Annotated in this window: 49 protein-coding genes, 2 tRNA genes and 1 other RNA gene (1 of these 52 running past the window's edge); 38 read left to right on the top strand and 14 right to left on the bottom strand. The window is 50.3% G+C overall.

Translation table 11 applies throughout. The features are described 5' to 3' along the window. The 9 genes from BUB59_RS12020 to BUB59_RS11980 form a co-directional block, all read left to right on the top strand. Positions 1–962, top strand: the 3' portion of a protein-coding gene (locus tag BUB59_RS12020) for an AMP-dependent synthetase/ligase (RefSeq protein ID WP_073230270.1). It extends 811 nt beyond the left edge of the window; only the last 962 of its 1,773 coding nucleotides appear in the window; its start codon lies off the left edge, out of view; the stop codon is at positions 960–962. A gap of 42 nt (positions 963–1,004) precedes the next feature. Continuing rightward, positions 1,005–2,762, top strand: a complete 1,758-nt coding sequence (gene dnaX, locus BUB59_RS12015) for a DNA polymerase III subunit gamma/tau (RefSeq protein ID WP_073230269.1) — start codon at positions 1,005–1,007, stop codon at positions 2,760–2,762. Between the two features lie 38 nt (positions 2,763–2,800). Then, positions 2,801–3,109 carry a YbaB/EbfC family nucleoid-associated protein gene (locus BUB59_RS12010; RefSeq protein WP_073230268.1) on the top strand — a complete coding sequence of 103 codons (309 nt, stop codon included), beginning with the start codon at positions 2,801–2,803 and terminating at the stop codon, positions 3,107–3,109. Between the two features lie 189 nt (positions 3,110–3,298). Further along, positions 3,299–4,729: a TolC family protein gene (locus BUB59_RS12005; protein ID WP_073230267.1), complete on the top strand. Its 1,431-nt coding sequence runs from the start codon at positions 3,299–3,301 to the stop codon at positions 4,727–4,729. A gap of 16 nt (positions 4,730–4,745) precedes the next feature. Next, positions 4,746–5,795 (top strand): efflux RND transporter periplasmic adaptor subunit, encoded by a 1,050-nt coding sequence (locus tag BUB59_RS12000; RefSeq protein WP_073230266.1) that lies wholly within the window; start codon positions 4,746–4,748, stop codon positions 5,793–5,795. Between the two features lie 18 nt (positions 5,796–5,813). Beyond that, entirely contained in the window at positions 5,814–8,969 is a 3,156-nt protein-coding gene (locus BUB59_RS11995; protein ID WP_073230265.1) for an efflux RND transporter permease subunit, read from the top strand. A gap of 219 nt (positions 8,970–9,188) precedes the next feature. Continuing rightward, positions 9,189–10,427 carry a GspE/PulE family protein gene (locus BUB59_RS11990; RefSeq protein ID WP_073230263.1) on the top strand — a complete coding sequence of 413 codons (1,239 nt, stop codon included), beginning with the start codon at positions 9,189–9,191 and terminating at the stop codon, positions 10,425–10,427. A gap of 56 nt (positions 10,428–10,483) precedes the next feature. Continuing rightward, positions 10,484–11,482, top strand: a complete 999-nt coding sequence (locus BUB59_RS11985) for an MlaD family protein (RefSeq protein WP_073230261.1) — start codon at positions 10,484–10,486, stop codon at positions 11,480–11,482. Positions 11,483–11,524: 42 nt separating this feature from the next. Then, positions 11,525–13,561 (top strand): ATP-dependent DNA helicase RecG, encoded by a 2,037-nt coding sequence (locus BUB59_RS11980; protein ID WP_234980043.1) that lies wholly within the window; start codon positions 11,525–11,527, stop codon positions 13,559–13,561. A 31-nt stretch (positions 13,562–13,592) separates the two neighbouring features. Here the strand turns inward: BUB59_RS11980 and BUB59_RS11975 are convergent, their stop codons facing one another. Continuing rightward, positions 13,593–13,898 (bottom strand): hypothetical protein, encoded by a 306-nt coding sequence (locus tag BUB59_RS11975; protein ID WP_073230259.1) that lies wholly within the window; start codon positions 13,896–13,898, stop codon positions 13,593–13,595. Between the two features lie 161 nt (positions 13,899–14,059). Between BUB59_RS11975 and BUB59_RS11970 the strand changes: the two genes are divergently transcribed. Continuing rightward, positions 14,060–15,484 (top strand): hypothetical protein, encoded by a 1,425-nt coding sequence (locus BUB59_RS11970; protein WP_073230257.1) that lies wholly within the window; start codon positions 14,060–14,062, stop codon positions 15,482–15,484. A 64-nt stretch (positions 15,485–15,548) separates the two neighbouring features. On the opposite strand, the gene rnpB is transcribed toward BUB59_RS11970, so the two are convergent. Further along, positions 15,549–15,921: RNase P RNA component class A (gene rnpB / locus BUB59_RS11965), an RNA gene on the bottom strand. 82 nt (positions 15,922–16,003) lie between these two features. On the opposite strand from rnpB, the gene BUB59_RS11960 reads away from it, so the two are divergent. Then, a complete protein-coding gene (locus tag BUB59_RS11960; RefSeq protein WP_073230255.1) occupies positions 16,004–17,758 on the top strand; it encodes a BamA/TamA family outer membrane protein in 1,755 nt (584 codons plus the stop codon). A 23-nt stretch (positions 17,759–17,781) separates the two neighbouring features. Here BUB59_RS11960 and BUB59_RS11955 read toward each other — a convergent pair whose 3' ends face one another. Beyond that, positions 17,782–19,065, bottom strand: coding sequence for a hypothetical protein (locus BUB59_RS11955; RefSeq protein ID WP_143160372.1), 1,284 nt, complete (start codon positions 19,063–19,065; stop codon positions 17,782–17,784). A 171-nt stretch (positions 19,066–19,236) separates the two neighbouring features. Between BUB59_RS11955 and BUB59_RS11950 the strand changes: the two genes are divergently transcribed. The 13 genes from BUB59_RS11950 (at position 19,237) to BUB59_RS11890 (ending at position 28,469) form a co-directional block, all read left to right on the top strand. Continuing rightward, the gene (locus tag BUB59_RS11950; RefSeq protein ID WP_234980042.1) at positions 19,237–19,794 is read left to right on the top strand and encodes a TlpA family protein disulfide reductase; all 558 of its coding nucleotides are present in this window, start codon (positions 19,237–19,239) and stop codon (positions 19,792–19,794) included. A gap of 18 nt (positions 19,795–19,812) precedes the next feature. Beyond that, complete coding sequence (locus BUB59_RS11945) at positions 19,813–20,010, top strand: hypothetical protein (RefSeq protein ID WP_073230251.1); 198 nt, start codon at positions 19,813–19,815, stop codon at positions 20,008–20,010. Between the two features lie 61 nt (positions 20,011–20,071). After that, positions 20,072–20,145, top strand: a tRNA-Arg gene (locus BUB59_RS11940). Positions 20,146–20,398: 253 nt separating this feature from the next. Next, the gene (gene metF / locus BUB59_RS11935) at positions 20,399–21,289 is read left to right on the top strand and encodes a methylenetetrahydrofolate reductase [NAD(P)H] (RefSeq protein ID WP_073230249.1); all 891 of its coding nucleotides are present in this window, start codon (positions 20,399–20,401) and stop codon (positions 21,287–21,289) included. A gap of 116 nt (positions 21,290–21,405) precedes the next feature. Then, the gene (locus BUB59_RS11930; RefSeq protein ID WP_073230247.1) at positions 21,406–21,930 is read left to right on the top strand and encodes a hypothetical protein; all 525 of its coding nucleotides are present in this window, start codon (positions 21,406–21,408) and stop codon (positions 21,928–21,930) included. A 163-nt stretch (positions 21,931–22,093) separates the two neighbouring features. Then, a complete protein-coding gene (gene serC, locus BUB59_RS11925) occupies positions 22,094–23,212 on the top strand; it encodes a 3-phosphoserine/phosphohydroxythreonine transaminase (RefSeq protein WP_073230246.1) in 1,119 nt (372 codons plus the stop codon). Between the two features lie 148 nt (positions 23,213–23,360). Continuing rightward, positions 23,361–24,167 (top strand): hypothetical protein, encoded by an 807-nt coding sequence (locus tag BUB59_RS11920; protein ID WP_073230245.1) that lies wholly within the window; start codon positions 23,361–23,363, stop codon positions 24,165–24,167. Between the two features lie 18 nt (positions 24,168–24,185). Further along, complete coding sequence (gene asd, locus BUB59_RS11915) at positions 24,186–25,037, top strand: archaetidylserine decarboxylase (RefSeq protein WP_073230244.1); 852 nt, start codon at positions 24,186–24,188, stop codon at positions 25,035–25,037. Positions 25,038–25,068: 31 nt separating this feature from the next. Next, positions 25,069–25,902, top strand: a complete 834-nt coding sequence (locus BUB59_RS11910; protein WP_073230243.1) for a hypothetical protein — start codon at positions 25,069–25,071, stop codon at positions 25,900–25,902. Positions 25,903–25,939: 37 nt separating this feature from the next. Next, positions 25,940–26,761 (top strand): hypothetical protein, encoded by an 822-nt coding sequence (locus BUB59_RS11905; protein ID WP_073230242.1) that lies wholly within the window; start codon positions 25,940–25,942, stop codon positions 26,759–26,761. Between the two features lie 13 nt (positions 26,762–26,774). Next, the gene (locus BUB59_RS11900) at positions 26,775–27,107 is read left to right on the top strand and encodes a GerW family sporulation protein (RefSeq protein ID WP_073230241.1); all 333 of its coding nucleotides are present in this window, start codon (positions 26,775–26,777) and stop codon (positions 27,105–27,107) included. 65 nt (positions 27,108–27,172) lie between these two features. Continuing rightward, complete coding sequence (gene dtd / locus BUB59_RS11895) at positions 27,173–27,607, top strand: D-aminoacyl-tRNA deacylase (RefSeq protein WP_073230240.1); 435 nt, start codon at positions 27,173–27,175, stop codon at positions 27,605–27,607. Between the two features lies 1 nt (position 27,608). Next, on the top strand, positions 27,609–28,469 hold the full coding sequence (locus BUB59_RS11890) for a hypothetical protein (RefSeq protein ID WP_073230239.1): 861 nt from the start codon (positions 27,609–27,611) through the stop codon (positions 28,467–28,469). 52 nt (positions 28,470–28,521) lie between these two features. Here BUB59_RS11890 and BUB59_RS11885 read toward each other — a convergent pair whose 3' ends face one another. Further along, positions 28,522–29,211 (bottom strand): OmpA family protein, encoded by a 690-nt coding sequence (locus BUB59_RS11885; protein WP_073230238.1) that lies wholly within the window; start codon positions 29,209–29,211, stop codon positions 28,522–28,524. Positions 29,212–29,338: 127 nt separating this feature from the next. Here BUB59_RS11885 and BUB59_RS11880 point away from each other — a divergent pair, with 127 nt between their 5' ends. The 3 genes from BUB59_RS11880 (at position 29,339) to groL (ending at position 32,671) form a co-directional block, all read left to right on the top strand. Further along, entirely contained in the window at positions 29,339–30,373 is a 1,035-nt protein-coding gene (locus BUB59_RS11880; RefSeq protein WP_073230237.1) for a hypothetical protein, read from the top strand. A gap of 328 nt (positions 30,374–30,701) precedes the next feature. Next, the gene (groES, locus tag BUB59_RS11875; protein WP_073230236.1) at positions 30,702–30,983 is read left to right on the top strand and encodes a co-chaperone GroES; all 282 of its coding nucleotides are present in this window, start codon (positions 30,702–30,704) and stop codon (positions 30,981–30,983) included. A gap of 56 nt (positions 30,984–31,039) precedes the next feature. Then, on the top strand, positions 31,040–32,671 hold the full coding sequence (groL, locus tag BUB59_RS11870; protein WP_073230235.1) for a chaperonin GroEL: 1,632 nt from the start codon (positions 31,040–31,042) through the stop codon (positions 32,669–32,671). A gap of 249 nt (positions 32,672–32,920) precedes the next feature. Here the strand turns inward: groL and BUB59_RS11865 are convergent, their stop codons facing one another. Next, a complete protein-coding gene (locus BUB59_RS11865; RefSeq protein WP_083540313.1) occupies positions 32,921–35,221 on the bottom strand; it encodes a penicillin-binding protein 1A in 2,301 nt (766 codons plus the stop codon). Between the two features lie 194 nt (positions 35,222–35,415). On the opposite strand from BUB59_RS11865, the gene BUB59_RS11860 reads away from it, so the two are divergent. The 9 genes from BUB59_RS11860 (at position 35,416) to BUB59_RS11820 (ending at position 42,553) form a co-directional block, all read left to right on the top strand. Next, positions 35,416–35,489 (top strand) — tRNA-Arg (locus BUB59_RS11860). Between the two features lie 296 nt (positions 35,490–35,785). Further along, positions 35,786–36,061, top strand: a complete 276-nt coding sequence (locus BUB59_RS15835; protein WP_083540311.1) for a helix-turn-helix domain-containing protein — start codon at positions 35,786–35,788, stop codon at positions 36,059–36,061. 34 nt (positions 36,062–36,095) lie between these two features. Then, positions 36,096–37,217, top strand: coding sequence for a dual-specificity RNA methyltransferase RlmN (rlmN, locus tag BUB59_RS11850; protein ID WP_073230234.1), 1,122 nt, complete (start codon positions 36,096–36,098; stop codon positions 37,215–37,217). Positions 37,218–37,291: 74 nt separating this feature from the next. Then, positions 37,292–37,912, top strand: coding sequence for a methyltransferase (locus BUB59_RS11845; RefSeq protein ID WP_073230232.1), 621 nt, complete (start codon positions 37,292–37,294; stop codon positions 37,910–37,912). Between the two features lie 298 nt (positions 37,913–38,210). Further along, positions 38,211–38,708, top strand: coding sequence for a YchJ family protein (locus BUB59_RS11840; RefSeq protein ID WP_073230229.1), 498 nt, complete (start codon positions 38,211–38,213; stop codon positions 38,706–38,708). A 41-nt stretch (positions 38,709–38,749) separates the two neighbouring features. Continuing rightward, positions 38,750–39,724, top strand: coding sequence for an N-acetyl-gamma-glutamyl-phosphate reductase (gene argC, locus BUB59_RS11835; RefSeq protein WP_073230227.1), 975 nt, complete (start codon positions 38,750–38,752; stop codon positions 39,722–39,724). Positions 39,725–39,753: 29 nt separating this feature from the next. After that, the gene (gene obgE / locus BUB59_RS11830; protein WP_083540310.1) at positions 39,754–40,881 is read left to right on the top strand and encodes a GTPase ObgE; all 1,128 of its coding nucleotides are present in this window, start codon (positions 39,754–39,756) and stop codon (positions 40,879–40,881) included. A gap of 38 nt (positions 40,882–40,919) precedes the next feature. Next, positions 40,920–41,390: an SsrA-binding protein SmpB gene (smpB, locus tag BUB59_RS11825; protein ID WP_073230225.1), complete on the top strand. Its 471-nt coding sequence runs from the start codon at positions 40,920–40,922 to the stop codon at positions 41,388–41,390. Further along, a complete protein-coding gene (locus BUB59_RS11820; protein ID WP_234980041.1) occupies positions 41,390–42,553 on the top strand; it encodes an N-acetylmuramoyl-L-alanine amidase in 1,164 nt (387 codons plus the stop codon). The genes smpB and BUB59_RS11820 overlap by 1 nt, the downstream gene beginning before the upstream one ends. Before the next feature lie 13 nt (positions 42,554–42,566). Here BUB59_RS11820 and BUB59_RS11815 read toward each other — a convergent pair whose 3' ends face one another. The 4 genes from BUB59_RS11815 to BUB59_RS11800 all read right to left on the bottom strand — a co-directional run bounded on the left by BUB59_RS11815 (position 42,567) and on the right by BUB59_RS11800 (position 46,806). Then, the gene (locus BUB59_RS11815) at positions 42,567–43,340 is read right to left on the bottom strand and encodes a hypothetical protein (protein ID WP_073230223.1); all 774 of its coding nucleotides are present in this window, start codon (positions 43,338–43,340) and stop codon (positions 42,567–42,569) included. A gap of 251 nt (positions 43,341–43,591) precedes the next feature. Then, positions 43,592–44,335 (bottom strand): YebC/PmpR family DNA-binding transcriptional regulator, encoded by a 744-nt coding sequence (locus tag BUB59_RS11810; protein ID WP_073230221.1) that lies wholly within the window; start codon positions 44,333–44,335, stop codon positions 43,592–43,594. Between the two features lie 70 nt (positions 44,336–44,405). Continuing rightward, complete coding sequence (locus tag BUB59_RS11805) at positions 44,406–45,146, bottom strand: hypothetical protein (protein ID WP_073230219.1); 741 nt, start codon at positions 45,144–45,146, stop codon at positions 44,406–44,408. A 46-nt stretch (positions 45,147–45,192) separates the two neighbouring features. Then, on the bottom strand, positions 45,193–46,806 hold the full coding sequence (locus tag BUB59_RS11800; RefSeq protein ID WP_073230217.1) for a phosphohexomutase domain-containing protein: 1,614 nt from the start codon (positions 46,804–46,806) through the stop codon (positions 45,193–45,195). A gap of 224 nt (positions 46,807–47,030) precedes the next feature. Here BUB59_RS11800 and dapA point away from each other — a divergent pair, with 224 nt between their 5' ends. Both dapA and BUB59_RS11790 read left to right on the top strand, forming a co-directional pair. Continuing rightward, positions 47,031–47,987, top strand: a complete 957-nt coding sequence (gene dapA / locus BUB59_RS11795; protein WP_073230215.1) for a 4-hydroxy-tetrahydrodipicolinate synthase — start codon at positions 47,031–47,033, stop codon at positions 47,985–47,987. Positions 47,988–48,001: 14 nt separating this feature from the next. Beyond that, a complete protein-coding gene (locus BUB59_RS11790) occupies positions 48,002–48,745 on the top strand; it encodes a hypothetical protein (protein WP_073230213.1) in 744 nt (247 codons plus the stop codon). A 103-nt stretch (positions 48,746–48,848) separates the two neighbouring features. On the opposite strand, the gene BUB59_RS11785 is transcribed toward BUB59_RS11790, so the two are convergent. From BUB59_RS11785 to BUB59_RS11765, 5 genes are all read right to left on the bottom strand, one after another. Continuing rightward, on the bottom strand, positions 48,849–50,504 hold the full coding sequence (locus tag BUB59_RS11785) for an FISUMP domain-containing protein (RefSeq protein WP_073230211.1): 1,656 nt from the start codon (positions 50,502–50,504) through the stop codon (positions 48,849–48,851). Positions 50,505–50,696: 192 nt separating this feature from the next. Continuing rightward, positions 50,697–52,181, bottom strand: a complete 1,485-nt coding sequence (locus BUB59_RS11780) for a DUF1846 domain-containing protein (RefSeq protein ID WP_073230209.1) — start codon at positions 52,179–52,181, stop codon at positions 50,697–50,699. A 161-nt stretch (positions 52,182–52,342) separates the two neighbouring features. Next, on the bottom strand, positions 52,343–53,935 hold the full coding sequence (locus BUB59_RS11775) for an EAL domain-containing protein (RefSeq protein WP_073230207.1): 1,593 nt from the start codon (positions 53,933–53,935) through the stop codon (positions 52,343–52,345). A gap of 363 nt (positions 53,936–54,298) precedes the next feature. Then, positions 54,299–55,783 (bottom strand): ketol-acid reductoisomerase, encoded by a 1,485-nt coding sequence (ilvC, locus tag BUB59_RS11770; RefSeq protein WP_073230205.1) that lies wholly within the window; start codon positions 55,781–55,783, stop codon positions 54,299–54,301. A 27-nt stretch (positions 55,784–55,810) separates the two neighbouring features. After that, positions 55,811–57,586 (bottom strand): ATP-binding protein, encoded by a 1,776-nt coding sequence (locus BUB59_RS11765; RefSeq protein WP_143160371.1) that lies wholly within the window; start codon positions 57,584–57,586, stop codon positions 55,811–55,813. Between the last annotated feature and the right edge of the window lie 85 nt (positions 57,587–57,671).

Below are 57,671 nucleotides of genomic sequence, written 5' to 3'. Positions count from 1 at the left end.
TGACAGTGGTACCCCGCATTCTGGAACGCGTGTACGAAAGTATGACCGCCGCAGGAGCAAGCTACAGCGGGTTCAAGCGGTTCATCGTCAATCAAGCCATCCGTCTAGCAAAAAACGCCGACCCCGATAAAAAGCCCGGCTTAAAGAAGAAACTTTTCGACAAGCTTGTATACAGCAAGATGAGAGACGCCATCGGCGGAAGACTTCGCATTATCGTTTCCGGCGGCGGCGCCCTGAACAAGTCTATCTGCAAGTTCCTGTTAAACGTGGGAATCACCATCTGCGAAGGATACGGCCTTACAGAATGCGCCCCCGTAGTCAGCGCCAACAAGTCCAATTGGGTAAAACCCGGCAGCGTGGGCATTCCCCTACCCTTCCTGGATGTTAAAATCGGAGAGAACAGCGAAGTTCTGGTCAAAGGCGACAGCGTCTTCAGCGGATACCACAACAGGCCCGACCTCAACAAGGAAATATTCACCGAGGACGGTTTCTTCCACACAGGAGACCAGGGTTCCATCGACTCCAACGGATTCCTCTACCTGACGGGGCGAATCAAGGAACTTCTGAAGACCAGCACCGGCAAGTACGTCAGCCCCGCCCCCATCGAATTGGAACTGAGCAGGCATCCCGTGATCGAACAGGCCCTAGTCATCGCCAACGACCGCAAGTTCGCCTCCGCCCTCATTTTCCTCAATCCCGTCAACTGCAAGCGACTGCTGAACGAACATTCCGCCGACTTCGACATGGAGAAAGCAACCGAATCCGTCCGACTCCAGACCGCCATATCGCGCCAGATCAACCGCATCAACAAGAAGCTGAACCACTGGGAACAGATCCGCAAGTGGACCCTCCTCACGGACGAACTGACCGTAGAATCCGGTTTGCTCACCCCAACCCTGAAAATCCGTCGAAAGGCAACGGAAGAGAAGTACGCCCTCCAGATTGAGGACATGTACAAGTAGTCTGCCCCTCATTTATTTTTCTTTTTTGCTATACTTGAGGTCATGGCATACGTAGCAATGGCCCGAAAGTGGCGTCCTCAGTCTTTCTCCGACATGGTCGGACAGGAACACATCGCAAAAACCCTCCAGAATGCAATTGAAGGAGGCCGTCTCCACCACGCATTCCTCTTCACGGGAACCCGCGGCGTGGGTAAGACTACCAGTGCCCGTATCCTTGCAAGAACCCTGAACTGTACCGGCGGCGACCCGCTGCATCCCTGTGGCGAATGCGAAAGCTGCAAGAGCATCCTTTCCGGAAGCTCCATGGACGTTTTCGAAATAGACGCAGCCTCCAATACTGGCGTGGACAACATCCGCGAAGTGATCGAAAAGGTTCAGTACCCTCCCGTTCTTGGCAAGTACAAGATTTTCATCATCGACGAAGTCCACATGCTCTCTACCGCAGCCTTCAACGCATTGCTGAAGACTCTGGAAGAACCCCCTGAACATGTAATCTTCATCTTTGCTACTACCGAAGTCAACAAGGTGCTCCCCACCATCCTTAGCCGCGTGCAGAGGTTTGACTTCAAGCGTCTGTCCGTAGAACAGGTCCGCAGCCGCCTTCGCTACATTTGCGAACAGGAAGGCATCAACGCCACCGACGAAACCCTGGATATCTTCGCCGAAAAGGCAGACGGTTCCATGCGCGACGGCCTTACCTTCTTCGACCAGGCTTACGCATTTACCGGCAACAACATGGATCCGGATTCCGTACGCAACGTATTGGGAATTCCTCCTGTTGAACTGTTCTTTACCCTGATCAACGCCATCGAAAGCCACGATTTGAAGTCCTGCTTCAAGATGGTGGACGAAGCCTGCAAGCGCGGCATTGAATTCATGCCCCTGCTGGATGGTTTCGGCAAGTTCCTGCGCAATCTGCTTTATACCCGTCTGGAAGCGTTCACCCCGGATGCTTTGAACCTGACGGACGAACTCTACACCAAGTACAAGAGTGCAACCCCCAGCCTGAAGAACGGCGACATCCTGCGAATTTCCAAGATGCTCACGGACCTGCAGGGTTCCTTGCGCTACAGCACCAACCCTAGACTTCTGGTAGAAACCACTTTCGCCCGAATGGCCTGGCTGGATCATCTGGCTGACCTTCGTAGAGCTTTGGCGGCCATCAACGACCCCTCTAAAGCAACTGGTAGCACCTCTGACGAGGCGTTAAAAAAAAAAGTAGCGGAAGTTAGCCAAATGCTGGACTCTTCCGAGGGTCCCGCAACCGCAAGACCTCAGGAAGAAAGTCCCTTTGACGCCCTCCAGAACGTATTTTCTGGAAATGGAGCCACCTATTCCAGATACGACATCGTTTCCGCCTGGGGTGCTATTCGCACCCGCATCGCAGACGACGACTTTATGTTCTCCGCCGCATTGAACGACACCGTTCTGGAAGCAGGAAACCTCCAGGAAACGCCCTTCCCCATCGCCATCACCTACATTGGCGACAACGTTCAGGAATCCTGGAACTACAAGCAGATGACGGAAAACCCCGACTATCTGGACCGCGTTAAGCAGATTCTCGAGGAAAAACTCCAGACTCCGGTGGCAATCTCCATCAAGACCCGTTCCTACAACGAGGAAGAAAGACAGCAAAAATACCAGGCGACACTTTCCCCGCTGGAACTGGACCTGCAAAAAGAACCTGGCTTCCAGAAATTCATGCAGACATTCGACAGCGAGTTGATTTTCTCCATCAAGCCCAAGAAGAAAGTGGAGCAGATTCAGGAATCAGACCCCGACACGGAAATTAACGACTAGATTTTTCTAAATTACGTTTAAAAACAGAGGATAATACTATGGATATGAGCAAAATGTTGAAGGACCTTCAGAAGATGCAGAGCAAGATGATGAAGGCCCAGAGCGACCTGAAGGCCCAGAGTTTCGAAGCCGAGGCCGGTGGTGGCATGGTCAAGGTCGCCATGAACGGTAAGGGCGTGGTCACCATGATCAAGATTAACCCGGACGCAGTGGACAAGGACGACGTGGAAGCTCTGGAAGACCTGATTATGGCCGCCATCAACTCCGCGGTGAAGAAGAAGGACGAAGCAACCCAGTCCAGCATTTCCGACATCACTGGCGGCATGAAAATCCCCGGTCTGATGTAATCAAATTCTTCATTTTTTGAAAAAAAACGGCCATTCCAGGTCTGTTTAAATTTTTGAGGACGCCCCATGGGGCGTCTTTTTTTCATTTCATCCAACAAAAATGAGGGTTCGTCCAATAACCCATCAAAAACCCTTTTAGGAATATGCCATTTTTTCTAAATTTGGGCCGTAAAATTAATTAGGAGTATTATGTTCAGGCAAAAAGCCCTTTCGGCCGCATTGGCCGCAACATTGGCCCTCGGAATGGCCACCCAGACGTTTGCGGGTCAGACATACACCCGTGAAGAGGCCATTAAGGTGGCTCTCGAAAATTCTTCCGACGTCAAATCCGCAGAGGAAGCCTTAACCAAGACCAACGCCCAGGTGGACGAAGGTTACGGCAATGCATACCCCAGCATCGACTTGAGTGCAACTGTCACCCGTATTTTCGGACTCAAGGACGTGAAAAAGTCCTCCGACTTGACCAAAGCAGCCCAGCAAATGGCTATGGGCCAGGACGCAGACGGTCACCCCATGGCAAACGCCTACGACCAGCAGGTGATTGGTCCCGCCCTGGATGGTTTGATTTACGGTATGAAGTCTCAGGGTTATCGCTGGCAGTCTAGCATCGGCCTTACCGCAACACAGGTTCTCTATGCCGGTGGTAAGGTGGGTACAGGTATCGAAATTGCAAAGACCGCCAAGCTCACCAGCGAAATTGCCTTGGAAAACACCAAGAACAAGGTTCGTTACGATGTGGAAGAAGCTTTTGACAACGTAATCATCCTCGACAGTTCCGTTGTCATTACCGAAGAAAGCATCGCTCTTCTCCAGACAGCAGTTGATCTTGCTACCCAATCCTTCCAAAGCGGGTTGGGCAAGGAACTGGATGTGGTCCGCGCCCAGCTGGAACTGGATAACCTGAAGTCCACCCTGGAAGACCTGAAAAAGAAGCAGGTTCTTGCACGTAACGCCATTCTGAATACCATGGGCCTGCCTTTTGACGCAGAAGTCAAGTTTATTGGTGATTTCCGCAATCCGGAAAACGCAACCATGCCGGATACCGCCATGGCAAACGTCCTGAAGCGCCGTAAGGAAATTGCCCAGTTGAAGGCTGCCGAAGAAATCAATTCCAAATTGGTAGAAATCGAAGAAGGCGACTACAAGCCCACTGTGGCTCTGGTCGCAGGTCTCAAGTACTCTAACAACAAGAACGAATTTTTAGACTGGGATGCACCGGACTGGGACGAAAACATCAATAAGTACATCGCCCTCAGCGTCACCATGAACCTCTTCAACGGAAACAAGACCAAGTCTGGCGTAGCACAGGCCAAGTCTGACCTCCGCACTATCCAGCTGAAGCGTGAAACCGCAGAACGCGGATTCCGCCTGCAGATCGAATCCTGCGTAAGCGCCCTGGAAAACGCAACCCAGCAGATTGAAATGAAGAAGCGTTCCCTGGAACTTTCCCAGAAGAACTACGATCTGACCGAAGCTGCATACAAGGTAGGGCGCGAAACCCAGATCAACTACCTGACCGCAAACAACAGCCTCCGTCAGGCAAAGCTGGCCTACACACAAGCAATTAAGGAATGGAATACTGCATACAACGCACTGCTCCAGGCCACCGGTGAATATTAAGAGAAAGAGGAAGAAAATGAATAAGAACGTAACAAAACTCCTTACCATTGCAACAGCAGCACTCCTTCTCGCTGGTTGCGACCTTAAGAAGGACGAAAAAGCTCAGGAAGAAAAGAGCGTAACCACCATCGAAGAAATCCAGAAGCAGAACGGCAAGCCCGCTCGCGTCGTAAAGGCAGCTCAGGCCAAGCTTACCGATGTCCGCAAGTTTAGCGGAACCATCGAAGGCATGCAGCAGACTTATGCCATTTCCAAGATGAATGATCCTCTTGCAGCTATCAACGTAAAGGTTGGTAGCAACGTCAAGAAGGACCAAGTTCTTGCAGAATATGTACGTTCCGCAGACAATACCCAGCTGGAACAGACCAAGGAACAGATTGCACTTCTGGAAAAGGCAACTGAACGTATGCGCGAAGTTTACCAGAAGGGTGGTATCAGCCAGCAGGATATGGACTCCCAGGAACTGCAGCTGAAGATTGCCAAGATGAACCTGGAAACTCTGGAACGTGCAAACAAGATTTTGGCACCTTCTTCCGGTGTCGTTACCGAATTGAAGTTCCAAGTGGGTCAGGTTCCGGGCCAGGGTCCGTTCTGCACCATCGCAAAACTGGATCAGGTCATTCTGAAGCTGAACATCACCAGCCAGGACATCGGTCTTTTCAAGAAGGGAGCTCAGGCAACAATCGTTGTCAACGGCGAAAAGCTGAAGGGTAAGGTTACCACCATTCCTCTGGCAGCAAATCCCCAGACCCGTTTCTTCCCGGTGGAAGTCACTTTCAACAACAAGGGTAAGAAGCTTCTCCCCGGTATGTACGTTACCGCAGACATGGATATGCAGCAGGTGAACGGCGTGGTCGTCCCTGCCGAAGCAATCGTTTACCGCAACGGCCTCAACACCGTATGGACTGTTGATGGCGAAGGTAAGGCCAAGCGTAAGATCGTGCAGGTAGGCGTCCAGGCTAACGGCGATGTCCAGATTGTGGACGGACTCAGCGATGGCGACGTCGTGATGGTCGAGGGCCAGTCCAAGATGAACGACGGCGACAAGGTTCTCATCGTAGAATAATCCCGGGAGAATTTCTGAATGATTAAGGCAAGTATTTACAAACCAATCACCATGCTCATGGTCATCTTGACCGTGGTGGTGTTCGGTATCTACACCTACCGTATGATGGTGGTGGACCTGATGCCGAAATTCGATATTCCCGTTGTAACTGCAGTGGTTGTCTACCCTGGTGCAAACCCGGAAGAAATCGAATCTACAATTATTAAACCTGCGGAAGAACAGGTGGAACTGGTGGACGGAATCGACTACGTGCAGTCCATCTGTATGGAAAACTACGGCATTATCGTGGCCATGTTCAACATGGGCATCAATGTTGACGTTGCCGCAAACGACGTCCGCGCCAAGGTGGAACAGGCCGCAGCCGACTTCCCCGACGCAGCAGAAGCTCCGATCATTTCCAAGGTGGACATTAACGCTTCTGCAATTATGTCCATTTCCTTCACCGGTCCGGCAAACTCTACCGAACTTCGTCAGAAGGTGGAAGACGACATTCAGCCCCTCTTCACTTCTGTTCCCGGCGTGGCTAGCGTTGATATCTTCGGTGGTACGACCCGCCAGATTTCTGTGGAACTGGACAAGGACATGCTCAAGAATCGTGGCGTAGACATTGCCACCATGATGGGTATGTATGGTGCAGCCAACCTGAACAACCCTGTGGGCGAAGTGATTGGCAAGCACAAGAATACTTCTGTACGTACTGCAGGTAAGTTCCGTAGCCTTGATGAAATCCGTAACCTGGACCTCCCCACTGCTACCGGCATTATCAAGCTGGGCGAAGTGGCCAAGGTCAAGGACACCGTCAAGACCATTACTTCAGCTTCTCGTTTCAACGGCATCAACTCTGTTTCTCTGGATATTAAGAAGCGTTCCGACGCAAACGTGGTGGAAGTGGCTCAGGGCGTGATCAAGCGTCTGAATGAAGTCAACAAGACTCTGCCTCCTGGTTTCGAACTCCATCTGGTCTACGACAAGTCTGAAGCAGTGAGCGAATCTATCGATAACGTGATTCAGAACATTATCGTTGCAATTCTATTGACTTCTATTCTTTTGCTCCTGTTCCTCGGTAAGATTTCTACCATGCTTATCGCAGCATTGACCATGCCGATTTCCGTGGTGGGTTCCTTCACTCTCATGTATTTCGCCGGCTTCGGTATCAACATGATGAGCTTGATGGCACTTTCTTCTGCCGTGGGTCTGTTGGTGACCAACTCCATTGTGGTGCTTGAAAATATTAACGCAAAGTTGCAAGAAGGCCTTGATCCCAAGGAAGCCGCCTATAAGGGAACATCCGAAATTATGGTGGCCATCATGGCATCTACCCTCACCAACGTCTGCGTGTTCGTGCCTATCGCCTTCATGAAGTCCATCGTGGGCATCTTCTTCAAGACCTACGGTATGACCATGGTGTTCGCAACGGTTGTGTCCCTACTCATTACCTTCACTCTTACCCCGCTTATGGCAGCCTACCTGTTCAAGGGCAAGAAGCGTGACGAGAACGGCAACATCATCGAAGAGAAGCCCGGCATTATCGGCAGAATCTTCGGAGCCATTATGGGAATCTTCCCGGCATTCATGAACGGAGTCCGCTTTGTCTATCTCAAGACCCTTAGTTTTGCCCTGTCTATCTTCGGTGTGATTTTCCAGGTGGGCGCCCTTGTGGCCATGGTGATGTTCGTGGGCTATATGGTTAAAAACCATATGACCGTGGAACTTTCTCCCCGTCAGGACCAGGGTATGATGGCAGTGACCCTCGAAATGCCTGTGGGTACCAATATCGAAACCACCGACAGTGTGACCAAGATTATCGAACAGCGTCTGAAGGGCATTCCCGAAATCAGCCAGTACAGTGTGACGGTGGGTGGCGAAAGCGGCTTTACCTCCGTAAACCAGGCCAAGATGCGTTACAAGATGATCAAGCGCTGGGAAGGCCGTACCCGTAGTACCGATGAAATCGTGGACTCCATCCGCCCCTACCTGGCAGACATTCCTGACGCCTACATTTCCGTCAAGAGCACCTCCGCATCTGAAATGAGCAACAACTCCGCAGGTGACGTGGTGCTTGAAGTTAGCGGTCTTTACGCAGACTCCGTGATTAAGGCCGCCGACCTTCTGAAGGCTGCAGTTGCAGACAAGATCGAAGGCGTTGTGGAAATCAAGTCCAGCTACGAAGCCGGTAAACCCGAAATCCGCATGATTCCGAATCGCCAGGCCATGGCAGACTACGGTACAACCGTCCAGCAGATGGCAACCTACAACTACATCGCAGTAAGCGGTTACGAAGCAGGCACCTATACCGAAAACGGTGAAGAATACGACGTCTACTTCCGTATGCAGGAAAAGGACCGAGCATCCCACGCCGACATCGAAGACCTCCCCATGCTCACTCCTAAGGGTTACGTTTCCGCAAAGGAACTCTTCTTCATCGAAGATGGTGCAGGTCCTACCAAGATCGAACGTAAGCGTAAGCGCACTCGAATTGACGTTTCTATGAACTTGCTCCCGGGTCATACTACTGGTGAAATCATGGGTAAGGTCGGCGCTCTCGCTGCCGAAATGAAGGACCAGCTTCCTGAAGGAGTTACCACAGGCTTCGGCGGTAACGCAGACATGCAGAATGACATGGTGGAAGAATTCATTGCAGCAATCATCATGGCTATCCTCATGACCTACATCTTGCTGGTCGCCCTACTGGAAAGCTTCGCTCAGCCCTTCATCATCATGACCACCATTCCTATGGGTGCAATCGGCGTGTTCCTGGGCCTCATCTTCACAGGCAAGGCTCTGTCCATGATCGCATTGATGGCTATCGTGATGCTTATCGGTGTGGTGGTGAACAACGCTATTCTATTGCTTGACGAAGCAAACCGTCTACTCCGAAGTGGCGCTATGGGACGACGTTCCGCAGTGATGACGGCAGCAAAGTCCAAGTTCCAGGCAATCGTTCTTGCAACACTTGCTTCCGTTGTGGCTCAGCTCCCGCTGGCATTTGCAATGGGTGGTGATGTGGCCGCAATGACTCAGCCTATGGGTATTGCTTCTGTGGGTGGTTTGATTGTGTCCGCAATCCTTACCATGTACTTGATCCCCACCTTCTTCTGGCTTCCCAATGCTCTCTTTAGCAAGGCTAAGAAGGGTGTCAAGAAAGTGGCAAACAAGGTAAAGCGCAGCAAGTAACCTAAAGCTTTAGTACATTAGAGAGAGATAAGCCCGCAGGAGAAATCCTGCGGTTTTTTTTGTTTCCGAGGCGTAGGCTGTTGCATTTTGCAAACAGCCCGAAGCCGAGCGCTGCAGCATGCAAAAGTCTTTGCATGTTATAGCCGAGGCGTAGGCTGTTGCATTTTGCAAACAACTTTTGACACGCAAGGAAAATCTTCCTTACTAGCTTTGCGCACTATGGACAAATTATGCAACAACATTTTTATACAGCAGGAAAATGGATTCTGCAAGGTTTTTCTGGAAAACGAATTTGACGAATTTCTTCTGGAAAAAATCCGACACGAATACAATCAGAGGGTGATTCCCGTTAAAGCAAGTAAAGCAGAGATTAGCCGTTTGAATCGAGCCCGAAACAAGGAAAATGACCAGGAAATCATCAGACAATTGGAACCAGGAAAAAAAGATTCTTCCTGGGAATCGGCTCCCATTATCAACCTGGTAGATAACCTGCTGGAGAACGCACTGGACGCAGGTGCATCCGACATCCACATTGAGCCACAGGAAAACGCACTCAGAATCCGTCTGAGACAGGATGGAATGTTAAAGGATTTCAAGACGTTGCCTTTATGGCTTGCGGAGCCCATCCTGATCCGCTTGAAGATTCTTGCCGAAGTCGACATTACCGACAGGCGTATTCCTCACGATGGCAGCTTTACCTTTAACAGCTCCAGCGGGGCCATCAATATCAGACTAAGTACCCTTCCGACTCAAGGCGGTGAGAAATGCGTCCTGAGATTACTGCCCCGTCAAGACGCCTCCAGAGAATTCCTGCTGGAAGATCTTATTTCAAGCCAGGTCCAGCTGGACTTTCTCCGGAAAGTATTCCGCAGCCCTCAGGGTTTATTCCTGATTACAGGGCCTACGGGCAGCGGGAAGACCACCACCCTACACGCAGGCCTTCGAGAGATTATCCACCAGCAAATCAACGTCACCACCATCGAAGACCCGGTGGAATACGTACTGGAAGGAGCCAACCAGGTGCAAGTGAATGAAAGATGCGGATTCACCTTCCCTGTAGCCTTACGCTCCATCCTGAGGCAAGACCCGGATGTAATCCTTGTAGGAGAAATCAGAGATGCAGAAACCGCCCAGATTGCTATACGAGCCGCCCAGACAGGACATCTTGTGTTGTCCACCCTCCACACAAACAATGCCGAAGCTGCTTTTTCCAGACTTCAGGACCTGGGAGTAGAAACCTCCTACATTCAGGATTCTCTACTGGGAGTCATGGCCCAGCGCCTCGTACGGAAAACAACTGAAATTTCCGGCAAATATTCGGGACGTTTAGCCCTGACGGAAATCATCCGTGGGGACGGGACACTAGTAGACGGCAACCTGAGGGACAGTGCAAACAGGGCCATAGCCCAAGGTTTAACGGACCAGCAGGAAATTGAGCGCATAATAGGCTCTGTTTAGATTACTAGCACCCCTATCCAGAAAACTTTTTTTAAACCTTTTCTATATTGCTCGGTATGAAAATTTCCGATAGGACATTAGGCTATCTGTCGCTCGTGGCATTGATTTTCATTTTTGCCTTTGTTGCGCTGGAAATGCTAGAAGCACACCAGAAATCCACTACCACTATTCAAGTGGATTTTGACGAGTTGGGATCTCTCCAGCCCGAAGATCTGGTGGTTGTCCGCGGATTTACCGTAGGAACCGTAGGCAAAGTGGAATGGCTGGGTGACCGTGCCAGAATCCAGATCAATTTTGATGAGCCCATTATCCTTCGCGAAGGCACTCGAATTGTCAACGTGAACTACGCCATCATGGGTCAGCGCCGCGTGGAAATTTTTCCCTCCAAGGAAGGCAAACGCTATCCCGATGATTACATTTATACCGGAACTTTTGAACCCGGCATCGCCGAAGTTCTCCGTTACATCGAAGACGTAAATCAGCAGCTCTCTGCGGTTCGCGAAATGGTACACCTGGTGGTAGACGGAGACTCTACCCACCCTTCTGCCCAAGCCGCTTTTGAAAACGTAATGGCCACCGTGGATGGCACCCTGGAAAGTGCAGACAAGCTGATTACCACCATGCAACCCACCATCAACCATCTGTTTAAACAGGTCAATACCGCAAGCAGCGAGCTGATCGAAGTTGCCAACCAGGCGGATACCGCCGTGCAGGTTGCTACCAAGGCCGTCAACTCGAAGATTCAGGTTGCAGAGGAAGCCATCAAGACCATTTCCGAAGGCGCCCAAAACATCAATCAGCTGGTAATCGATATTGAATCGGATACTACTTTCAGCAAGCTTTTCAAGAGCAAGGAAACCATGGATCGTCTTGCCGAAATGGTTTCCAAGACCAAGGACCTTATCGCTTCCATTGACTCCAAGAACATTTCAGTTAGAGACGAAAACGGCAATCCCGTTACGCTCCTCACTTGGAAGGGCATTAACCTGATTGGAGAAACTGCCCGCGAAAAAGCAAAGAAGCGCGCAGAAAAGGGCGAAAGCTTAGACAAGTAATTGGAAGAAGGTTTCCTCATGGATCTTTCCAATCTCCCTAAAATGGGACCAAAAAGTTTGGACGCCCTCAAGGCTGCGGGCATCGTTTCCCTTTCGGATTTTCTCTATAATATTCCCCGTACTTATCTAGACCAGACTAAGGTTTCCCAGATTGGAAACCTTCATGCCGGGGAGCGCGTGGTCCTCATAGGAAAGATCATTCGAGCAGGAATTATCCGCGGTAGGTCTAGCAGGTTTGTCGCCACCCTTGCCGATGGAACAGGCGAAATCAACCTGACATTTTTCCAGGGCTACAGCTACCATAGCAAGCGAATCCAGCCCGGCTCCCACTGGCTTGTAACTGGCACAGTCGGTGAATACCGCGGCTTCCAGATGACCCATCCGGACATGCAACGATTTGACGAAGACGAACAGTTCTCCGGCCAAATTCTCCCGGTGTATCCCATGACGGAAGCCATGGTCAAGAGTCGTATTACCCAGAAATCCTTGAGGAACTGGTATAAGGTTGTATTTAACTTTCCTTCCTTGACCCTTCCTGGACTTTGCCCCAAGGCACTGACGGATTATCTCCACTTCAATCCAGTTCTTGCAAACTTGAAGGCACTGCATCTACCAGTAGACTTCAACGAAATCCGCAAGGCAAAACAGCAGCTTAAGATTCTGGAACTTCTCCCCTTCTGCCTCCGCATGGTCAAGCGCCGCGAGAGTCAGATGTTGCGAGGTCACGAGCGTCAGGTGGACCTAGGTCTTGTAATGAAGGCTAAATCGGAACTGCCCTTCAGCCTCACGGACGGACAGGAAAAAGCACTGAACGAAATCGTATCCGGTCTCAACGGAAAGAAGCAGTTCCACGCATTGCTACAAGGTGATGTAGGCTGTGGCAAGACCGTGGTGGCCATGCTATCAATGCTTGCCGTCTGCGGATCTGGGGAACAAAGCGCCCTGATGGTCCCCACAGACATCCTGGCAAGGCAGCACTACAAACAAATGAAGCCCGTATTTGAAGCGGCAGGTATGCGAGTGGAACTGTTGGTAGGCGCCACACCCGCTGCAGAACGTAAGGCTATTCTGGGAGAACTCCAGATGGGTCTTTGCCAGGCCGTCATCGGCACCCACGCCCTGTTCTCCAAGGATGTGGAATTTGCAAAGCTGGGTTTTGTGATTATTGACGAACAGCACCGTTTTGGCGTGGGCCAACGCGAAGCGTTGCTGGCAAAGGGTGAATATCCCGACATGTTGGTCATGAGTGCAACGCCCATTCCCAGAAGTTTGGCAATGACCATGTATGGCGACCTGAAGGTCATTTCCATCAAGGAAAAACCCGCAGGACGAAAGCCCATCAAGACACGCCTGGTTCCTGCAGACAAGCGTAACGACATGAAGCGGTTCATCGCCAATGAAGCGAAGAATGGAAACCTCTGTTACTGGATTGTCAGCAAGGTCAACAGCACGGATAAAGATTCTGAAGGGGTCCCCGCACGAAGCGTCGATGACGTGGTCCGAGAACTTCGGGCATTTGATTCGACTCTCGTAGTAGAAGGCATTCACGGCCAGATGGATGAAGCCGTCCGTGACGAAACCTTAAAGCGTTTCGCCGCAGGACAAGTCCATATTCTAGTAGCCACCACCGTCATCGAAGTGGGCGTCAATGTTCCCCAGGCAAACGTGATGGCCATCGATTCCCCGGACCGTTTCGGGCTTGCCCAGCTCCATCAGCTTCGAGGTCGTGTGGGCCGCGGAGACGTTCAGGCCTGGTGCTTCCTGATGATGCCCGAGGGGGATGCCGCCGAGAATTCCATAGAACGCCTGACCCAGTTCAGCCACACGGAAGACGGATTTGAAATTGCAGAACTGGACCTTGCCGCCCGCGGGGCTGGCAACCTGGAAGGTAACGAACAAAGCGGAAGTTGGGTATTCCGCTGGTTTGACTGGATTCACGACCAGGAACTGATTTCCCAGACATTGGAAATTGCGGACCATATCCTGAAGGATGGAGACGCCTTCAACGAAGATGCCCGGGAAAAAATCCAGCTCTGGTATCAGGAAAAGCCCTCCGCCAACGAAGACGGAATCCATTAAGAAAGGCGAGCATTAGCTCGCCCCTTTCATTCTAAAGCAATTGAGTTACGGTTCCTAGAACCAAGGCACACAGCACAAGGTTCAGGAAGAAGAATGTACGCCTAACAATAATGTAGAACAAAGGCAGCCATTGAAGCATATTGTCCATAGGGGCCACCAGTTCCTTGATCCCCAGGAAAACGCTAATGAGCCCCGTAACCACCATCATCAAGGTGCCAACGAAATAACCTTCGCTCCAGACCCAAATAGTCACACCAAGCCCCATCAGCATAGCAATAACGCCAATGATGATTTCTATTCGGAGGATGATGTTCTTCCATTCTTTTTTTGCGATCATAGAACGAATTTAGAAATTCAGGATGAACAAGCATGCATACAAAAAAAAGGAAGGTCAAAATTACCCCTTTTCCAAGTTGTAATAAAAATGTAAGTATTTTGAAAGATTTTTCCTTGAATAAAGATTTATCTTGTTAAAAAATGCTTACAAAAGGAGTACTTATGTTTAACGATTGGGTGAAATCAGCAGCCGTAATCGGCCTAACCGCAACGAGCCTGTTTGCAGGCGGTGCTACCACCAATAACAACCACTCCGCAGCATTTCTCCGTAGCGTAGCCCGTAACGCTACCACAGATAACGACGCCCCTTACTACAACCCCGCAGGTACCGCCTTCATGAAGGACGGCTTCCACCTGTCTCTTTCTAACCAGACTTTCTGGCAGGGCCGCACCATTACTACCGAGTCTCCCCTGTTTGAAGGAGGCAAGAAGGAATACAAGGGCGACACCTTTGCCCCCTCCATGCCCGGTGTACACGGCACATGGCACTACGGCAACCTGGCAATTTCCACCACCATCGGCGTCATTGGCGGCGGTGGCTCCCTGAACTTCAAGGATGGAATCCCCTCCTTTGACACCCAGTTGGCAGCACTTCCCATGATGCTGTCCCAGGCAGGCCTCCCCACTACGTCTTACGAGGCAGACATCTCCTTGGAAGCATCCTCCTACCAGATTGGTTTTGCCCTGGGTGCAGCCTACCAGTTCGCAGACATGTTCAGCGTCTACGTCGGTGGCCGCCTGACTTACTCCTACAACCATTACGAAGCAAGTCTCTCCAACGTGAAGATCAACCCCACCATGGAACAGTTCGGTCTTGATGGAAAGATGGTGGAAGCAGCAGAAACGTTCAACCAGATTTCTTCTTACCTAGAAAACACCGCAAAGCAGGCAAAGGCCGCTGGCTATGAAGGTCAGGCCGCTGAACTTGCCGCCAAGGCAGAAGCCATGGCAGGTTACGCCTACGCAGTCAGCGACAAGAAACTGGACGTTGAACAGGAAGGCTTCGGCTTCGCTCCCATCTTTGGCGCATCCTTCAAGTACAAGCGCCTGACCGTTGGCGTCAAGTATGAAATGAAGACTGAAATCGAAATGGAAAACGACACCAAGGTGAACGAAGTGGGCTTGAGCGACTTTGACGACGGCAAGAAGGATCACGCCGACGTTCCCGCCATGTTGGCTGTGGGCCTGACCTACTCCGTCCTGGACAACGCACGAATTTCCCTGGGTTACAACCTGTGGTTTGACGAAGACATCGACCTCACCGGCGATACAGAAGATTACCTGGGAAACAGCCACGAATTCATGTATGGTGTCGAAATTGACTTCTTCAAACGCTGGACCATCAGTACTGGCCTTATTATCTACCGCTGCGACCGTACCGACGACTACGTCAGCGACATGAGCCAGCTCCTGAACACCACTACCTTAGGTCTTGGCCTTGCCTACCGCGTGAACGACCATGTGAGACTTGACCTCGGCTACTACCACACCCGATACAACAAGGATACCGACAAGGAAGAATACGGTCTTAACACCTACGAACGCACTAGCCGCGGCTTCGGTATCGGCGTAGACCTGGACTTCTAACCCCGCAGGAATCCAGAGCACGTAATTTTAAAAGCCTCCGACTAATAATGTCGGAGGCCTTTAAATTCTACGGGCAGTTATAAGCCGGGTTCTGTACCCCTTGCGGAGTGATGACCATCTCTCTGGACGAACTGTTACCAGCCGCCTCAAGCGACCTACCCGGATGTTCAGCTGACACGAGCCGCATCAGGTCCTTACGGACGAACTCCTGCTTGGTCTTGCACCGGATAAGGTTTACATTGCCACCCCTGTCACCAGGAATGCGGTGAGCTCTTACCTCGCCATTTCACCCTTACCTGCTTGCGCAGGCGGTATAATTTCTGTTGCACTTTCTGTCGCGTTTCCGCGCCTGGACGTTATCCAGTATCCTGCTCTGTGGTGCCCGGACTTTCCTCCAGTCTGAATTGCTTCTCGCCGGCGGCCATCCGCTGCCCAGCCCAAATATAGAAAGAACCGCCTTTCGTTGCAATTCTAGGAACCCTTAATTTTTTATATTGCGGGGACGAGTTAGGATTTTCTATGCGCATTTTACCACTTGCAATACTTTTGACTTTCGCGGCTTTCTCCCTTGCCCAGGGAGATTCCTCTTCTGTAGCAGAAAAGAGCACCAGTGGTGTTCAGATTGACGAAATTCAGTTTGATATTGGCGACGCCTTCGACGATTCCAAATATCATACCAAGTATGACAAGTGGGTTTACGACATCCTGAACATACTCCATATTCAAACTACGGAATCCACCGTACGAAAGCTTTTGCTCTTCGATCCGGGCGATACTGTCGACAGTTTGAAGATTATTGAAGCGGAACGATTCCTTCGTACCCAGAAGTATCTTTCCGACGCAAGCATTACCATTTCGAATGAAAATGGAAAAAACATTGCGAAAGTCAAGACCAGCGACAACTGGACCTTATCCCCCCTCGTAGGCCTAGGCCATCCTGGAGACGAATGGACTTATGGCATAGGCGTTCAGGAAAGCAATTTTCTCGGTCTAGGGCATAAGCTTGGATTCTACTACGGTCACGAAGAACTGCGAGACATGTACCAACTGGAATATGGGGCTCCTCACTTTCTGTTCCGTTATAACCAGCTTGACCTGCTAGGTAGCTACAATACAGACGGTTACCTCATTAGCGGCGTCATGAACATGCCCTTCCTTAGTCGAAGCAAGAATCAATGGGCATATACAATTGCAGGACTCAAGAGCCAGAGTTTCTACCACGTCTATGGGAGTGGGGATATGCCTGAAGGAGCAACTCCTTACCCCATTACAGCGTCATCCGATTCTGTACGAAATTTGTACCTAAAGAGTCTGCCCCGTTATAACGGCAAGAAAACCGTCGAGTTGATGAAGGTGGAGGACTTTAGAAACGACTCCCTTAGTTTCCGTCTAGCACGCTCCTTCGGGGGCGTACACCGCAAGCTTTATCTGGGCGCCACTTACGACTACAAGCGTTCCACAGCTGTAGACGGCAAGATGTTCCGCTATATCTTTAGGGATGCGGACCAAACTTACGCTCTAGACTCCGCAACAGCCTGGAATGAATGGCTTCCCGACGTCAAGGATTCCCGCCTCGGTTTCTACCTGATGATCAACAACTACCGTTACGAAAAAATCAAGAACTTCCATAACGTAAAATGGACGGAAGACATCCAGAAAGGCTACAGCCTAAAGTTCCAGCTTTCCAAAAACTACGAACAGCTGGCCGCCAACAACAATGATATCCGTATGGACCTCTGGGGAGACATGTATCTGGGAACAGGCATGCATCACTTAACCTTGCAATCCAATGCTCGCTTCTATCTGGATCACGGCAACCAGCACGACTTTTACGGCAAGTTGAACGGCGAGTACATTTTCCATCCCACCAACGCACTTTCCACCGTTCTCATGGGAGTCGTTGACTTCTACGAGAACACCCCATATGGTGTGCAACTTTCTTTGGGCGGCGCCGATGGATTTACCGGCTTCCCCATAAGCTACTATACGGGACAGGCTCGTGTCTACGGTTCCCTGGAACAGCGCTGGTTCCCCAACTTTGAACTGGCAACCTTCATGCCAGTGTTTGCAGCCTTTGCCAGTGTTGGCGAAACCGCCTGGGACTTTGATGACATCAACCGCAAGGATCTGATTTACGTTCTCGGTATTGGCGCTCGTTTTGCACAGACCAAGTCCATCAGCCGACTAATCAACCGGGTGGACGTAAGCGTCCCGCTGAATGGGGCTCGTAAGGGCGACATCCATTACTCCATTACCACAGCTCTCTCTCTATAGCAGACGAGCACTCTCTATACGCTCTAACTTCCGTAAGGAACTCCAGAAACCAGGCACTGGGCATAGTTCCTAATGCATTTGCAAGAATGATCCGTGAATACAAGCGGATCGTTTTTGATTTTTTCAATCCAATAAGCAGCCAGATACTTGTCATAAGGGGAGAATTCAGCACCGAGGCATTCCTCCAGAGACAAGTTGTCCGTCAGTTCATCCCATTCCCTGCGATTTCTGTCGTAACTCACTGCAGACTCATGCAAGGCAAGCAAACTTTGCACCTGTTCCAACGTCCCAGCAGAAAGTTCCCTCACATATTTCCGGATTTCCTCATTACGGCCATGAAAATAAATCTGCAATCCTCCATGAACCAGATAATTTATGGAGTATTTGTCATCGATTCCGCTACCCACCTTTTCCGGAAAAATTTTCAAGAATTCAACGGCTTCTCGCAAGTCCTCCGCCACCACAGGCTTGTTCAGGGAACTACGCCTAAAGTCAGCAAAGGGAGCCATCCCCGTACCGAGAACATTCACTGTTTTAAAGAAGCCATGCTCCTTTCCATCACTTTCTAGCTCCTTCCAAAGGGAACCAAAGGTATACAAGTCATGACGAATCGCCTTCAATACCTTCAATGAGGACGGTCCCAATTTCAAGTCCAGGGCGAAGCGCCAATTGCCAGCCTCATCCGTTGCGCACGGAGCCGCAAAATAGCCATGGTCCCTATCGTAGGTTACCGCCGAAGGATTTTCAAAGCACGCCTTCACCATCGGGTAAAAATAGGCGGCGTTTTCTACACTGCGTGGATACCTCAGCAATTCTTCGCCCACAGCCCTGATGGGTTCCTTCAATTTCACCTTCACGGCAAAATCAACCTTCATCAGGACTCTAGCCCGATCCAGATGATCCTCCTTATCCATCCTGAAGTACGAAACCCGGACCGAATCCTCCACAAAGGAACGCTCGATCTTGATGGCGTTATCCAGTTTGTCGGACAATTTCAAATAGGGGTTTCCCTCGGAGGTGATACTCTTTGCCAGTCGATCCGCCGCCGCCCTATCGGGAACCACGCTTCCGTATGTACGAACCGTCAGTTGATTACAAGGAAGCAGAAGTTCCTCCCCCTTCAGGAAACCACCCCAGACGGAACGCAAGTCATCCAGAGAAAAACGTTTCATGAGATCCATAAATCCGAAAAGTTTCTTCACAGAGGGCTTGGACTTCGGCTCAAGACAATCCAGTCGCAGAGAAACCTTTCTACGCAGGTTCCCTAGCCCTCCAAACGAAATCACATCACAAGCTCTTTTTGCCATACGGCCTCCAAACTATTATATCGCCCCGAAAGTGTGATTTGTAGAACATTTCACCCCCTTTACCAATCTTTTTTTTACAAAACGAGGTTTCTGGTGCAACATTTTCCCCAATTTTTCATATTTTATGTGAAAAATAAGAGATATGGGTCTTACCAAGGAAAATTTGATACCATGCGTATTTTTACGAAATTGTTTACTTTTACCGCATTTTTTGCACTTGCAGCAGGCGTCTCAAACGCACAGCTTTCTCCCGAACCGCCAATGGCCAACGTGAACCTTATGCAGGATTCCACCACCAACCAGCCTATGAAGATGGACTTTTCCAAGCCCCTCACAGGCATTAGCGATCCGGGCATTCTGTTCAGCCATTTTTCCAACAGACCCCTGCTGATCTATTACTTCAGCCCCAAGTGCCCCCACTGCCAGCGCCATATGCCTGAAATTCAGGACCTGATGAAGGAATACGAAAAGGACGGCCTGACAGGTATCGCCATCGGCCTCGGCGGCGGCATCAAGAAGAACGATATCAGATCTTTCATCGACACGTACAAAGTGGTCATTCCCGTATTCCAGGATGCAGACTACAAGTTCGCACCTGTATATGGCACCGGCTACATCCCCGTTGTATACCTGGTGAACAAGGACGGCACCTTCTACCGTTACGAAACGGTAAACGAAGCCAACATGAACCACATGCGCGCAACCCTCAACAAGATGCTTAGAAAATAATCCGCAGGTAGTACCCTCATGGATGAACGAAAGAGAAGGATTATCTCAAGACAGATCCGCATCACCAAGCTGATGATCGCCAGGATCGATCGAGAACAGAAACGCATTGAACAGAATCAATACGTACGCTTTCTCGTGCTGCTCCCCCTCCTGGCTCTAGCCTTCTCCTTCCCCCTGTTCATCATAGCCAGCGCCATGAAGAACTTCCTTCTGTAGCCCTCGGTTGAAAAAATCCAAATAAATTGCTATATATGCCTCACCCCTTGAAGGGGTAAATGCTCGAGTAGCTCAGTTGGATAGAGCATCTGCCTTCTAAGCAGAGGGTCGTGGGTTCGAATCCCGCCTCGAGTATGAAAAGGACCACCCATCAGGGTGGTCTTTTTTCATACTCATGGCACGAAAGAAGCCGCCGGTTCGACTTTTGCCAGAGCGAGAGTCGCGGGCAAGCTCGCTTGCCCATGACCGAGCGAAAGCAAAAGCTGCTACGCGAAGCGTAGCAGAATCCCGCCTCGAAATCCCCATATTAGTTATAGATTTTGCCTATCTCTAGTCATATGAAAATAATCTATTCTATTTCCTATAAATTTTTCCTATTTTACGCACCATGAAAATTATTGATATTCTCAAGCAAGATAAGATGAGCCTCTCCTTCGAGGTGTTCCCCCCGAAAAAAGAAACCAGCTTCGACAGCGTGCAGGCCGCAACCGAATCCATTGCAGCCCTTGGTCCCGCATTCATGAGCGTTACTTATGGCGCCGGTGGCGGTGTAAGCCAGTATACCTTGCAGATTGCAAAGAATATCAAGAAGAAGTTCGGCGTTCCCATGCTGGCACATCTGACCTGCGTCTCCAGTAGCAAGGAAACCGTCCAGGCTCGCATCCAGGACATGAAGGACGCAGGCATTACCAACGTGATGGCACTTCGCGGCGACCTGACCCCCGAGCTGATTGCCAACGGCCGTTCGGACTGCGACTATCACCACGCCGTGGAACTGATCCACGACCTGAAGGCCAGCGGTGCAGACTTCTGCATTGGCGCCGCCTGCTACCCCGAGAAGCACCCAGAAAGCCCCAACCAGCGAGAAGACATCCAGCACCTGAAGGAAAAGGTGGAAGCCGGTGCAGACTTCCTCACCACCCAGATGGTCTTCGACAACAACCTGTTCTTCAACTTCCTGTACAAGCTCCGCGAAGCTGGCGTCACCTGTCCAGTGCTCCCCGGTATCATGCCCATTACCAACGCTAACCAGGTGGAACGCGCCATCAAGCTTTCCGGATCCTTTATGCCCCAGCGTTTCAAGTCCCTGGTGGACAAGTTCGGTAGCGATCCCGAGGCAATGAAGCAGGCCGGTATCATCTACGCCAGCGATCAGATTATTGACCTTTACGCCAACGGCATTACCAACGTCCACGTCTATTCCATGAATAAACCCGATGTTGCTGAAGGGATTATGCGTAACGTTTCCGCCATTTTAGGTAAAAATTTCATAGCATAGCCCATTTCATCCAATTTGGACTTATTTGGTTAAAATACAATACCCCATCTCCTTCGTTTTATATATATTGGAGTCAAGTGCCAGGGGCACCCAAGTTTTAACCTAAGGATTATAAAATGCTCTCTTTCGCAGACGCTTACAAGATTGCCGCCAACGTTCACAATGGTCAACAGGACAAGGCTGGCGAACCGTATATCGATTTTCTCCAGAATGTTGCTGATTATCTTAAGAACAAGGGCGAAACCGAAGAAGTACAGACTCTTGCAATCCTGCAGGACCTGACCACAGGCGCAACCAAGAAGACCGCAGACGAAATTGTGGCCTTGGGCGTTCCGGCAGAAACGGTAGACCTCATCGAAAAGATGACCTACCACAAGAACCAGAGCTGGATCGACGAATATAGCTGCAAGCTGATGGCACAGGGCGTTCCCGCCGAAGAAGCCACCTACGAATCTCGCGAAAAGGACTTCGTCCGTTTTGTGGAAACTCTCAAGGAAAATCCTGTGGCAGCGAAGGCTAAGTCCGCAATCCTCAACGTTTTACTTGAAGAAAAGTACATCCGTAGACAGGAACGTCGCGAGCTTAAAACGCAGTTTAGACTGAAAAAGTACAAGGCTGCAATTGAAGCCCTTGGCGTATAAAGTTTAAGGTCCCGCTTAGGCGGGGCTTTTTTTTATTGACTAAAACTATGGGAAAGATTTTTCATAAAACATGTAAAAATAGCTTTCCAAAACTCCAGCTTTTGCTAAATTTACCCCCGTCAAAAAACCATTAGGTTTTAACCCCCAAATAAGGAACATAATCATGGCTAATAAGGTCTATAACTTTAGCGCAGGCCCCTCTGTCCTGCCCGAACAAGCACTCAAGGAAGCTTCTGAAGCATGCATCGACTATGCAAACTCTGGCATCAGTATTCTCTCCATGAGTCACCGTTCAAAGCCCATCGAAAACATGTTCCTGGAAACCGAACAGTTGCTCCGTGACCTCATGGGCATTCCTGCTAACTACGACATCATTTTCCTCGGCGGTGGCTGCTCCCTGCTGTTCTGCATGATGCCGATGAACTTCCTCCCGGCTGACGGCGTTGCCGACTACACCGACACTGGCGTATGGGCAAACAAGGCTCTCAAGGAAGCAAAGCAGTTCGGTAACGTTAACGTTGCTTGCTCTACCAAGGCCGACGTTTACAACCACATCGACAAGAATTTGAACCTCAGCGACAACGCTGCATACCTCCACGTTACCGCAAACAACACCATTTACGGTACCGAATGGCACAACTTCCCCAAGCCCAAGTCCGGCTTCCTCATGGCAGACATGAGCTCTGACTTCCTGGCTCGCAAGGTTAACGTTGAAGACTTCGGCGTGATCTACGGCGGCGCTCAGAAGAACATCTCCTGCGCAGGCGTTACCGTCTCCATCATCCGTAAGGACTTGCTGGGCAAGGTTGATCGTCAGATCCCCACCATGCTGAACTTCAAGACTCACCTGGACGAAAAGACCGGCGTGAACTCCATGTTCAACACTCCTCCTGTATTCGCAGTCTACACCATGAACCGCACCCTCAACTGGCTCAAGCAGATCGGCGGTGTTGACGCTATCGAAAAGATCAACCGCGAAAAGGCAGCTCTCCTGTACAGCGCCATCGACAACTCCAAGGTGTTCGTCGGTACCGCTGCTAAGGAAGACCGTTCTCTCATGAACGTTCCGTTCGTCTTCAACCGCGAAGTTGTTTCCGAAGAAAAGGATGCAGAACTGGCTAAGGACTTCATCGAATTCGCAAAGTCCAAGGGTCTGGTCCAGATCAAGGGTCACCGTTCTGTTGGCGGCTTCCGCGCTTCCATCTACAACGCAATGCCGATCGAAGGCGTCCAGGCTCTCGTTGACTGCATGGGCGACTACGAAAAGAAAATTTTGGGTTAAACCAAAATTTGGACTTGAGCGAAGCGAAAGTCCAATATCTGAAGGTTAATCCGCGGCGCTCCTAGCATTTAAAAATCCCGGTGCTACGGCATCGGGATTTTATTATTATTCCCAAGAAAAATGGATTCATTATTAGGAGGTCATCCACATGAAAAAGCTAATCGCACTTGCAGGCGCAGCACTTATTTTTTCCGCTTGCGAAGATACAACCAGCGCAACTTCCTCTAACCTGGGCAACAAGTTCATGAGCGCAAGGAACGTCACCATCGACGAAGCCAACCAGACTATCGACATGGCATTACCCCTTTGCGCCAAGAACCTAGGAAAGGCGGTCCTTACCACAACGGCATCCGGTCCTACACCCTACACAATCAGCAACGGAAAGCTGATGATTGACGACGATTCCGACTTCCAGGCTACAGGAAACAATCCTTCTATCATCGGTGTCTGGAACATGGATACTGCAGATATGCTTGGCGATGATGAAAGCGGCATTGACTTTGCCGAAGCGGGCTACAAGATGTACCTAGATATCGACAAGAACAAGTTCGACATCTATATCAACTCCGAAAACGTCTGCCTGGCTAAGCTATACGCCAACGCAATGCTCGAAGACACCGACATGCAAGAAGCGGGCGTAACCATCAAGTCCCAGCAGTGCAACAAGATGGTACTCAGCGCTAACGGCGTCGATATGACCTTCAAGACCGACCCCACTTTCCCGAATTTGGGAATCACCATTTCCGTTCGTGATATCACCTGCAAAACGAAAATTCACATTGAGCAGGTATCCGAAAAGACCTGCACAACCGAAAACATTGATAACGAAAGGATCGCAGATAGCGGAATGTTCCTCCAGTATGTGGAATCCTCCGACGACTGTGTTCTTTTCGGTATGAAAAAGGCAACCAGCGCGGCACAGCGAATGCTGCGTAAGATGAATCTCCGTTTCTAGTTTTCTAACTTTAGCAATATGAATACCGCTTTTTACGTCTTTATGAAGTTGCTGCCCAAGAACGCAGCTAGCCGCGCATTTGGCGCACTTACCCGCCTTCGCATTCCTTTCATCAGTGCAAAGGCCCGCGACCTTTTCTGCAGCTACTACAAGCTGAATATGGACGAAGCGGAATACCCGCTGGAACATTACGCCAACATCGGTGAACTTTTCATCCGCCATCTGAAGCCGGGCGCACGTCCCATTGCAGACACGGAAATTGTAAGCCCCGTAGATGGCGTACTGTCCCAGACTGCAGTTTTTGACGACAAGCCTACTCTGATCCAGGCCAAGGGCAAGACCTACACCCTGAAGTCCCTGCTCCGCGATGCTGAACTTGCCAAGAAGTTTGAAGGTGGCGCTTTTGCAACCATCTATCTTGCGCCGTTCAACTACCACCGCATCCACTGCCCCGCCAAGGCCGAAGTCATTGGCGCCAGCTACTGCCCCGGAACCCTTTGGCCGGTAAACGTAGGCAGTGTGGAACGTGTGGAAGGTCTCTTCAGCATTAACGAACGCCTCACCAGCCACCTGCGCCTGGAAGACGGTTCCGAAATGCTAGTCGTAAAGGTGGGCGCCACCAACGTGGGTCGCATTGGCGTTTCATACTCCAAGAACCTGCTGGTCAACGCCGGCAAGCTCCCCCGCAACAAGAAGCGTCACGACTGGACTCCCAAGAAGAAGATTGAAATCGAGAAGGGTGGTGAACTGGGACGCTTCGAAATGGGCAGCACCGTGATTCTCGTTGTGGACAAGAAGATCCGCGAACGCAATCCGGAACTGTTCAAGAACCGCGTGGGCCAGGCCGTCAAGGTGGGCGAAGCCCTCTAATCCTTTCGTCTAGTATCCAAAAAACCGTTTCATGATTTCTGTCAAAAGATTCGCCCAGAGCGAGGCAGCCCTTTTCAAGGCCACCCAGGACTTCGTCCAGTCTTTTGCAGAAGTGACGGATCCCATCATTTTCATATCCGGAAAGGCAAAATCTGTCCAGGCCAAAATCGCCTGGACTATTTTAGGTAGCACCCTCTTTCAAGGCATCAGCTATACAGATGTCATGAAGCTAATGGGCGCCCTCTACAACGCCTTCCCGGAAGAGAAATTATGGACCTTACCCGTCCCGAAGGAAGAGGATATTCTTGCGGTTGCAGACCAGATACTGCAAGGCACGTCCTGGAGCCTTCGGGAACATCTTCCCGGCATATTCTGGAGCGTAGGCAGTTTCGTTCGGCACCACCAGAAGGATGGGCGGGACTTGCCCCAATGGGCCACAGAACGAACCGCCGAGGAAATATGGCGCGACTTAGGCGAAGTCTACTTTATGGGTAAAGGCAAACCCCGCCCGAAAGCGGCAGCCACCATCTATAGGCTAATCTCCCCCGCGCCTTTGGGACTTGGACTGACCATCCAGAATTCACCCAAGATGCCGCCTATCCCGCTGTCTATGGGCGTAAGACGTTACCTTTCCATTCTCGGTCCCGGCAAGTACGAGAAATTTTCCGAACTCACCCCCGACGAAAAGAACAAGATGGCCCAGGACGTTTTTCACGAACTGTCTTCTAAAACTCCGAACGTAGCCGCCCACGGACTCCAATTCTTTTTGGAAAGCGGCACCAAGGAATTTATCTGTAGAGATCATTACAAGGTCTGTTCCAAGTGTCCTCTCTACGAATATTGCAAGTACGCCATCCAGAAATAAAAACGAATCGTTCTAAAAAAGCTAAATTCTTCCCCGTATGAAAAATCTGCTTCCCATCCTCGCCATTTTTGCACTGTTACTCTGCAGTTGTAAGGAAGAGCAGATTGTCCCCATCAACTACAATGATATTTCCTATAAGGGCATCCGTCCTGTTGTTGCTCTGGTGGACTCCTCCGAAAACAAGATCGCCCATGTGAAGAAGGAAATCAACTACAAGTACCCTGTGCTGGTAGGCGACACCTTGAGCGTGCAGATTCTTGAATTCGAGGGGGATGTATACGCCCTGGATTATTACTTGAACAGCGGTCGATTCCAGGGAAGCGCCCCCATTCTTCGCGGAGATTACATCGAACAGACCATCCGCGCCGATTCCAAGATTTTCATTTTCAACCACGACAGTTTCCGCCGTTACGAACGTAGCGACCTGGAAGCCTACGTCCGTTCCTTCCCGGAATATCGCGGCGGATTCCCCCAGGAGTTCCTGAGCCTGCCCTTTGACAAGCGCGTCACCGGTAAGGTTTCCATCCAGACTCGATATTTCCTGGGCGTACCCTCCACCTTCCCCGTTCTGGTTCAGGGATATCAGGCCGATGGACTCCAGTGGAACGTGGCTCGAAGCTGGGATGTGGTGGAACAGGAAGACTTCGACAAATGGGCAAGCAACCTGACGCTTGTAGACCCGCAGGGCATCTACAAGCAGAACGACTGCATCTATTTTGCCCCCAGCGCAGAAACCAGGGGAATGGCATCCAGGCTGGCAGGCGGCCGCATCGTGGTCATCTGGGGCTATCTGGACTGGTTCGACATGGAAAGAAAGTTCTTTACTGCAAGCGACCGCATCTACGAAGCACGTTTTTAACTATATTAAAATTATGGCTATTGAAAAACTCGCAGAAACTCTTTTGGAAAAACTCCGTTTCATCACCAAGGCAGAAACGGTTATTGGCAACCCCATCCAGGCTGGTGAAGCAACCATCATTCCCGTAAGCCGCGTATCCGTGGGCTTCGGCTTTGGCGGTCACCAGAGCAAGGGCGACACTTCCGCCTCCGGTGGTGGCGCATCCGTAGAACCGGTAGCCTTCCTGGTCATCAACGGCGAAGACGTTCGCATTATGCCCATTACCAAGGATAGTTCTCTGGCATCCAAGGTTATGGATATTATTCCCGACGTGGTGAATAAGTTCAGCAAGAAGAAGGAAGACTAAGTATCTTCTTTGGACAAGTCTCAAAAGCCCGGTTTAAAGACCGGGCTTTTGTCTATATTTAAGTCATGAAATTTTTGATTCAGCGAGTAACGAAAGCCCAAGTGGACATTGAGGGAGAAACCGTCGGTTCCATTAAGAAAGGCTATATGGTCCTCATTGGCGTGGGAGAAGAAGACTCCAAGGAAGTGGCAGACCGTCTCATCCGCAAGATGATGAACCTCCGTATTTTCGCCGATGAAAACGGAAAGACCAACCTATCCATCAAGGACGTAAACGGAGAGCTTCTGCTGGTATCCCAGTTTACTCTCTACGCCAACTGCAATAAGGGAAACCGTCCTACTTTTAACGGGGCGGGCAATCCAACCTTGGCAAACGATCTCTACGAATACATCATTGGGGAATGCCGTAAGGAAGTTACAGTCGTTGAAACAGGACGTTTCGGTGCCGACATGCAGGTGAGCCTCACTAACGATGGTCCTTTTACCATTATGCTGGAATAACATGACAAGAAAGAATTTTATTGCATTCGTTTCCACGTTTTTTATGGCGCTGATTTTCTCGTCTTGCGCCGGCGTGAACGACATGAGGGGTGGTTCCGCAGGCGGTGCTGGCGGAGATTCCGGAATGATGGATACGCCCTGCGAAGAATGCGGAAAGCGTGGAGACATCGAGCTAAAAATCACCGATGAAATCTACTACAGGGAATGGAATCAGTCCGCTTACAGCCGTATGGATTCCTCCGCCGTGGTTGGCGTCTTCCCGGCATTGAAGGTGACTGCCGAACGCCCCGAGACTTGCAAGTTCTGCCATAGTTATAGTGCGGATGCATTGGACTTTGACTTGGCCCGAGTGGAAGATTCCCTCTTCGTGAAGGCGTTCCCCAAGATGCAACGCGAGCTCATGCTTCCCGGCATGAGATTGCCCGATGCAGACTCCAGCTACTTCGATACTTTGGCAGTAAAGATCCTCACGTCCAAATTTGCGGACGGCAAGAAGCTGGAAGATTTTACCCCCTGGATTGAGCGAGAAGGCATCGAGCAGCCCTTTACCCGCGACGTCCCCAAGGATTTCAAGAACCTGCTGAATGACATCGCCAGCCGCTATGGCCTGCGTTACATGTCCATCCCCATCAGGCTGGACGTAAAGATGGATACGGACTTAGGCAAGGCCGGCGGATTCACCTACAAGATTCTCTGGACGCTGTGGGACGCACGATACGGCGAGTTGGTGTTCCTCACCTACTCGGGCTTTACCGCCGCAACCACCACTCGCGTAGCCCCCGAAAAAGAATGGTCCGAGCCATTTGCAAAACGACTCTGGACCATGTTCTCTACGGACGTTTCAAAGCTAGAAGCGCACTAACAGAAAAAGTCGCGCTAATGTGCGACTTCTTTTATTCAAAATATTTTGAATATTACTCTTCAGAAATAACCACCAGCTCAATGCGGCGGTTGGCCTTGCGGCCCGCTTCCGTGGAGTTGTCTGCCTTAGGCTGGCTGGGACCGTAACCCACAGCGGTCAGGCGTTCGGCCTTGATGCCCTTGCTGATCATGTAATCACGTACGGAATTTGCACGATCTTCAGAAAGGCGCTGGTTCAGTTCATCGCTTCCGTCGGAACTGGTGTGGCCCTGAACTTCCACCTTGGCCTTGGGATTCATCTTCAGCCCCTTGATAGCCTGATCCAAGGTGTTTAAGGAGCTGGGGACCAGTTCTGCACTGCCAGCCTTGAAGGTAACGCCGGTCAGTTCTGCGCGAGTGTCATCGAACACCACGGTAATACCGCCGGAGCTTGCAGTCTTGGAAACAAAAGGAGTGGTACCACATTCAAAAGGACCGGTCAAGCTTTCGCAGAGGATGGTGTAAGTATCTTCGCGAGGAATAAGGAAACCCACTTCACCATACTGGTCGGTAGTGACGGAAATCTGCTTACCCTTGTTCTGTCCCACGAAGGTCAGCTTCTTGTGAGCCTGAGGAACGTCGTCATAGTTGGTGTAAGTGATGTTCAATACAGCATGAGTCTTGTTGGGAGCCAGGTCCTTGGCCATGGGCTGGGCAACAAAGGCCGCCAGAGCGGCAACAGAGCAGATCAGAAACTTTTTCATAAAATACTCCCTAAAATTTTTGGTCCAAAAATAGTTTTTTACTATGATTCCGTCTTCCAAATAATCGCTGGTTATTCTAAATTTCGTTAAGAAAATTTTAAAAAGGTTATTCACTCAAGGAGCAACAATGAACTTCAAGAAAATCGCAGCAGCCGTTCTCGGTTTCGGTCTCGCCACTGCAGCATTCGCAGCTGACGTCGCAGACAACATGACCCTCAAGGGCAATGTCCAGACTCAGGTGACCAAGTCCCTGGCAGATGACGACAACAACTTCAGCTCCGGCTGGATCCGCGCCAACATCGGCGGCCAGTACAAGAGCGAAAGCCTGGACGCTTTGATTATGATCCGTATGTTCGGCCCCGAATTCGGTAACGTTATCGAAGGAAAGAACTACGACAAGATTCTTGCAGACCTCTACTGGGTAAACTACAAGTGGAACCTGGGTGCCAATGACAATCTGAACTTGAAGATTGGTCGCTGGAAGACTGACTGGTCTCAGTCCACCAACTTCGGTACCTACATCGACAAGTCCCTGGCCGCTCGCGGTCTCTGGATGCGCGATTACAGCCACAACGCAGTGGAACTGGGCTGGAAGCACGGTCTGAACCAGCTGAACGCCATGGTTGCCGCAAAGGACAACAAGGCTAACACCGGTTACGTCCGCGTAGAAGACGACATGAAGTTCACCTTCCCCCTGGAACTGAAGGTAGCATACCGCAGCAACCTGATTGACGTTGTGCAGAACACCTCCTACCTCACCCACCGCATGGCTGCATACGCAAGCTACACCTTTATGCCCAACCTCCGTCTCTATGGTGAATACGCCTGCATCTACACCGTTGACGAAGACATCAGCACTTCTGTTGACAACTACAAGGCTCAGGAACTGGGCTACATGAACAAGGCTGGCAAGATGTTCAACCCGTTCTATGTCGGCCTCGAACTGCCCACCTTCGGCATCCTCACCAACCTCATGGCAGAATTGGAATACATCAAGGACCGCGACCAGGTTGACGCCAAGAAGCCGAATGCCGACGAATTGGCATGGACCGTGGCTCTCGTAAAGACCGTTGGTAAGTCCAAGCTCCAGTTCAGCGTCTACAGCGAAGAAACTCTGAGCGATGTGGGCATGGCATTCCGCCTGACCACCACCATCAAGTAATTGGTTCGACAAGCTCACCAACCTTAAGTTTCCTGAGCTCGCCGAAGGGAATCCAGTTTTAAAGAGTCCGGTTTACGCCGGCTCTTTTTTGTTTCATTTTTAAACACCTCTTTTTGTTTCAAAGAGAAACACTCCATATATATGGAACCCCGCACACCCGTAAAAGCTTGGATTTTTTAGAAATTTTGGCAATTTTTACGTTTAAGTTGACAAAAAAACTTTTGGCATAGATATTGCTTTTAGAAGGGCGAAACAAAGAAAGATCCAATACGGGTCAAAGAATTAAACAAAAGGCACCCTCGGGTCGCCGCAAAAAAGGAAAAGAAAAATGATCAAGCCTTTAGCAGATCGAATCGTTGTAAAGCCGGCCGAAGCCGAACAGAAGACCTCCTCCGGTCTCTTCATCCCGGATAACGCAAAGGAAAAGCCGATGCAGGGTAAGGTCGTGGCAGTGGGCCCGGGCCGCAAGACCGACAAGGGCGAAACCATCGCTATGGAAGTCAAGGTTGGCGACGTGGTTCTCTACGGCAAGTACAGCGGTACTGAAATCTCCGTTGATGGCGAAAACTACCTGATCGTTAAGGAATCCGACATCTTCGCAACCCTGTAATCCAGCGAAGCAATCAAAGCGGATTCAAAAGAATTTAAAAACAAGGACTAATAAAAATGGCAAAACAGTTGAAGTTTGATGTTGCTGCTCGCGAATCCCTCATGAACGGTGTGGACAAGCTGGCTAACGCAGTTAAGGTTACTCTCGGCCCCAAGGGTCGTAACGTCATGATCGCCAAGGCATTTGGTGCTCCCAACGTCACTAAGGACGGTGTTTCCGTTGCTAAGGAAGTTGAACTGGAAGACGCTTACGAAAACCTCGGCGCACAGATGGCCAAGGAAGTCGCAAACAAGACTTCTGACACCGCTGGCGACGGCACCACCACCGCTACCGTTCTCGCTCAGGCAATCACTCGCGAAGGCCTCAAGAACGTTGCAGCTGGTGCAAATCCCATGGACATCAAGCGCGGTATGGACGCTGCAGTTGACGCAGTCATCGAAGAAATCGGCAAGATGGCTGTAAAGATCAACGGCAAGGAACACATCGCCCAGGTCGCTACCATTTCCGCAAACAACGACCCCGAAATCGGCGACCTCCTGGCCAACGCTATGGAAAAGGTCGGTAACGACGGCGTTATCACCATCGAAGAATCTAAGACTGCAGAAACCATCCTCGACGTCGTCGAAGGTATGCAGTTCGATCGCGGCTACCTCTCTCCGTACTTCGTCACCAACACTGACAGCATGGAAGCAGCTCTCGAAGCACCCTATATTCTCCTTTACGACAAGAAGATCTCCACCATGAAGGACCTCCTCCCCATGCTGGAATTCGTCGCAAAGCAGGGCAAGCCCCTCCTCATCATCGCCGAAGACGTTGATGGCGAAGCTCTCGCAACTCTGGTTGTGAACAAGATGCGCGGCACCCTGAAGGTCGCAGCCGTTAAGGCTCCGGGCTTCGGCGACCGTCGTAAGGCTATGCTCGAAGACATCGCAATCCTCACCGGCGGTATGCTGGTTTCCGAAGACACCGGCGCTAAGCTGGAAGACGCTCCGGTTACCGTCCTCGGTCAGGCAAAGTCCATCACCATCACTAAGGACAACACCACCATCGTCGAAGGTGCTGGCGACGCCGCTTCCATCAAGGGCCGTATCGCTCAGATCAAGAAGCAGATCGAAGCTACCACTAGCGACTACGATCGTGAAAAGCTCCAGGAACGCCTCGCAAAGCTCGCTGGCGGCGTAGCCGTGATCAAGGTCGGTGCTGCTACCGAAGTCGAAATGAAGGAAAAGAAGGACCGCGTGGACGACGCTATGCACGCTACCCGCGCTGCTGTTGAAGAAGGTATCGTTCCGGGTGGTGGCGTTGCTCTCATCCGCGCAGCTAAGGCTGTTGACGGCCTCAAGCTCACCAACGACGACCAGAAGACTGGTGCCGCTATCATCAAGCGCGCTATCGAAGAACCTCTCCGTCAGATCGTTGCAAACGCTGGTGGCGAAGGCTCCGTCGTTGTGAACAAGGTTAAGGAAGGCAAGGACGGCTTCGGTTACAACGCCAAGACCGACACCTACGAAGACCTGATCAAGGCTGGCGTTATCGACCCGGCCAAGGTTACCCGTACCGCCCTCAAGAACGCTTCCTCCATCGCTTCCATGATCCTGACCACCGACTGCGTGATCACCGAAAAGAAGGAAGCAAAGCCGGCAGCTCCTGCCATGGATCCTTCCATGGGCATGGGCGGCATGATGTAAAGAACAAGAGACCGATTGGCTCTAAGCGCAATTTAAGAACCTGCGACTGAGCCAATCTCTCGCATCCACGGCTCATTAAGATGAGCCGCTTGATGCTCACAGAACTTCTCGCGGGTTCACGCCCGCGACCTAGACTTTCTCCTAATGGAACATCCTGGTTCGAAAGAACCGGGATGTTTTTTTATTCAAGCGAGTACAAAAAAAGGGCGACTGTTGTTGAACAGCCGCCCTGATGCAAATCTTTGTTGCTTAGAACATCTTTCTTGCAGACTTCTTGCCACCAGCAGCCTTGGGAGCCGTGGTGGTAGCGTTCCTGTTACTGAAGAGGGTTGCGTCGTCAGAAGACTTGGTGCGGACTTCGTAATGGTTACCGTCGCACTTTTCAGTGGGAGCTCCAGAGAGGTACAGGCAGTAAGTCTTTTCGGAGCAGAATTCGCCAGCAGCCTTGCCTGTAGCATTACAAATACCCTTGCCGATCACACCTGCGGGGGTCTTGAAGTTTTCCTTAGGCAGATCCTTGTGGAGTTCCTTCATGACAGCAATCCAGACAGGCAGGGCATCTTCGGTACCAGTGTGGCCCGGGCCCATGGACTGGGGATTGTCGATACCGACCCAAACACCCATGGTGTAGCGCTTGGTAAAGCCGATGTACCATGCGTCCGTGTAATCATTGGAAGTACCGGTCTTACCACCGCTAGGATGATGGAATCCGCCGTTGTACACACGAGCCGCAGTACCGCGAATGTTCACATCCTTCAGCATATCAATCATGATGTAAGCAGCCGCAGGATTCAAAACTTCGTGTTCCACCTTGGAGCTCTTTTCAATCACTTCACCGTGCTTATCCACGATGGATTCAATCATGTACGGTTCCAGACGGTTACCGCCGTTGGGGAATACCGTGTAGGCGCAAGTCATTTCCATGAGGGTCGCACCGATGGAACCCAGAGCCATACTGGGAACTGCAGTCAGAGGAGCCTTCTGGATACCGAACTTACGGGCGTAGTTCACCACGTTTGCAAGACCATACTTCTGTGCGGTCAAAATGGCGGGCAGGTTCTTAGACTTGTAAAGAGCGCGACGGAGAGTCATCATGCCTTCGAAGTCATGTTCGAAGTTAGCCGGACGCCAGATCTGCTTTTCAGCCTTGCCGTTCACGATCTTGTCCTGGTCCTGAATGGTAATGGGAGCGTCGTTCACAGAGTCACAAGGGCTTGCACCGCTAGAAATGGCGGTAGAGTAAACGATAGGCTTGAAGGAAGAACCGGTCTGACGGAGAGACTGGACGGCGCGGTTCCAGCGAGACTTGTTCCAGTCAGAACCACCCACCATGGCGCGAATTGCACCCGTTTCATTTTCCACCAGGATGGCAGCGATTTCAGCATCGTGATAGACAAGGCTATCCGGCATACGGCCGCGCTTTTCTTCGTAGTTCTTCTTGACGATGGCGAACAGGCTATCGAAATGAGCCACCACGCTATCTTCCGGCATATCGAACTTCTTGGCCATGCCGAACTTGCGAGTGAAACGATACTTGATGCGACGGCGAACCTTGGTTACCTGAGCGAGAGCCGCACTATCGGCAAAGGCCTGGATTTCCGGATCGATGGTACTGTTGATGGAGACGCCATCTGCATAGAGGGAATTTTCACCATACTTCTTTTCCATGTACTTACGAATTTCTTCGTAGAAGTAAAGGCCTGCACCGGTTTCAATCTGCTTGGGAGCGAGAGTGATGGGAGTCTTGATATACTCGTGATATTCATCGTTAGTGATGTAGCCAGCATCGCGCATGGCGTAAAGCACGGTATTGCGACGTTCCAGGGAAGCCTTGGGATGACGGTCCGGACGATAAGCTTCAGGACGCTGGAGCATACCGGCAAGAACAGCGTATTCCGGAATGGAAAGGCTGTCCAGGGGCTTTCCGAAATAGAACTTACCAGCCGCCTGGAAACCGTAGTTACCGCCAGACAGGTAAACTTCATTCATATAGAATTCAAGAATTTCTTCCTTGGTATAAGTCTGTTCAATACGGATGGCCGTCATCATTTCCTTAATCTTACGAGCCAAGGAACGTTCCGGTGTCAAGAACAGGAGCTTGGTCAACTGCTGGGTCAAGGTAGACGCACCGCGGAGCTTACCACCCTTGGCCACCTTTTCAAGGATAGCGGAAGGAATCGCCCACACGTTCATGCCCCAGTGATCGTAGAAGACTCGGTCTTCTGTAGCCATCACCGCATGAATGGCGTTCTTGGGAATGGAATCGAAGGGAGTCCATTCACGACGTTCCACGAAGTATTCGTGAGCCACTTCGCCGTTCATATCGTAGATCTTGGTCACCAGCTTGGGGTTGATCTGTTCCAGCTGAGTCAAGGACGGAAGTTCCGGAGCGTAGTGGTTGTACACTGCAACAGCACCAATGATGACTGCAATCACCGGAATTTCAAAAATGATAAGCCACTTGATGACTTTCTTGTCGGTGAACCATCCCTTAAGAGTAACCTTCAGGGTATTCAGGACTTTCAACAGAATTGGTTTAATCTTATTCATGATTCCATCATGGAAAAAAAGTTGGTCCAAAAATAGCTATTTAAATAGGACATCCTTGTTTCGTCGGATTCTAGAAGCCCTATTTTGGGCCTCATAAAAAAAAATCAAGTTTTTTAAACAAGAACCCTTGACAAATCTTTGTGCTTATCTATATTTGGGCACGTTGAAAGCGAGAGCGGACAACAAAACAAAATGCGGATGTAGCCCAACTGGATAGAGCGTTTGGCTACGAACCAAAAGGCTCCAGGTTCGAGTCCTGGCACCCGCACGAAAGAGACTTAACGAAAGTTAAGTCTCTTTTTTTGTCCATAAATTACACGCTAGACAATCCCGAAACGAAGCGGAAACAACTTACACAAATCTTACTCAATACTTGCAGCGAAGCCCGTAAACACGGGCATCCAGCGCATTTCCAACTTCATAAGTTTCCACAATTTAACACATTTTGCAAACCATAGTTTGCACCTACCATCCGCTATTTTTTATAGTTTTGTATTGTGTTCATGTAGGGGTGGTGAGAAGGTGTTTTGGTGAAACTAATTCAAGGATCATCAAGGATAAATAATGGTTTACAAGGAACACGTCCTGAAAAAGGTGATGCGACACATCTTCCTTTCTAGGCGCCAGGACAAGGGATTGACACAAAACGGGCTTTCCGAAATTTCAAACATTACAAGACAGTTTATATCACAGGTGGAAAGCGGAAAACGTCAGCCATCCGTACAGACACTCTGCAATTTGGCAACTGCTTACGGGCTTTCCATTTCAGAACTTTTTCTAGAAATAGACACCCTGTATAGTCAATTTGACGAGGGTCCGGGCCCCGAAAACCACCCTTAACAAAAAACTTAAAATTTACTATCTTTGCGCCACTATGGAATGGCAGCGCAATATCAAAACATTAACGGAAGACGAGATTAAGGCTTGGCTCCGCGAGGTGGACGAAAAACCTTTCCGCGCTGAACAAATCCAGAAATGGCTTTTCTGCCAGCAGGTGAAATCCTTCGACGAGATGTTGAACATTTCCCCCGCTCTCCGCGAAAAATTGGCAAAGCAGTTTGAGCTCCGCTCCCTGAAGGAAGACCAGCACATGGTTTCCGTCGATGGCACCGTCAAGTGGCTTTTCGAGACTTGGGACGGACATCACATCGAAACCGTGATGATTCCTGCCAACGGCCGTTTTTCCGTATGTGTTTCGACCCAGGTGGGCTGCGCCATGAACTGCGCATTCTGCCGCACCGCAAAGATGGGCTTCTTCCGCAACCTGGAAGCAGGTGAAATCCTGGAAGAAATCATCAACGTGAACTGGTACCTGAAGGAAAACAACATCTTCAATGAAGAAGGTCAGATCGCCCAGGTGACCAACATCATCTTCATGGGCATGGGCGAGCCCCTGAACAATCTGGAAAACGTACATCGCGTTTGCTGCACACTGCACAACCAGAAGTTGTTCAATATGGGTTCCAAGCGCATGACCGTTAGCACCAGCGGTGTGGTCCCTCGCATCAAGGAACTGGTGGACCGCAATACTCCCTGCTGCCTAGCAATCAGCTTGAACAGCACCAATAACGAGTACCGTTCCTCCGTGATGCCCGTAAACAACATCTGGCCCATCGAAAAGCTTTTGGAAGGTGTAGACGAATACATTCGCCGCACCGACAATTACGTCACGTTTGAATTCGTGCTGATTCAGGGAATCACCTGCACACCCAAGGCCGCCAAGGAACTGATTCGCATTTGCGCTCCCCGTCGTGTCAAGGTAAACGCCATCATCCTAAACGATGGAGACGATCCCAACTTACATGCACCCACACCCGACGAAGTGGATACCTTCCTCGCCGCGGTTCGTGCAGCCCAGATTCAGATCACGATTCGTACGGCTCGCGGCAGAGATATCCTCGCCGCCTGTGGACAGCTCGCACACAAGAAGAAGAACGACCAGGGCGTTTTCGAAAGAGGGTCAAGCCTCCCCGACGCCACGCCTCGACAGAGCTAGAGATTTGCGGGGGCAGGTCGAACTAGAGTTTTTTGAAATAGTAAATAGAAAGAGAAATAGAAAGGACGGTAATTATGTTAACGCAAAACCTCCCGGAATTCTGGGATAACCTCTACGCCGATGGAAAGGACTATTGGAATATCAAGAAGGCAACTCCAGCCCTTCTGGAATTCTTCAAGAATCCTGCATGCCCTGCCACCGGATCTGTTCTGGTTCCGGGCGCCGGCTTTGGCTACGATGCCGAAGCTTGGGCTTTGCGCGGTCACGACGTGCTGGCAGTCGATTTTGCCCCCACCGCCGTGGACGAACTGGACCATCTGAGCCGCAAGCACAAGAACCTGCGTTCTCTGGACTTGGACCTGTTCACCCTTTCTCCCAAGGATCAGAAGCGCGGTGGCCAGCAGTTTGACATCGTTTACGACTACTGCACCTTCTCCGCTATTCATCCGGGTCGCCGCGACGAATTCTTCGAAGTCTGCTACAAGATGATGAAGGACGACGGCTTGCTGATTTCCCTCATGTACCCCCTGACCAGCGGCAATACCCTGCAGGGTCCTCCCCACTGCACCAGCGAAGGCGAACTGATGGCTCGTCTGGACGGCGTGTTCGATATCGTGGACCGCATTCCTGCTGTAAACAGCCTGCCGGGTCGTGAAGGCAAGGAAGAATTCTGGCTTCTCAAAAAATGTTTGTAAGAGACCGTTCACGCAGTACGTAGGGTAAAGAACCTACGCATTGCGTTCACTCTCAAAAAGTCCTGGGTAAAACCAGGACTTTTTTCACAAGAAGACCGTTCACGCAGTACGTAGGGTAAAGAACCTACGCATTGCGTTCACTCTCAAAAAGTCCTGGGTAAAACCAGGACTTTTTTCACATAGCATGCATCCCGCAGCACAAGCCCCTAAACCCTATCCCCTAGCCCCTAGAACACAACACTCCCCACGTTTTTTCTATCTTTTTCTTGTAAATTTTTCAAACTATAAAGAGGTTATTATGGCTCAAGATTTATGCCCCTGTGGTTCCGGTAAAGAATATTGCGAATGCTGCGAACCTATCATCAAGCAAACTGCACTTGCTGCATCTCCCGAAGCTTTGATGCGTTCTCGCTACACCGCCTATGCCAAGCACGAAATTGCATGGTTGAAGGAATCTCTGGAAGCTACTCAGCGTTCTGACTTCGACGAAGCAAGCGTTGAAGCATGGAGCCGCGAATCTGAATGGCTGGGCATTGAAATCAAGCAGACCAAGACCGAAGAAGAAAAGAACATCGGTTGGGTTGAATTCGTTGCAAAGTTCAAGCAGGGCAACATCACTCGCGACCACCACGAACTGGGTGAATTCCACAAGGTGGGCGGTGCATGGTTCTTCTATGACGGTCGTGCAGTGAAGCAGGAAACCGTTCGCAAGACCGGTCCAGATGTTGGCCGTAACGATCCGTGCCCCTGCGGTTCCGGCAAGAAGTACAAGAAGTGCTGCGGCGCTGGCAAGTAATCTAGAGCAAACAAGCTCGCACCTATTTCAAAGGATTAGCAATGTTCAAAGTTTTCGTTGATGGCGAAGCCGGTACTACTGGTCTTCAGATTTATGATCGTCTTGCAAAGCGTAACGACATCGAAGTTCTCCGCATTTCCCAGGAACTGCGTAAGGACACAGCCGAACGCCAGCGTCTGATCAATGAATCCGACGTAACCTTCCTGTGTCTGCCCGATGCAGCCGCCATGGAAAGTGCCGCCCTCTGCACCAACCCGGATACATGCATTATCGATGCTTCTACAGCTCATCGTGTAAATCCGGACTGGACTTACGGTATGCCGGAACTTTCCGCAGCACAGCGTGAAGCCATCAGCAAGGCCAAGCGCATTGCCAATCCTGGTTGCCATGCTACCGGTTTTATTCTGGGTGTTCACCCGCTGGTAGCAAGCGGCCTGCTGCCCAAGTCTGCAAATGTTGCAGCTTACAGCATTACGGGTTATTCTGGCGGCGGCAAGAAGCTCATCGCCGAATACGAAGAAGAAGAAGCCCTGGGCCACAAGGCAGGCGAATCTCTCGCTATTATGGCCCCGGCTCCCTACGCCCTGGCACTTTCCCACAAGCACATTCCCGAAATGAAGAAGTACTGCGAACTGGAAAACACGCCCTTCTTCAATCCGGTGCTTGGCCCCTACTACAAGGGCATGGCTGTGACCGTTGCAATTTTCGCAAACCAGCTGACTAAGAAGGTCGGTCCGGCAGAACTGACCGAAGTTCTGAAGCAGCACTATGCAGGTTCCAACTTCGTAACCGTTATGCCTTACGAAGCCACCCCCACGGAAACTCCGGCCCTCATTAACGGCCGTCTGAATCCCACCATCTGCAACAACACCAACAACGCTTGTATCCAGGTCTTCGGCAACGAAACCATCATGCAGGTGACCACCATTATCGACAACCTGGGTAAGGGCGCCAGCGGTGCCGCAATCCAGAACATGAACATCGCACTGGGTCTCGACGAAACCCTGGGCCTGTAAGTAAACCTCACCCACCCCACGGGAGAATTATGTTTTTAGACGAAAAATCAATCGAAGTGCGCTCCGGCAAAGGCGGCGACGGCATCTGCAGTTTCCACCGCGAAAAGTTTGTTCCCCTGGGCGGCCCCGATGGCGGTGACGGCGGCCGTGGCGGTCACGTAATCCTCCAAGTCAACGAACAGTATTCTACCCTGCTGGATATGGGTAACGCTCGTCTGTACAAGGCTCGTCCTGGTCAGGCAGGCGGCGCCAAGCGTTGCACCGGAAAGTCCGCAGAAGACCTGATCGTGGATGTCCCCAAGGGAACTATCGTCAAGGATGCAGAAGGCCGCATTCTGGCAGACCTGACCGAAGACGGCCAGCGCTGGATTGCCGCTCGTGGCGGCAAGGGCGGTATGGGCAACCAGCACTTTGCAACTCCTGCAAACCAGGCTCCCCGTAAGTGCACTCCCGGCGAAGCTGGCGAAAAGCGCGAACTCTTCCTGGAACTGAAGCTCATGGCTGACGTGGGCCTGGTAGGTTTCCCCAACGCAGGCAAGTCTAGTCTTGTGAACAAAATTTCCAGCGGACGTCCGAAGGTAGGTGACTACCCCTTTACCACTTTGGAACCCGTACTTGGCATCGTGCAGATGAACGGCCACAGCTTTGTGGTGGCAGATATTCCGGGTCTTCTGGAAGGCGCCAGCGAAGGCAAGGGCCTGGGTCACCAGTTCCTGAAGCACATCGAACGCACCCATACACTTTTGTTTGTAATTGACGGTTACGCCGATAACGCATACGAACAGTTCAGTGTTTTGAAGGGCGAGCTGGCAGCATTCCATCCGAAGCTCGCAAAGAAGCCCTACGTCATTGCACTTAACAAAAGCGACCTTGGCATCGATAATGCTATTAAGGAATTTGCTGGCTATAAGGAGCACGTCATCGTGACCTCTGCTGTCACCGGTGAAGGTTGCAAGGAATTGCAGCAGGCGCTGGACGCAGCCGTCCCCCACGTTCAGAAAAAGAAGGTGGGTTGGGAATCCAAGAAGGTTGTGGAAGCAAAGACCATGAAGGCAGCTGATAAGACCAAGGCAAAGGCAGCCCGTAAGGAAGCTGCAAAGCCCGCCAAGTCTGCCGCCAAGACCACTGCAAAGAAGGCTCCTGCCAAGAAGAAGTAGAGCCCCGCGATCCGCAACTCATGAAGGTTTATTAGTCAATGGCAAAAAAAGAACAAGCAACTCCAGTCATCCAGAATAGAAAGGCAAACCACCTTTACTTTGTGGATGAGACCTTCGAGGTGGGCATCATGCTCATCGGTTCCGAAGTCAAGTCCATTCGCGATGGCAAGTGTACCATTGGCGAAGCCTGGATTGACCTGGACGAAGAGAAGGACGAAATCTGGCTGGTAGGCGCCCACATTGACGAATACCTTTTCGCAAACCGATTCAACCATTTCCCCGCAAGACGTCGTAAGCTTCTGGCCCATGTTCATGAAATCCAGAAGATGCGCAAGGCCAAGGAGCAGAAGGGATGCACCCTCATCCCCTTGAAAATTTACTTCAAGAATCGCCGCGCCAAGCTGGAAATGGGAATCTGTCGCGGTAAGGATCAGCACGATAAGCGCCAGTCCCTTCTGGAACGTGACGCCAAGATGGAAATGGCAAGAGCAGCTAAGGCACACAAGTAATGAATCGTATTCTCGGGAAAGTCCTCGCAGTCTTATGCCTGATGGCAGCTACCCTCTGGGCAGTTCAAGTGGACGTGGAAACCTTCGCCAAGAATAAACAAGCCTCTTTCCATTGGTATCCCGTACAGAAAACGGTTTCTCTTGTTGGTGCCTCCGACACCATCAAGATGGCCATCAGCCTCCCCTTCGCCTTCCATAACGGCAAGTCCATCGAACTCAAGACGCCGCCCGTCCTCAAGGACAATAAGATTTGGATGGACGCCGCAGACACGGCGAAGTTTGTATTTACAAAAACAGCTAGCAGTTCAAGCGCACCCAAGACCGTAAGCAGTTCCAGTGCCGTAAAACCTGCCAGCAGCTCCAGCAGCGCAACTCTTAAGGTCAGTTCCAGCAGCGTCGTCTCCGTAGCGGTCGCCGCTCCCAAGAACGAAACCGCAGGCACCCGCGAAGTCAAGACCATCGTCATCGACCCAGGTCATGGCGGTAAGGACTCCGGCGCATTAGGCGCCAAGGCTCAGGAAAAGGACATCGTCCTCACCGTGGGCAAGCTGCTAAAAAAAGAACTTGAAAAGGATGGCTTCAAGGTCAAGATGACCCGCGACAAGGACGTGTTCATCGAATTGGGCCAGCGAGCCAATCTGGCAAACCAGTGGGATGGCGACCTCTTCATCAGCCTCCACTGTAACGCCGTAGATGCCACTCCCGAACGTAAGAAGCAAATCAAGGGTTACCACGTCTATGTACTTCGCGCTCCCGAAAGCGAAGAAGATGCAGCCATCGCCCGTCGCGAAAACAAGGTGGCCACCCTCTACGGCGAAAAGAACGCCAAGGAAGAACTCTCCCCCATCGAATGGTTCAAGCTGGAAGCCCGCCTGGAAAAGTACAAGCAGAACAGCTACATGTTCACCGAGGAAATGCTCAAGGCAAACGAAGGCTACAAGATTCGCAAGCAAGCAGGCGGCGTAGGCGGTGCAGGCTTCATGGTTCTGGTGGGTGCATTAATGCCCGCCGTTCTATACGAAATCGGCTTCATCAGCAACCTTGATGACGAAGCCTACATGATGAGTGATGCCGGCCAGAAGGACATCGCAGAACGTATCTCCAAGGCAGTATCCAACTACAAGGCCGCAGTCCATAACTACCGCGAAACCCTGGGCCGATAAACGCCCGACAATTTTATCGAAGTGAACGACTCACTTTCCCCTTTCCTGCATTTACGCGACTGTGCTTATTCCCGGCACTGCGAGTTCCATTTATCTGATACAGAACTTCGCCAGAAGATTCTTTTTTGATGGGAATGTCAGTCCCAATATTCCATCTGGAATAGTCAACACGCCTTGCGGCAGGTAACGAATCCGTATAGGTAGGAACTACACTGAACGTAGGCGTTCCATCATCCTGATAGACACACTGGTGAGCATAATACGACGGGATACCCCTTTCATGGCCACCACGTTCTTTTAAAGTATCATACACGGTGATATACTGACACAGTGCATAGTAGCTGGAGTCCTTGCGATAGACAAAATAATTCGTGTCATTTTTCACAGAGTCTTTGCTTTCCATGAAATAAGTATCAAAAAATATATCAGCATCTCTATAGGAACTTGGATCAAAGACTGCTGTATCTTCTAAATCTAGAACTTTACCCGCAACTAGGGAATCCATAGACTTCACCCTCCAGAACTGGTCATCAATTTTGTCTGGTTTGTGAAAGTATAAACTTCTAAGGCAATCCCCATTTGCGAAATCGCATACACAGGTCTCATAGGTAACCCAATATGCACCTTCATTCAACTTTTCCCAGTCCTGATCAAACAGCCCCTCATCGCCAAACGCCCAATATGATGAATTGTAATCCTCAAAGAGAGTAACAACAAAGGATTGTTCCCATTCTTTTGCGAACAAACTTACAGCCAAGCAGAAAACAGCGGCAAGAATCTTTTTCATATAAACCTCCTAAAGACTAGCCCTCATCGCTTTTAATATAAACTCGCAAATCATTCCAGAGGACAGCTCTATGCAAATTTCCGTTGTTCATTTAACAATACGGAAGCCCAAAGATCGAGCGCAGTTCCATGTGCAAAGATCTGCGCAAACGGTCTCCGTGAGCAAAAAGCCACTGGTTGTTAACCAGTGGCTTTTTGTGAGAGCGAGCGCAACGCGTAGGTTCTTATCCTAACGTACTGCGCGAGCGGTCATTACTCAGCGTCCATGTCAGCTTCGTCGATTTCAGCGTTGTGGTAAACGTCCTGAACGTCGTCGTGATCTTCGAACTTGTCGATGAGCTTGAGGAGCTTCACTGCGTCGTCGTGGCCCAGCTTGACGGGGTCATTGGCAACGTAGGTGATTTCAGCACTCATCATTTCGATGTTTGCACCTTCGAGAGCGCGGGTAACAGCGTCGAAGCCTTCCGGAGAGGTGGAGATTTCGTGAACGCCGTCTTCGGTGCTCATGTCTTCTGCGCCAGCTTCCAGAACCAGATCCATGACCTGATCTTCGGTGTACTTTTCAGCGTCGATAACGATAATGCCCTTGTAAGTGAATGCCCAGGTAACAGAACCGGATTCACCCATTGCACCACCATTCTTGTTGAAGATATTGCGGATTTCAGCAACGGTACGGACCTTGTTATCAGTCATGCACTGCACCATGATAGCGATGCCTGCAGGACCGCGACCTTCGTACAGCGGTTCAGTAACGTCGGCACCACCGTTAGCGCCAGTACCCTTGGCAATAGCACTTTCGATGTTCTTGGTGGGCAAGCTCTGAGACTTAGACTTGATGATTGCAGCACGGAGGCGGGGGTTTGCATCCGGGTTGCCGCCGCCCAGCTTAGCAGCGATAGAAATTTCCTTAATCAGCTTATTCCAAGCCTTGGCGCGAGCGACGTCGGTCTTAGCTTTCTTACGTTTGGTGGTGGCCCATTTGGAGTGACCGGACATAGATTACCTCTTATAGGTTTTAAAGTTTTCGGGTCAAAAATAATTTTTTTTTGAGGCAATGTAAAGCGGATTACTTCTGCTTCATCTTGCACTGGCGTCTTTCCTTGACGCTCAGGGACGGATCGTCACAATCTTGCTTTTTTTTTGCCTTCTTTTCTTTCTTGGACGCAGGAGCAGCGGCCTTCTTAGAAGGTGCCGGGGCAGGTTCAGCTTCTACGCGACGCTTCTTTGTAGAAATAGTGCCGTCATCGTCAGAAAGCTTCTTTTTCTTCTTGCCCTGCATTGCCTGGAGTTTCTTCTTGTCCATAGGATCTGCGGAAGCCTTAGTGATTGCTCTTTCGTACTTACCGCCCCAGACGTTACCCACCAGGGAACCGGATTCCTGAGCATCCTTCAGGATACCCATGGCCCATTCGTCATTGGCAGGAGGCAGCAGTTTGAACTGCAGGTTACGAATCTTGGTAGCTTCTTCTTCATAATAGAGCATCATGTCAAAGAAACCCACCTGGTATTCTTCACCATCGGTACCAGAAGCAGCAGACGGAATGTATGCAAGAACTGCATACAGATCACCGTCGAAGAGGGCGTTCAACAGAACGTCCGGATCTCCACCGGGAGCCTGGACTTCACCTGTTGCCTGGAAAGCCCAGGGAGCGACGTCCACCGTCAACTGGAACTTGTGGAAACCCTTAGTAACCTTGGGAGTCAGCTTCAGCAAACCACCAGAGAAAGCCTGGAATTCAGGCTTCAGGTTCTGAGCGGAGCAGACAACCGCAAAAGCTAAAAAGAGAAAAGCAATCAATCGTTTCATAGGATAACTCCTTTTGAACAAACTTTACTCCAACAAGCAGTCGAGGCTAGTTCTTGTAGAACAGAGCCTTGGCAGCTTCGAACATCGGATCCTTTTCGTCCGGGTTGCGGCATTCGGTATAGATACGAACCTTGGGTTCGGTACCGGACGGGCGAACCAGCATCCAGGAATCGTCTTCGAAAATAATCTTCACGCCATCGAGAGTCAAGAGCTGCTTGACAGTCTTTTCGGTGGAGCCCACCATGACCTTAGCGCCAACCTGGGCAGCTTCGGCAACAGCGTTCACCTTAGCAATGAGAGGAGCGCCCACCAGGGACTTGTCCACTTCGAAGCCAGCGCGGCTCGGGTAGAAGCGGCCATATTCTTCGTACAGGGCATCCAGGTATTCACCCAGGTTCTTGCCAGTCTGGGCCATGATTTCCAGAGCCATGAGAAGACCGAACTGAGCATCCTTTTCGAGAGTGTTGTTCAGACCAGAGATACCATCGGATTCTTCGAAGGCAACCAGAGCCTTGTCCTTAGCGGTGCGAGACAGCCAGGGGCGGAAGTTCTTGAAGCCCACCGGAGTTTCCATCACGGGAACGCCCAGCTTTTCGGCGATGATGTTCACGAAGTTGGAAGTTGCAACGGACTTAGCAACAACGCCCTGTTCCTTACGCCAGGTAGCCATGTAGTGGAAAGCGATTGCACCGAACTGGTTCATATCGATTTCGCGAGTACCGTCGTAGAAACGGATACGGTCACCATCCGGGTCAAAGATTGCGCCCAGGCGGAACCAGGACTTGCTTTCGTCCAGGACCTTACGGACCTTTTCAAGATTCTTGGAGGACGGTTCCGGTGCGATGCCGCCGAACAGGCTGTCATCTTCGTTACGAAGAGTGATGAGGCATTCCGGATTGTCGAGAAGTGCAGCCGGACGACGACGGGTAGAACCGTGAACGTGGTCGCAAACCAGAGTCAGACGACCCTGCTTGATGAATTCCTTGATGCGAGAGAACTTGATGGTGCCCTGCTTGATGAGGAATTCCTTGTAGATCTTCAGGGAGTCGATGATTTCCCAGTCAACCTTGGATACCGGTTCAAACTTCCAGGTAGCCATCATTTCATTAGACAGCTTGGTAATCACGTTGGTGATTTCCGGACCTGCAGGACCGCCGTCAGCCGGGTTGAACTTGATGCCGTTGTAGTGGCTGGGGTTGTGAGACGGAGTCATGTTGATGGAGCAAGCAGCGCCCAGCATTTCGATTGCAGCGGAGAATTCCGGAGTGGGCATTTCATTGCCGTAGTAAACCTTAACACCGGCCTTGGCGAACTGGTCAGCAACAGCTTCGCAGAATTCATGACCCAGGAGACGGTTGTCGTGGCCAACCACAACGCCGCGCTTCTGGAGTTCAGCGAAGTCCTTCACGCCCAGAGCTTCGAACATAGCTGCGTCTGCTTCCTTGTAGAGGCGAACGATTGCAGCACCAACGACCTGCAGATTACGGAGAGTGAATTCAGAACCGATTTCACCGCGCCAGCCAGAGGTACCGAAGCTAACCTTAGCCGGTTCCTGGGAGGTGAGAGCCACCTGCTTGACCTGTTCAACCAGAGCCATGTCAGTAGCAGGGTTAAATTCGGGGGACTGGATCTTCTTCCAAATCTGTGTAATGTTTTCCATATAGGTTCCTATTTTGAAGTTTTTTACGGAGTTCAATTTAAAAAAATTTACGGTTCCCCGTATGGCCTTCTCGACGAAAATTCACTTGTACAAGAAACCCAGTCCCGAGGTACCCAAAACATTCATAACGTCAAAATCTGACATGTAAAACAAAAAGCGTATTATTCGCCATTTTTTAAGGAATTTCATAGCCCAGAATGGCATTTTTTAGCTATTTTATAGCCATGCAAATTACAAAAGCTTCTCAACTTACTGGTGTTTTTCCCGCATTGTTCACTCCGTTGATGAACGATGATCCCAAGAACCTCAACAACTCCATCGACTACAAGAAGATGGAAAAGATGATTGACGACCTCATCGCCTCTGGTGTTTCCGGCATTTTGCCCGTTGGCACAACCGGCCAGAGCGCAACCGTCACTCACAAGCAGCACCTCGACATCATCAAGTTCACTCTGGACTACGTAGGCGGCCGCGTTCCTGTTATCGCAGGCGCAGGTTCCAACTGCACTCGTGAATCTGTTGAAATGATCCAGGAAATCCTGAAGATTGCTGAAGTTCCCATGCTCTGCGTGACTGGTTACTACAACAACCCGTCCCAGGAAGGCATCGAAAAGCATTTCAAGACCTTGAGCGAAGAAACTGGCGCCAAGATCATCATCTATAACGTTCCGGGCCGTACCGCTAGCTACGTTCACCCCGACACCCTCATCTCCCTGTCCCAGGACAAGAACATCATCGGTCTGAAGCAGGCAGTTGACTTCCGCATTGGCGAAAAGTTCCACGAGGATACTAAGCGAGTGATCAATGAAACCAAGAACAACGATTTCGCCGTTCTCTCTGGCGAAGACGGTTTCTTCATTGACATGCTGGAAATGGGTGGCCAGGGTCTCATTACCGCAACCGGTAACATCCCCGAAGCAGCAAAGATTTTCTCTGACCTGTACAAGGCATATGTGGCAGGCGAATACCAGAAGTGCGACGACCTGCAGGACGCAGCTCGCGACTACGTAGAAGCAACCTTCTGCCGCAAGAACCCCATTCCTCTGGGAACCATGTTCAACAGCCCGCTGTTCCAGCCTATGACCAGCGTGAAGGACACCGCACGCGGTGACGAAGCTGTTGCTCGCATCATGAAGCTTATCAACGAAAAGGCAACAAGCCTCAAGAAGTATCACGTCTAATCAGGAGATTGACCATGGCAAAGAACACTAAAGTTCAGAAGTCCATTAGCGACGAAATCTGCGCTTACATCAGCAAGCAGAAGCTCCTCCCCATCCCCGTTCAGACCCTGAACGAAGAAGTGGAAGCAACCCGCTATTTCGGTGGCGACCTGAAGGAATTCATCGCTGCAGCAAAGTCTCTCAATGCAAAGAGCATCTTTGTTGAAACCCTGTACCTGGAAGAAGACGAATTCTTCTACGACAGCGGCATCGATGATGAAGAATATCTGGAAATGAACGGCTGCGGCTGCAACTGCGGTTGCTGCTGTGGCGGCGAATGCAACTGCGGCGATGACTGCAAGTGCGGTTGCAAGGACGACAAGAAAGCTTCCAAGAAGTCCAAGAAGGTCGAAGAAGAAGAAGATGGCGTATGGCTGGAACCGGAAGACCTGGATGGTCTGGACCTGTCCCTCCTGAAGCCGGAAATGGTGAAGTTCATGGACCGCATCGGCGAAAGCTGCGGCGTCCGTCTGACCGTTCCTGGTGTTGACCACCTCGAAGTCGAAATCTTCGCAGACTGGTACGACGAATTCGCCGAACTGGTAGATGAAGCTTCCGAAATCATCGAAGAAGATCCGGTTGGCGCTCTGGAAGACATGCAGGCTGCATTCGAAAAGGCTGAAGAAGAAGCTGAAGCTGCTGAAAAGGCTGCCAAAGCAGCTGACAAGGCTAAGGGTACCAAGAAGATTGCCGCCCACCCCCCGAAAAAGAGCAAGTAAGGCGAGTGTCGCAGTCATGATTGCATGACTAGAACCTTTCTAAAATAGATGAAGCTTAAAAAACGGTTCCTCGCAAAAGCGAGGAACCGTTTTACTTAATTATTTATTTAATATAAATCGTTTGATGTTCTACACAACGAACAGAGAGTCCTTGATATTTACCCACCACATTTATCGGCGCTAATTGGTTTGAATAAGCTAAAATAACATAGTTTGCGACAAGCGAGCTACTTTCATCTCTTGTCCAAAAACCGGTCGCCTGATTAATACGGCTATAACTTCCATCAGCCAACCTTTTGCCAGCAGGAAGGGCAGAAAATCCATACCAGTCCCTTCCACCAATAGCATATTCATCTAACAGTTTCCAATCTGTCGGAGATTTCAACGCAAGTCCCGCATACTCATCGCCAATAGTATTTATCAAATTTTCCCATTCAGCTTTTGACGGCACAAACCACCCTTCAGGGCAAACCCCTCTTACAACCGAAGCTGCCTCCATTTCGACACAGGTCGTTTCATAACCACACCCCTGCGTATAGCCACTAAACACCCCTGCAGAATCCATGACAGCGGACCATTTGTAAAGTCGTCCATATGCGATACAATTTTCGGGATCGTCATCATAACAAAAACTTTCTGCTGTACCTTCATTATAGTCATAATTCAAATTCTGAGCCATCCATTTCAGCCCACCAACTTCAACAACCCGATACTTTTGTCCGTCTCTTGCATCAGTCAAATATTCATACTCAGTCAAAGTCTTGCGATCCTTGCAGTAATGTTTACCAGGGTCATAGGCTGTCCCATTGCAAAGGGAATAAGCAGAGGACATAAAACAAAACTCGTTCTCTTTTTCAATATAAGTATTCCCACAGGGCTTATGCACTTTCCAAGTAACACCTTCATCGCTAGAAAGACATTCTTCACCACTTTCCGGATCGTACGAGCCCGCTTCAGCACATAAATAATACACGGAATCTTTGAAACAAAATTCGATAGACGGGTCATAAATTGAGTTACCACACCTGTCATATAGCGAATCTTTGTAGCAGAAAGTACGAAGTGCATTATAAGAGTTTCCGTTACAGAGCGGCATTACCGTAATATTCCCAAAGCAGAATTCCTTGGTAATATCGTATTTTTCGCCACTACAAAAGGGAGCAACTGTTTGATCCTGGCAAAATTCCTTTTGGGGATCATATGCTTTAGTACCACAGTAATCCAGAACCTCCCCTTTTAAACAGTATTGTGTTTTAGGATCAAAGGTTTTGCCACCGCAAAGAGAATAAACTATTTCTTTATTGCAAAATTGATTTTTGGGATCATACCCCTTTTCACCACAACGTACATACAGAGTATCGTTATGGCAAAAATTCTTGCTAGGGTTGTAGGGAGCTCCTTCACAGAAATCCATAACGAGGCCTTCATAGCAGAACTGCAATTTGGGATCGTAAGAGATAGAATCGCATAAACCTTTATAGACAGGGAGACTTGTATCTCCACATGAAACGGTTTCCTGGCCGACCATCTCATCCATAGAACATCCCGAGTCGTTCTGAACAGAATCAGAACTCACGGAATCACGACTATTGTCTACTTCGGAAAAATCCTCGTCATCCAAATCAATTGAATCCAGATCCGCGGAGAGCGAATCAGAACCATGTTCATCGATTCCTCTGGAAGGGGTTGATGAAGAATCTCCGCAAGCCGAGAAAACTACAAGAAAAACGACGGCATATGCCAAGAATAACTTTTTCATAAAAGCCCCTATCTCTATCGTATCCAAATTTAGAAATTACCCTCAAAAACAGAATACCTGTAAAGCAAGTTTTACCCTTCAGCTATCCAACCAAATCATTTTGAATAAATTAGGCGATTATAAAGAAGGACCCGCCGTAAAGCGAGTCCTTTTTAAAGTTGAAGCTAGTAAAGCGACAACAAGCCGATGTGCTTAAGTGTGGTACAACTTGGAAGTCTGATAATTCGGTTCAGAGGTCAAGTTCACACCCAGACGGCGGAACACACCTACATCAACCTGAGACAGGATTACGCTGGCATGAACGTCGCAGTGGCGCAGTTCAGGCAACTTTTCCAGGGCGATCTTTGCGTTGTAATCAGTGAGGGCACAAACAGAGAGAGCCACCAACACTTCGTCCATGTGGAGACGAGGATTGGTGTGGCCCAGCTGCTTGGTCTTCAAGTTCTGAATGGGTTCGATCACCATGGGAGAAAGCAGGCGGACTTCGTCGGGAATGCCAGCCAAGTGCTTGAGGGCATCCAAAAGCATTGCAGAGGAAGCGCCCAGCAAAGAAGAAGTCTTTGCAGCGATGATGGCGCCATCCTGCAGTTCGATAGCAACTGCGGGGCCGTTGGTTTCTTCGGCGCGCTTTACAGCGGCAGCAACCACCGGGCGGTCTTCAACGCTAATGTGAGCCTGTTCCATCACCAGCTGCTGCTTGTAAACCTGGTCCTTGTCTGCGTTGCCCTTACGGACATCGCAGAGGGTGTTGAAGTAGCGGCGGATGATTTCCTGCTTGGCAGCTTCGCTCACCGCTTCATCGTCAACGATGCAGTTACCAGCCATATTTACGCCCATGTCGGTGGGGCTCTTGTACGGAGATTCGCCCAAGATGCGGGTAAACAAAGCGTTCAGCACGGGGAACACTTCAACGTCACGGTTGTAGTTGATGGTGGTCTTGCCGTAAGCTTCCAGATGGAACGGGTCAATCATGTTCACGTCGTTCAAGTCGGCGGTGGCAGCTTCGTATGCCAGGTTCACCGGATGTTTCAGAGGAATGTTCCAGATGGGGAACGTTTCGAACTTAGCGTAACCAGCCTTAACGCCGTGAACGTTTTCATGATAAATCTGGGAAAGGCAGACAGCCATCTTTCCACTTCCCGGACCCGGAGCGGTAACCACCACCAGTTCACGAGTAGTTTCAACAAATTCATTCTTGCCATATCCATCGTCGCTCACAACAAGAGGAATGTTGTTCGGGTAACCAGCAATAGGATAATGACGGTAAACCTTCAGGCCCAGGCCTTCCAGTTTCTTCTGGTATGCCAGAGCGCTAGGCTGGTCCTGCCAGCGGGTCAGCACCACGCTGCTCACGTACAGGCCGTAACCGCGGAAGGCGTCAATCAAGCGAAGCACATCCTGATCGTAGGTAATGCCCAGGTCGCCACGAACCTTGTTCTTTTCGATATCGTTTGCGTTAACTGCGATAATGACTTCGGCCTTGTCCTTCAGCTTTTCCAGCATGCGGATCTTGGAGTCCGGAGCAAAGCCCGGCAGTACGCGGCTTGCGTGGTGGTCATCAAAGAGCTTGCCGCCAAATTCAAGGTAAAGTTTTCCACCGAACTTTGCAATACGTTCGGCAATCTTCTCGGACTGCGTTCTCAAGTACGCGTCGTTATCAAATCCAACTTTGAACATACATTTGCCCTATGTAGTTTTAAAATTATCGGGCAAAAAATAAAAAAATGAAGTCCATTCCCCTAGGTCAAAAAACGAAAAAAAAGGCTCTTTCCATAAAGGAATGAGCCTTTAAAATTTGGTTTTACAAGTTCTGAAAAACACGTTAAAACGCTAACTTATTATTTGTCAACGACTAACGTTGCAGACCCATAAGCCTTGACCGGACGACCGTTTTCATCGAACTCTGTGGTGTAGCGAACGTGGAACGGAACGTGATCCGCAGTCAAGGGAAGAATAGCCTCAATGGAAGGAACGCCCTCGGCAATCTGACGATGCCAATCCCTATACGTATCTGCAATATCAGCGGGGAAAAGACCACTTTCAATAACTGGTTCCGGATAGTTGTAGATGACCGGCGGCAAGCCCAAAACCTTCTGACAGCGGAAGCAGGGGCGCATCTCCTTAGTGGCAATGGAGTACTCCCACAAGAACATGTTAGCCTGTTCAATGGCAGCCTTGAAATTAGCTTCGCGGCGCGCAAATCCCGATAACGCCTGTTTCTCAAGCGTAATGTTACGGACCATCACATAGAACAGCTGGCTCACCTTGCTTTCGCCAATCAGCTGAATAGAATTGCGAATGCAAACCTTCTCGTTGCCGCAAGTCCTGGAACAAACGTTAGCCCAGATTTCACATTCGACTTCGCTCTTTGATTCTGCAGCCTTGGCCATAGCGGATCTAAAAATACCCAGATTTTCTTCGTCCATGGTGTTTTCAGGTTCCAGATCCAAGATCGCGGATTCAGACATATTCATGCCCATCTCGCGAAGGAATTTCTGATTAACGCGAAGGATTTCAGTCTTGCCCCCACGGAGTTCAAAGATGGCGGCGGCCCCCACGAAATTACTGAAGATCAAGGTTTCCATGGATTCAGGATTCCAGAATTTACCGGAACTCATGGTATCCACCAAATTCATCTGAGGAACGATGGTGCCAACGGAACTTTCGCAAAGAAGCTTTTCATATTCTTCAACGGGAAGCGGTTTGGAATAAAGGTAGCCCTGAATGTAATCGCATCCAACACTCCTTAAGAAATCAGCCTGTTCAATCGTTTCGACACCTTCGGCAATCACCGGAAGCTTAAGCCACTTGGCCATGCGAACCACGGAAGTCAAGATGGTGCCACCGCGGTCGTTTCCGATGGTGCCTGCGATAAACTTCAGATCTAACTTAAGAACATCGAACTCAATATCCTTAAGCACGTTCAAGGAGGAATAGCCACTGCCGAAGTCATCCATTTCAACAGTGTAGCCCAGACTATGAAGTTTCTTGATGGAATCAATTACAATCTGGGCACCCGCCACGGCGGCTGTTTCGGTAAGCTCAACGTGAATCAATTTGGTGGGAATCTCATACTTCTGACGAAGAATTTCCAGACGGTCAATATAATCCTCGCACAGAATATCATTACGGGACATATTCACGGAAATACGCACCAGGGACTTGTTGGAATCAATGCAGGCACGGAGGAACTCGCAGACACATTCAAACACGTACAAGTCTAGTGTAGGGATCACGCCCATCTCCTCGAGAGCCGGAATAAAATCCGCCGGCGAGATAAAGCCATGCTTGGGAGAAATCCAACGGACAAGAGCTTCCGCGCCAATCAGAGCTCCAGTAGAGTGGTTGTACTGCGGTTGCAAATACACCGAAAACTCGCGATTTGTTAGCGCTTCTTCAAACGATTCTGCTATCTGCTGGAAATTTACCATAAAACACCCATCTATATTCATTTCTAAACTATACTATTCCGCAACAAATGCAATACTGAAAAAACACCCAGCCCCCTCTTTTTAAGCAAAATCACAAATAAAGCGCACTTTTCCTTATTCCAATCTGGAACACCCTTCCAGAATTACACACAACATAAAAAAAGACGCCCTTTTCAGGACGCCTCTTGAATTGAACCGCTAAGTAGAACCTAGCGAGACAAAGAAAGGGCATCCCCTTGAGGAAATGCCCTTTCAAACTTTTGCCTTTCTACTCGCGTTGGATAATCGAGAGTAGCGAGGCCGCAGACCCCGAAGCCGTACATCTAGTACGGCGAGTGGGTCGAGAACGAAGCTAATCGAAGATTAGACAACGCGAGTCATGCCGGACATGCGGGCACGGAGCCATGCACCGATTTCTTCAACCGGGTGCTTACGGATGCTAGCATTGACCTTGATGAGTTCTTCGTTATCAACAGCGGTGGACTTGCCTTCGCCGAAGATAGCGCCGATATCTTCCTTAGTGACTTCCTTAGCCATGAAGTCCTTCAGCAGAGGCACGCACTTGTTAGCGAACAGGTAGCAGCCGTATTCTGCGGTGTCGGAGATAACGCGGTTCATTTCGAACAGCTTCTTACGAGCGATGAGGTTTGCAATGAGCGGAGTTTCGTGGAGAGATTCGTAGTATGCGCTCATGGGCTTGATGCCGACGGAGCACATGGTTTCGAATGCCAGTTCCACACCGGCCTTGATCATAGCGACCATGAGGACGCCGCGGTCGAAGTATTCCTGTTCGGAGATAGCCTTATCGGTAGCTGCAACCTTTTCGAATTCCAGTTCGCCAGTTTCTGCGCGCCAGGTCAGGAGGTCGTGGTCCTTGTTTTCCCAGTCGATCATCATGGTAGAAGAGAACTTACCGGAGATGATGTTGTCCTGGTGTTCCTGGTACAGAGAACGCATGATGACCTTCATCTTGTCAGCCAGTTCGTTTGCACGAATCTTAGCCGGGTTGGAGAGACGGTCCATCATATTGGTGATACCACCGTGCTTCAGAGCTTCGGAAATGGTTTCCCAACCGTACTGGAGGAGCTTGGTGACATAAGCGGGTTCCATGCCGAATTCCTTGACCATCTTGTCGTAGCAAAGGATGGTGCCGGTCTGGAGCATACCGCAGAGGATGGTCTGTTCGCCCATAAGGTCAGACTTCACTTCTGCAACGAAAGAGCTTTCGAGAACGCCCGGACGGTCAGCGTGGAGACCAGCGGCGTAAGCCTTAGCATAGTCCCAACCCTTGCCTTCGGGGTCGTTTTCGGGGTGGACAGCGATCAAGCAGGGCATACCGAAACCGCGAACGTATTCAGAACGGACTTCGGAACCCGGACCCTTGGGAGCCACCATGATAACGGTAATGTCTTCACGGATCTGCTGGCCTTCTTCAACGATGTTGAAGCCATGGCTGTAGGAGAGAGCTGCGCCCTTCTTCATGAGCTTCATGACAGCGGGGATCACGTTGTGGTGCTGCTTATCCGGTGTGAGGTTGCAAACCAGGTCAGCAGTGGGGATCATTTCTTCGTAGGTACCGACAGCAAAGCCGTTTTCGGTAGCGTTCTTCCAGGACTGACGCTTTTCAGCGATTGCTTCCGGACGGAGGGTGTAGGAAACATCCAGACCGCTATCACGCAGGTCGAGACCCTGATGGAGACCCTGAGCGCCGCAACCGACGAACACGATCTTCTTGCCCTTGAGGGCTTCTACACCGCGAGAAAATTCAGAAGAGTCCATGAAACGGCAGTGGCCGATTTCTTCCAGCTGACGACGCAGAGGAATGGAATTGAAGTAATTGATACCCATGATTATTTAACCTCTTTAGAGTAGTAATTAAAGTTTTCGGGTGAAATATACAATTTTTTCGATGAGGTTTCTATAGGCCTGAACCAGTGCATCGTGATTTTCCTGCACTTCGCCAAGTTTATCGGCAGCAGCGGCATGTTCCTGGGCTTCCGCCATTTTGGCAAGCTGTTCTGCGCCGATGGTTCTGGAGCTGCTCTTCAGGGCATGAACCACAATGCGATAATTCTTGCAGTCTTCTGCTTCCAGGAATTTCTGCAGGTCCGCAGTGGGATCGCCCTTCTGGTATTCCTCCACCATTTCCTGGTAGAATTCCTCACTTTCGGCACAGTAGGTAAGACCCTGCTTTATATCCAGTTCAGGGATTTTTTTCATGGCCTCCATAAAGTTCTGAGGAACATCTTCCACCGCAGGAGTAGCAGCCCCCGCCTTACGAACCATATGATGAGGCAGGTATTTCAGGATCATGGCATGGAGAGCCTTTTCACCAACCGGCTTGGAAAGATAGTCCGTAAAGCCGTGCTTCAGGTAATCTTCCTTAGCCCCTAGAATGGCGTTAGCGGACAGCATGATGACAGGAGTTCCATTACAGAGGCTGTCATCCATCTGCTGCATGGCGGCAAAGGTTTCAATGCCATCCATATCCGGCATCATGTGATCCATCAGGATGATGTCATAGCGGGTCTTTGTCACCTTGGTCAAAGCTTCCTTACCACTGGTAGCCGTATCCAGCTGGATTTGCGTATCCTTCAGGAGGCCTTCGACCACACGGAGATTCATCTTTACATCGTCCACCACCAGGACACGAGCGTTCGGAGCGGTATAGCCTCCCACCTCATTTTGAGTCTTGGCGAAAGCCATCTTGTGGCGAATGGCGAAGTCGCCCATGGCAGTTGCATTTTCCACCGTCTGGGGAATTCTCACGGTAAAGATAGAGCCCCTACCGTATTCACTTTCAACGATGATTTCGCCACCCATCATTTCAACCAGACGCTTGGTAATATTCAAGCCCAGGCCGGTACCTTCAATGGCGCGGTTTTTACGTTCATTCACGCGTTCGAACTTTTCGAACAACTTATCCAGATTTTCCTTCTGGATACCCTGCCCCGTATCGGCCACACGAATGACCAGAACCACTTGAGAGCCTTCTGCCAATTCGCCAGACTTCTCAAAATCCACAATCAAGGTGACCTTTCCCTTGGCGGTATACTTCACCGCATTGGAGAGAAGGTTGTTTCCAATCTGACGAATTCGAATTTCATCACCAAACAGAACCGACGGCAAGTTGGGGTTCACGCGAAGTTCCAAATCCAAAGCCTTCTCATTGGCTCTATCGTGAACCATGTTGTAGCAGTCGTTCAGTACCGAGAACATTTCATAACGCACCGGCAGAATTTCCATCTTGCCGGATTCGATCTTGGAAATATCCAGCACATCGTTCACAATGGAAAGAAGGGTGTGTCCAGCACTGTCAATATTCTGGGCACATTCTCTCATGGACTCGTCCGTCACCTTTTTCAAGAGCATGGCGTTCATGCCCAGAATGCCGTTAATAGGCGTACGGATTTCATGACTCATGTTTGCCAAGAACTGAGACTTAGCATCACTGGACGACAAGGCCTTGATTCGGTTTCGATAGCTGGATGTACAGAAATACAGAAGCAAGGCGAAAAGAATCAGGGAAATCAAGATATTGCGGTAAAGAATCAACTGAACGTTACGGAACAGTTCACTTTCGTTCACGATCGTCACCACATACCAGTCATCCTTCACGATGGAGAAGAACACCATGCAGAGATTAGGCAAGTCCTTTTCTGTAAATTCATGCGCAAAAAGCGGATTTTCCCATCTCCTTCTCGGTTAAGTAAGCTTTATCTTCCATCCATTCATC

Origin of the sequence: Fibrobacter sp. UWEL, from assembly GCF_900142535.1 — a bacterium.
Lineage (GTDB): Bacteria > Fibrobacterota > Fibrobacteria > Fibrobacterales > Fibrobacteraceae > Fibrobacter.
Note: the sequence above shows the minus strand (reverse complement) of the source record. Positions and strands in the feature narration are given on the sequence as shown.

Bases quoted from the DNA above. Each gene is read 5' to 3' on its own strand.
- dnaX (WP_073230269.1), top strand. From the start codon at position 1,005: ATGGCATACGTAGCAATGGCCCGAAAGTGGCGTCCTCAGTCTTTCTCC.
- BUB59_RS12010 (WP_073230268.1), top strand. From the start codon at position 2,801: ATGGATATGAGCAAAATGTTGAAGGACCTTCAGAAGATGCAGAGCAAG.
- BUB59_RS12005 (WP_073230267.1), top strand. From the start codon at position 3,299: ATGTTCAGGCAAAAAGCCCTTTCGGCCGCATTGGCCGCAACATTGGCC.
- BUB59_RS12000 (WP_073230266.1), top strand. From the start codon at position 4,746: ATGAATAAGAACGTAACAAAACTCCTTACCATTGCAACAGCAGCACTC.
- BUB59_RS11995 (WP_073230265.1), top strand. From the start codon at position 5,814: ATGATTAAGGCAAGTATTTACAAACCAATCACCATGCTCATGGTCATC.
- BUB59_RS11990 (WP_073230263.1), top strand. From the start codon at position 9,189: ATGGACAAATTATGCAACAACATTTTTATACAGCAGGAAAATGGATTC.
- BUB59_RS11985 (WP_073230261.1), top strand. From the start codon at position 10,484: ATGAAAATTTCCGATAGGACATTAGGCTATCTGTCGCTCGTGGCATTG.
- BUB59_RS11980 (WP_234980043.1), top strand. From the start codon at position 11,525: ATGGGACCAAAAAGTTTGGACGCCCTCAAGGCTGCGGGCATCGTTTCC.
- BUB59_RS11975 (WP_073230259.1), bottom strand. From the start codon at position 13,898: ATGATCGCAAAAAAAGAATGGAAGAACATCATCCTCCGAATAGAAATC.
- BUB59_RS11970 (WP_073230257.1), top strand. From the start codon at position 14,060: ATGTTTAACGATTGGGTGAAATCAGCAGCCGTAATCGGCCTAACCGCA.
- BUB59_RS11960 (WP_073230255.1), top strand. From the start codon at position 16,004: ATGCGCATTTTACCACTTGCAATACTTTTGACTTTCGCGGCTTTCTCC.
- BUB59_RS11955 (WP_143160372.1), bottom strand. From the start codon at position 19,065: ATGGCAAAAAGAGCTTGTGATGTGATTTCGTTTGGAGGGCTAGGGAAC.
- BUB59_RS11950 (WP_234980042.1), top strand. From the start codon at position 19,237: ATGCGTATTTTTACGAAATTGTTTACTTTTACCGCATTTTTTGCACTT.
- BUB59_RS11945 (WP_073230251.1), top strand. From the start codon at position 19,813: ATGGATGAACGAAAGAGAAGGATTATCTCAAGACAGATCCGCATCACC.
- metF (WP_073230249.1), top strand. From the start codon at position 20,399: ATGAAAATTATTGATATTCTCAAGCAAGATAAGATGAGCCTCTCCTTC.
- BUB59_RS11930 (WP_073230247.1), top strand. From the start codon at position 21,406: ATGCTCTCTTTCGCAGACGCTTACAAGATTGCCGCCAACGTTCACAAT.
- serC (WP_073230246.1), top strand. From the start codon at position 22,094: ATGGCTAATAAGGTCTATAACTTTAGCGCAGGCCCCTCTGTCCTGCCC.
- BUB59_RS11920 (WP_073230245.1), top strand. From the start codon at position 23,361: ATGAAAAAGCTAATCGCACTTGCAGGCGCAGCACTTATTTTTTCCGCT.
- asd (WP_073230244.1), top strand. From the start codon at position 24,186: ATGAATACCGCTTTTTACGTCTTTATGAAGTTGCTGCCCAAGAACGCA.
- BUB59_RS11910 (WP_073230243.1), top strand. From the start codon at position 25,069: ATGATTTCTGTCAAAAGATTCGCCCAGAGCGAGGCAGCCCTTTTCAAG.
- BUB59_RS11905 (WP_073230242.1), top strand. From the start codon at position 25,940: ATGAAAAATCTGCTTCCCATCCTCGCCATTTTTGCACTGTTACTCTGC.
- BUB59_RS11900 (WP_073230241.1), top strand. From the start codon at position 26,775: ATGGCTATTGAAAAACTCGCAGAAACTCTTTTGGAAAAACTCCGTTTC.
- dtd (WP_073230240.1), top strand. From the start codon at position 27,173: ATGAAATTTTTGATTCAGCGAGTAACGAAAGCCCAAGTGGACATTGAG.
- BUB59_RS11890 (WP_073230239.1), top strand. From the start codon at position 27,609: ATGACAAGAAAGAATTTTATTGCATTCGTTTCCACGTTTTTTATGGCG.
- BUB59_RS11885 (WP_073230238.1), bottom strand. From the start codon at position 29,211: ATGAAAAAGTTTCTGATCTGCTCTGTTGCCGCTCTGGCGGCCTTTGTT.
- BUB59_RS11880 (WP_073230237.1), top strand. From the start codon at position 29,339: ATGAACTTCAAGAAAATCGCAGCAGCCGTTCTCGGTTTCGGTCTCGCC.
- groES (WP_073230236.1), top strand. From the start codon at position 30,702: ATGATCAAGCCTTTAGCAGATCGAATCGTTGTAAAGCCGGCCGAAGCC.
- groL (WP_073230235.1), top strand. From the start codon at position 31,040: ATGGCAAAACAGTTGAAGTTTGATGTTGCTGCTCGCGAATCCCTCATG.
- BUB59_RS11865 (WP_083540313.1), bottom strand. From the start codon at position 35,221: ATGAATAAGATTAAACCAATTCTGTTGAAAGTCCTGAATACCCTGAAG.
- BUB59_RS15835 (WP_083540311.1), top strand. From the start codon at position 35,786: ATGGTTTACAAGGAACACGTCCTGAAAAAGGTGATGCGACACATCTTC.
- rlmN (WP_073230234.1), top strand. From the start codon at position 36,096: ATGGAATGGCAGCGCAATATCAAAACATTAACGGAAGACGAGATTAAG.
- BUB59_RS11845 (WP_073230232.1), top strand. From the start codon at position 37,292: ATGTTAACGCAAAACCTCCCGGAATTCTGGGATAACCTCTACGCCGAT.
- BUB59_RS11840 (WP_073230229.1), top strand. From the start codon at position 38,211: ATGGCTCAAGATTTATGCCCCTGTGGTTCCGGTAAAGAATATTGCGAA.
- argC (WP_073230227.1), top strand. From the start codon at position 38,750: ATGTTCAAAGTTTTCGTTGATGGCGAAGCCGGTACTACTGGTCTTCAG.
- obgE (WP_083540310.1), top strand. From the start codon at position 39,754: ATGTTTTTAGACGAAAAATCAATCGAAGTGCGCTCCGGCAAAGGCGGC.
- smpB (WP_073230225.1), top strand. From the start codon at position 40,920: ATGGCAAAAAAAGAACAAGCAACTCCAGTCATCCAGAATAGAAAGGCA.
- BUB59_RS11820 (WP_234980041.1), top strand. From the start codon at position 41,390: ATGAATCGTATTCTCGGGAAAGTCCTCGCAGTCTTATGCCTGATGGCA.
- BUB59_RS11815 (WP_073230223.1), bottom strand. From the start codon at position 43,340: ATGAAAAAGATTCTTGCCGCTGTTTTCTGCTTGGCTGTAAGTTTGTTC.
- BUB59_RS11810 (WP_073230221.1), bottom strand. From the start codon at position 44,335: ATGTCCGGTCACTCCAAATGGGCCACCACCAAACGTAAGAAAGCTAAG.
- BUB59_RS11805 (WP_073230219.1), bottom strand. From the start codon at position 45,146: ATGAAACGATTGATTGCTTTTCTCTTTTTAGCTTTTGCGGTTGTCTGC.
- BUB59_RS11800 (WP_073230217.1), bottom strand. From the start codon at position 46,806: ATGGAAAACATTACACAGATTTGGAAGAAGATCCAGTCCCCCGAATTT.
- dapA (WP_073230215.1), top strand. From the start codon at position 47,031: ATGCAAATTACAAAAGCTTCTCAACTTACTGGTGTTTTTCCCGCATTG.
- BUB59_RS11790 (WP_073230213.1), top strand. From the start codon at position 48,002: ATGGCAAAGAACACTAAAGTTCAGAAGTCCATTAGCGACGAAATCTGC.
- BUB59_RS11785 (WP_073230211.1), bottom strand. From the start codon at position 50,504: ATGAAAAAGTTATTCTTGGCATATGCCGTCGTTTTTCTTGTAGTTTTC.
- BUB59_RS11780 (WP_073230209.1), bottom strand. From the start codon at position 52,181: ATGTTCAAAGTTGGATTTGATAACGACGCGTACTTGAGAACGCAGTCC.
- BUB59_RS11775 (WP_073230207.1), bottom strand. From the start codon at position 53,935: ATGGTAAATTTCCAGCAGATAGCAGAATCGTTTGAAGAAGCGCTAACA.
- ilvC (WP_073230205.1), bottom strand. From the start codon at position 55,783: ATGGGTATCAATTACTTCAATTCCATTCCTCTGCGTCGTCAGCTGGAA.